Source organism: Nostoc sp. DedQUE08 (assembly GCF_034530895.1).
Classification (GTDB): domain Bacteria; phylum Cyanobacteriota; class Cyanobacteriia; order Cyanobacteriales; family Nostocaceae; genus Nostoc.
In genome coordinates, this window is the sequence record NZ_JAVRCD010000062.1 from 1 (window position 1) to 47,099 (window position 47,099).

General features: G+C 40.6%; 38 protein-coding genes. 19 read left to right on the plus strand and 19 right to left on the minus strand.

The genetic code is table 11. The annotated features are described in order from the left end of the window. The first annotated feature begins 93 nt into the window (after positions 1–93). A complete protein-coding gene (locus RMY64_RS29755; RefSeq protein WP_416211801.1) occupies positions 94–330 on the plus strand; it encodes an IS5/IS1182 family transposase in 237 nt (78 codons plus the stop codon). Positions 331–611: 281 nt separating this feature from the next. Here RMY64_RS29755 and RMY64_RS29760 read toward each other — a convergent pair whose 3' ends face one another. Continuing rightward, on the minus strand, positions 612–1,649 hold the full coding sequence (locus RMY64_RS29760) for an aldo/keto reductase (protein ID WP_322701892.1): 1,038 nt from the start codon (positions 1,647–1,649) through the stop codon (positions 612–614). Between the two features lie 637 nt (positions 1,650–2,286). Between RMY64_RS29760 and RMY64_RS29765 the strand changes: the two genes are divergently transcribed. The 3 genes from RMY64_RS29765 to RMY64_RS29775 all read left to right on the plus strand — a co-directional run bounded on the left by RMY64_RS29765 (position 2,287) and on the right by RMY64_RS29775 (position 6,601). Continuing rightward, positions 2,287–4,179 (plus strand): lipoxygenase family protein, encoded by a 1,893-nt coding sequence (locus tag RMY64_RS29765; protein WP_322701893.1) that lies wholly within the window; start codon positions 2,287–2,289, stop codon positions 4,177–4,179. Positions 4,180–4,268: 89 nt separating this feature from the next. Next, positions 4,269–5,618, plus strand: a complete 1,350-nt coding sequence (locus tag RMY64_RS29770; RefSeq protein WP_322701894.1) for a cytochrome P450 — start codon at positions 4,269–4,271, stop codon at positions 5,616–5,618. Positions 5,619–6,040: 422 nt separating this feature from the next. Then, positions 6,041–6,601, plus strand: a complete 561-nt coding sequence (locus RMY64_RS29775) for a hypothetical protein (RefSeq protein WP_322687912.1) — start codon at positions 6,041–6,043, stop codon at positions 6,599–6,601. Positions 6,602–6,852: 251 nt separating this feature from the next. Here RMY64_RS29775 and RMY64_RS29780 read toward each other — a convergent pair whose 3' ends face one another. Next, entirely contained in the window at positions 6,853–7,350 is a 498-nt protein-coding gene (locus RMY64_RS29780; protein WP_322701895.1) for a GNAT family N-acetyltransferase, read from the minus strand. Between the two features lie 366 nt (positions 7,351–7,716). On the opposite strand from RMY64_RS29780, the gene RMY64_RS29785 reads away from it, so the two are divergent. Both RMY64_RS29785 and RMY64_RS29790 read left to right on the plus strand, forming a co-directional pair. Further along, positions 7,717–9,069 carry a serine/threonine-protein kinase gene (locus RMY64_RS29785; RefSeq protein ID WP_322701896.1) on the plus strand — a complete coding sequence of 451 codons (1,353 nt, stop codon included), beginning with the start codon at positions 7,717–7,719 and terminating at the stop codon, positions 9,067–9,069. A gap of 174 nt (positions 9,070–9,243) precedes the next feature. Next, the gene (locus tag RMY64_RS29790) at positions 9,244–10,263 is read left to right on the plus strand and encodes a tRNA-dihydrouridine synthase family protein (RefSeq protein WP_322701897.1); all 1,020 of its coding nucleotides are present in this window, start codon (positions 9,244–9,246) and stop codon (positions 10,261–10,263) included. Between the two features lie 167 nt (positions 10,264–10,430). Here the strand turns inward: RMY64_RS29790 and RMY64_RS29795 are convergent, their stop codons facing one another. Next, entirely contained in the window at positions 10,431–11,234 is an 804-nt protein-coding gene (locus RMY64_RS29795; RefSeq protein WP_322701898.1) for an SDR family NAD(P)-dependent oxidoreductase, read from the minus strand. A 271-nt stretch (positions 11,235–11,505) separates the two neighbouring features. Beyond that, entirely contained in the window at positions 11,506–14,817 is a 3,312-nt protein-coding gene (gene dpdE / locus RMY64_RS29800; RefSeq protein ID WP_322701899.1) for a protein DpdE, read from the minus strand. Between the two features lie 664 nt (positions 14,818–15,481). Here dpdE and RMY64_RS29805 point away from each other — a divergent pair. The 8 genes from RMY64_RS29805 to RMY64_RS29840 all read left to right on the plus strand — a co-directional run bounded on the left by RMY64_RS29805 (position 15,482) and on the right by RMY64_RS29840 (position 21,154). Next, the gene (locus tag RMY64_RS29805) at positions 15,482–15,736 is read left to right on the plus strand and encodes an RNA-binding S4 domain-containing protein (RefSeq protein WP_289797304.1); all 255 of its coding nucleotides are present in this window, start codon (positions 15,482–15,484) and stop codon (positions 15,734–15,736) included. Positions 15,737–15,783: 47 nt separating this feature from the next. After that, the gene (arfB, locus tag RMY64_RS29810) at positions 15,784–16,200 is read left to right on the plus strand and encodes an alternative ribosome rescue aminoacyl-tRNA hydrolase ArfB (protein ID WP_289797303.1); all 417 of its coding nucleotides are present in this window, start codon (positions 15,784–15,786) and stop codon (positions 16,198–16,200) included. Positions 16,201–16,249: 49 nt separating this feature from the next. Further along, complete coding sequence (locus RMY64_RS29815) at positions 16,250–16,426, plus strand: hypothetical protein (RefSeq protein WP_194044777.1); 177 nt, start codon at positions 16,250–16,252, stop codon at positions 16,424–16,426. A 792-nt stretch (positions 16,427–17,218) separates the two neighbouring features. Further along, a complete protein-coding gene (locus RMY64_RS29820; protein ID WP_322683419.1) occupies positions 17,219–18,103 on the plus strand; it encodes a lipid kinase in 885 nt (294 codons plus the stop codon). 124 nt (positions 18,104–18,227) lie between these two features. Continuing rightward, the gene (locus tag RMY64_RS29825) at positions 18,228–18,833 is read left to right on the plus strand and encodes an exopolysaccharide biosynthesis protein (protein WP_322687907.1); all 606 of its coding nucleotides are present in this window, start codon (positions 18,228–18,230) and stop codon (positions 18,831–18,833) included. A gap of 631 nt (positions 18,834–19,464) precedes the next feature. Continuing rightward, entirely contained in the window at positions 19,465–20,022 is a 558-nt protein-coding gene (locus RMY64_RS29830; RefSeq protein ID WP_322683418.1) for a hypothetical protein, read from the plus strand. A gap of 23 nt (positions 20,023–20,045) precedes the next feature. Continuing rightward, the gene (locus tag RMY64_RS29835; RefSeq protein ID WP_322701900.1) at positions 20,046–20,258 is read left to right on the plus strand and encodes a hypothetical protein; all 213 of its coding nucleotides are present in this window, start codon (positions 20,046–20,048) and stop codon (positions 20,256–20,258) included. Positions 20,259–20,377: 119 nt separating this feature from the next. Next, positions 20,378–21,154: an SDR family oxidoreductase gene (locus RMY64_RS29840; RefSeq protein ID WP_322687904.1), complete on the plus strand. Its 777-nt coding sequence runs from the start codon at positions 20,378–20,380 to the stop codon at positions 21,152–21,154. A 165-nt stretch (positions 21,155–21,319) separates the two neighbouring features. On the opposite strand, the gene RMY64_RS29845 is transcribed toward RMY64_RS29840, so the two are convergent. The 7 genes from RMY64_RS29845 to RMY64_RS29875 all read right to left on the minus strand — a co-directional run bounded on the left by RMY64_RS29845 (position 21,320) and on the right by RMY64_RS29875 (position 28,984). Next, positions 21,320–22,099 carry a photosystem II S4 domain protein gene (locus RMY64_RS29845; RefSeq protein ID WP_322701901.1) on the minus strand — a complete coding sequence of 260 codons (780 nt, stop codon included), beginning with the start codon at positions 22,097–22,099 and terminating at the stop codon, positions 21,320–21,322. Between the two features lie 206 nt (positions 22,100–22,305). Beyond that, positions 22,306–22,815 (minus strand): hypothetical protein, encoded by a 510-nt coding sequence (locus tag RMY64_RS29850; protein ID WP_322663882.1) that lies wholly within the window; start codon positions 22,813–22,815, stop codon positions 22,306–22,308. Between the two features lie 306 nt (positions 22,816–23,121). Further along, positions 23,122–23,499, minus strand: a complete 378-nt coding sequence (locus RMY64_RS29855; protein ID WP_322670819.1) for a hypothetical protein — start codon at positions 23,497–23,499, stop codon at positions 23,122–23,124. 478 nt (positions 23,500–23,977) lie between these two features. Next, positions 23,978–26,236 (minus strand): TolC family protein, encoded by a 2,259-nt coding sequence (locus RMY64_RS29860; protein ID WP_322701902.1) that lies wholly within the window; start codon positions 26,234–26,236, stop codon positions 23,978–23,980. A gap of 103 nt (positions 26,237–26,339) precedes the next feature. Then, positions 26,340–27,902: a circadian clock protein KaiC gene (gene kaiC, locus RMY64_RS29865; RefSeq protein ID WP_322670817.1), complete on the minus strand. Its 1,563-nt coding sequence runs from the start codon at positions 27,900–27,902 to the stop codon at positions 26,340–26,342. Positions 27,903–27,978: 76 nt separating this feature from the next. Continuing rightward, positions 27,979–28,293, minus strand: coding sequence for a circadian clock protein KaiB (gene kaiB / locus RMY64_RS29870; RefSeq protein ID WP_322670816.1), 315 nt, complete (start codon positions 28,291–28,293; stop codon positions 27,979–27,981). A gap of 109 nt (positions 28,294–28,402) precedes the next feature. Beyond that, entirely contained in the window at positions 28,403–28,984 is a 582-nt protein-coding gene (locus RMY64_RS29875) for a KaiA family protein (protein WP_322683413.1), read from the minus strand. Positions 28,985–29,645: 661 nt separating this feature from the next. Between RMY64_RS29875 and RMY64_RS29880 the strand changes: the two genes are divergently transcribed. After that, the gene (locus RMY64_RS29880; RefSeq protein WP_322701908.1) at positions 29,646–32,882 is read left to right on the plus strand and encodes an ATP-binding protein; all 3,237 of its coding nucleotides are present in this window, start codon (positions 29,646–29,648) and stop codon (positions 32,880–32,882) included. Between the two features lie 93 nt (positions 32,883–32,975). Here the strand turns inward: RMY64_RS29880 and RMY64_RS29885 are convergent, their stop codons facing one another. Both RMY64_RS29885 and RMY64_RS29890 read right to left on the minus strand, forming a co-directional pair. Next, positions 32,976–34,922, minus strand: coding sequence for a glycosyltransferase family 39 protein (locus RMY64_RS29885; RefSeq protein ID WP_322701903.1), 1,947 nt, complete (start codon positions 34,920–34,922; stop codon positions 32,976–32,978). Between the two features lie 268 nt (positions 34,923–35,190). After that, positions 35,191–35,829: a hypothetical protein gene (locus RMY64_RS29890; RefSeq protein WP_322701904.1), complete on the minus strand. Its 639-nt coding sequence runs from the start codon at positions 35,827–35,829 to the stop codon at positions 35,191–35,193. Positions 35,830–36,555: 726 nt separating this feature from the next. On the opposite strand from RMY64_RS29890, the gene RMY64_RS29895 reads away from it, so the two are divergent. Both RMY64_RS29895 and RMY64_RS29900 read left to right on the plus strand, forming a co-directional pair. Further along, positions 36,556–36,888: a DUF565 domain-containing protein gene (locus tag RMY64_RS29895; protein ID WP_322670812.1), complete on the plus strand. Its 333-nt coding sequence runs from the start codon at positions 36,556–36,558 to the stop codon at positions 36,886–36,888. 15 nt (positions 36,889–36,903) lie between these two features. After that, complete coding sequence (locus tag RMY64_RS29900; protein ID WP_322670811.1) at positions 36,904–37,947, plus strand: glycerate kinase; 1,044 nt, start codon at positions 36,904–36,906, stop codon at positions 37,945–37,947. A 160-nt stretch (positions 37,948–38,107) separates the two neighbouring features. Here the strand turns inward: RMY64_RS29900 and RMY64_RS29905 are convergent, their stop codons facing one another. The 4 genes from RMY64_RS29905 to RMY64_RS29920 form a co-directional block, all read right to left on the minus strand. Then, positions 38,108–38,731, minus strand: a complete 624-nt coding sequence (locus RMY64_RS29905) for a Uma2 family endonuclease (protein ID WP_322670810.1) — start codon at positions 38,729–38,731, stop codon at positions 38,108–38,110. A gap of 55 nt (positions 38,732–38,786) precedes the next feature. Further along, positions 38,787–39,422: a restriction endonuclease subunit R gene (locus RMY64_RS29910; RefSeq protein WP_322670809.1), complete on the minus strand. Its 636-nt coding sequence runs from the start codon at positions 39,420–39,422 to the stop codon at positions 38,787–38,789. 150 nt (positions 39,423–39,572) lie between these two features. After that, a complete protein-coding gene (locus tag RMY64_RS29915; RefSeq protein WP_322701905.1) occupies positions 39,573–41,096 on the minus strand; it encodes a SulP family inorganic anion transporter in 1,524 nt (507 codons plus the stop codon). 474 nt (positions 41,097–41,570) lie between these two features. Then, complete coding sequence (locus tag RMY64_RS29920; RefSeq protein ID WP_322701906.1) at positions 41,571–43,070, minus strand: ABC transporter permease subunit; 1,500 nt, start codon at positions 43,068–43,070, stop codon at positions 41,571–41,573. Between the two features lie 76 nt (positions 43,071–43,146). Between RMY64_RS29920 and RMY64_RS29925 the strand changes: the two genes are divergently transcribed. Then, on the plus strand, positions 43,147–43,911 hold the full coding sequence (locus tag RMY64_RS29925; protein ID WP_322670806.1) for an amino acid ABC transporter ATP-binding protein: 765 nt from the start codon (positions 43,147–43,149) through the stop codon (positions 43,909–43,911). A gap of 175 nt (positions 43,912–44,086) precedes the next feature. Here RMY64_RS29925 and RMY64_RS29930 read toward each other — a convergent pair whose 3' ends face one another. Further along, positions 44,087–44,287: a hypothetical protein gene (locus RMY64_RS29930; RefSeq protein ID WP_322683405.1), complete on the minus strand. Its 201-nt coding sequence runs from the start codon at positions 44,285–44,287 to the stop codon at positions 44,087–44,089. A gap of 264 nt (positions 44,288–44,551) precedes the next feature. Further along, positions 44,552–45,244 (minus strand): lipoyl(octanoyl) transferase LipB, encoded by a 693-nt coding sequence (gene lipB / locus RMY64_RS29935; protein ID WP_322701907.1) that lies wholly within the window; start codon positions 45,242–45,244, stop codon positions 44,552–44,554. A 620-nt stretch (positions 45,245–45,864) separates the two neighbouring features. Between lipB and hpf the strand changes: the two genes are divergently transcribed. Further along, a complete protein-coding gene (gene hpf, locus RMY64_RS29940) occupies positions 45,865–46,512 on the plus strand; it encodes a ribosome hibernation-promoting factor, HPF/YfiA family (RefSeq protein WP_322683403.1) in 648 nt (215 codons plus the stop codon). Positions 46,513–47,099 lie beyond the last annotated feature (587 nt).

Genomic DNA, 47,099 nt, shown 5'->3' on the forward strand with positions numbered 1-47,099 from the left:
CAGAAGTTGGACTTTAATACACATAATCATGATTCTGTCAATGCGTAAGTCCTATACTTGACTCAGGAACTAGAGCGGATTTACCCAGAGATCATGACCAAAATACAGTTTCAACTTTCTACTAAACCCTCACAACAAGAAAAAGCAGCACAAGGAAAATCTGGATTTGTTCCAGCAGTAGCCAGATGGGTGATCGAGCGCTCCAATGCTTGGATGGAGCGTTGTAAAATTCTGGTGAAAAACTTTGAACGAACTCTAGCTAGTGCCACTGCCAAACTCAACCTCTGCTTCATCAGGCTAATGATTAAGAGGCTTGCGGGTTCTTCCTAAGATGTCAAATGGGTTCTATAGTCTTGAGCCTATTGGGTTGGCGAGGTGAACTGTGAGGAGCGTAGGCGCAGCCCGCCGCAGGCATCGCCTCTTTGAGATATCCCTCTTCTGTCACTTTCCGGGTATTATAATTTATCCCCCTGCATTAAAAACGCTACGCTTTTACGCAAAACTGCACTTAGTTCTGGATTTTGCAGCTGCTCTGCCAGTTTTGGGCCCACAGCAAGATATACGGTTGTTTGCTGTGAACCTTAGTTTTCAAACACGGCCCTAGCAAAAACTTATCCTAACCATTCAGGATTTTTGGCTGTACTATCAAATTGGCTAGTGGTTTTAAACAGTTCATACTGACCTTTGAGAGCAGCTTGGCGAGTCCGATTCAGTAATGCTTTAACTTGTTCCTGGCTCATGGGTGTAAAAGTACGTACTGCCTCGAAAGCCTGGTTTAAGATGGGCATACTTTCAATGCCTGTAATCACCGTTGAAGTTGGTAAATTCATCGCGTAATGCAGACATTCGATAGGTTTGACCACATTGCTTTTGAGAATGTTTTGGTCGCCCATTGATTTCATCCCCAGTACAGCAATTCCGTCTTGAACCAGTCTGGGTAAAACTTGTCTCTCAAAACTGCGGAAATGGGCATCCATAACATTTAACGGCATCTGCACTGTATCAAAACGAAAGTTGTTTTGATTGGCAACTTCCAACATTCTCAGGTGTACTAATGGGTCTTTGTGTCCAGTAAAGCCTATGTAGCGAATCTTGCCAGCTTTTTGTGCTTCCACAACTGCTTCCATCGCACCACCAGGGGCAAAAATCCGGTCTGGGTCTTCCATGCGAATAACTTCATGATGCTGCAACAAATCAATGTGGTCTGTTTGCAAACGTTTTAAAGATTCATTAATTTGTTGAGCAGCCGCCGCCTTTGTGCGACCGTCGATTTTAGTCATCAGAAAAGCTTTTTGACGATAACCATTTTGCAGAGCTTTACCCATGCGGATTTCGCTACCTCCATTATGGTAATCCCAGCAATTGTCCATAAAATTAATCCCGCGATCGAGAGCAGTACGGATCAGATTAATACCCTCTTGTTCATCTTTTGGTCTACCAATATGATGACCACCTAGACCAATTACAGATATTTGTTCTTTGGTGCGTCCTAGTTGCCTGTAGAGCATTTCCCCTTTTTTACTCTGGAGTGGGGTAGACTGATTTTGTGCTAAAACCTGTTTGGTTAAACCTTGTAAAGCAAATACCCCGGCTCCACCTAAACCAGAAGCAGAAACTACCTTCAATAAATTTCGTCTGCTAATATCCACAAATTTATCCTTTGACCGCAATATGAGAACTTTCTTTCATAGCTTTGCATGGAGCAAAATTCGTTGCTTCTAACTCTTGAAGGATAAAAGCAGTGAAGTAGAGATAGATTTTTGATAGAGGGAAGGTAATAGAAAAATATTTTATCGTTGTGTAAGTAGAGGAAGCATTGGAGACATCGGCAGCAGAGAAAAAATCTGATAGTTGTATTCCCGCTCTCGTTTCAGTAGTTCAAATGTCAACTGCAACACAAGACTTTAGTCCGAAAGTTTTCTTGGAGAATTGTTTCTAAATTTTGGCAAATATTATTTGTATTGCTAAATATTTCTTGCAAGTTTTTTAAACACAGGACTTACGCAAAAATAGCCAAAAAGCTTAATTTATCGAACCACCAAAACGCCTTCGCGTTCACTTTAGCGTCTCTGAAAGAGAAGCGTCTCGTAGAGAAGAACGCCAATAGTTCGTAGAGTTTGCGTAAGTCCTAAAACATTTAGTGCGTGGTTCAAGAGTTGATAAAATCGAGAAAATTTATTTAGAAAAATTGTAATTTTAAAAATGATTGCGATAATACGTTTAGGTAAATCAAACCTATTTATCTTAAACTATTAAAGTTCCCCGTACTAAACATAAGTAGAGTCAATGACTGCTTCATCACCAGAAAATTTAATCAGTTCATCAAGTACTCATACTTTAGATATAGCTAGACAAGAGTATCAATATAACTACATCCATATTCCATCAATTGCAATGCTAGATCGGCTTTCTATTGCCGAAGAGTTCACCACGAACTGGTATTTTTTATTAGCCCAGCAGTTACGAATTGTGTTTATTAATACCTTGATTGTCAACAGAGGCAATCAAGGTTCTAAATCGATTCGTGATGATGTCGAAAAGTTTATTTTAGAAGCCTTGCTCAAGGGAGCAGTACCAGTAAAAATCAGTATTCTGGCAAGAATCTTGCAAATTATCCCTCAGTTTTTACTCAAAGGCATCTCTAAGGATGTTAGAGAACTCGACGATCTTTTTTATTCTATTTTGAAAGAAAACGGACTTGTGATCCTCAGAGATGCCCTAAATAGGATAATTAACCTTCTATACGAAGGACAGCCGACAGGACATGCAACCAGTCTCAAAGACTACGAAAATTTGTTTCAAGTGATTGGTGTGCCAGCGATCGCCAAAACTTACCAAGAAGATGAAGTATTTGCCTATATGCGAGTGGGTGGCTACAATCCCGTCACGATCGCGCGAGTAACTACTTTAGGCGATCGCTTCCCAGTCACAGACGAACATTACCAAGGCGTGATGGGAACGGACGATTCATTAGCAGCAGCCGGACTTGAAGGCAGACTTTACTTAGCTGACTATAAAATTTTAGATGGTGCGGTCAACGGTACATTCCCACACGAGCAAAAATATCTCTATGCTCCCCTAGCATTGTTTGCCTTACCCAAAGGCTCAGACCCCACCCGTTTATTGCGTCCGATAGCCATTCAATGCGGTCAAACCCCAGGCCCAGATTATCCAATTGTTACCCCTAACTCCGGTAAATACGCTTGGCTTTTTGCCAAAACAATAGTCCAAATAGCAGATGCCAACTACCACGAAGCTGTTACTCATCTAGCAAGAACTCACTTGTTAATTGGTGCTTTTGCGATCGCCACTGCCAGACAACTGCCACTCACCCATCCCCTAAGAATTCTGCTACACCCGCATTTTGACAGTACTTTAGCAATTAACGATGCCGCTCAACGGATTCTCATAGCTCCAGGCGGTGGTGTCGATAGATTACTCTCATCATCAATCGATAACTCTCGCGTTTTAGCAGTGCTAGCCTTGCAAAGCTATGGTTTTAACAGCGCCATCTTACCTAAGCAATTTCAACAGCGTGGTGTAGACGATCCCAACCTCTTGCCTATTTATCCTTACCGAGATGATGCTCTACTAGTCTGGAATGCAATTCATCAATGGGTTTCAGACTACCTGAACCTTTACTACCCTACCGATGAAGACATTCAGAAAGATACAGCCTTGCAAGCGTGGGCAGCCGAAATCCCAGCTTACGATGGTGGTCGTATCCCCGATTTTGGCGAAGATGGAGGCATCAAAACGCTCAATTACCTGATTGATGCCACTACGCTGATTATTTTCACTGCCAGCGCCCAACACGCTGCGGTTAACTTTCCGCAAAAAGATTTTATGGGCTACGCCGCAGCCATACCATTGGCAGGTTATTTACCAGCCTCAACTCTCAAAAGAGAAGTTACTGAGCAAGACTACCTCAATTTGCTCCCCCCCTTAGATCAAGCGCAACGGCAATACAACCTACTCAGCTTGTTGGGGTCTGTGTACTATAACAAGCTGGGCGATTATCAGCAAGGATACTTTACAGACCAAAAAGTAAAACCATTGCTACAAGCATTCCAGAGTAATCTTCAACAGGTAGAAGACACCATCAAGCAACGTAATTTACACCGTCCACCCTATGAGTATCTACTTCCTTCTAAAATTCCTCAGAGCATCAATATCTGAATTAGGGACAAATGACCAATACTTCGGCTTCGCTCAGTACAAGTGACCAATGACCAATGACAAATGACAAATGACCCAAAATAAATACTATGACACTTAAAGATAAAGTCCTCAAAGGTCACGATCGCCAGCTTTGGCTTGCACCTATACTAGCCAAAGTAGGTTATGATACTGCGATCGGCAAGTTTCTCCGCTTGATTTTTTATTACATGGATGCGTCAATCATGCTCAATGCATGGCGAGACTTTCTTTACATCCGTAAGGATAATATTGGAGACAAGTATTTTGCAGTAGACCAAGCAATTATGCATTCCTCTCACTCGCAGGTGAGAGAACTAATGCAAACCCAACCGCAACTGCGAGGAAATGATTTAGGCATCATCAGAATATTAGCTCCAAGCTACTTGCTGGATAATCCTCTGAGCTTGGGAACAAATGGTAACGAACACACAGGACTACGTACTGTAATCTTACAAGCTTTACCAGAACCGTCAGGGCAGATAGACTTTTTAGGGAATCTAGTTGAGCAAAGGCTATTAGAAGCTGCTAAACAAGGCAAATTACACATCGGCAATGATTTACCAAAAATCATGCTGTCGAGTTTGCACCAACTAGTTTTTCAGATATCTTTATCTGAGGAAGAAATCACAGCATCCGATAGTTATATTAAAGGTTTGGCTCTTGCATCCTTGCCTAATTTTATCAGCAAGTATCTGCTGGCAATATTAACAGCGCCAAAAATTCGGCATCGTCAATATTTAACTAAGCGATATAAACAATCACCTAAATGGGCATCTTACTTTGAAACAGGCGCTCAGTATCAGTTGAACGAACACCAAATTGCTAATACCCTTTTCGATATGATTCATATCGCCGGAACTGCCGGCACAAGTGCGCTTTTAGGATCTGTGATTGGTGTTCTTTGCTTAGATAATACTCTCAGAAATGATGTAGTGTCAGAAGTGAATGCAGTCTGGAATGGTAAGAAAACTTTAGACTCAGACGCTCTAGAAAAGTTAACACTTCTCAATCAGGTGATTTTAGAAACGGCTCGTCTCTATCCACCTGTGCGATTTGTTAGCCAACTCACCACTGAAGCAGGTGAAGTTGAGATTGGAAAACAAAAATGTCCATTCCAAAAAGGTACTCGCTTGCTTGGCTCTATTCTTACAGCTAATCGGGATGCCAATAGATACCAAAATCCAGATGATTTTGACCTAACACGGAATTTTTCAGATATCTTATCTTGGAATGGCGAAGAGCATGAACGAGCCTGTCCTGGTAAATCTTTATCAATTGGCTTTATCAAAATTTTCTGTTTACATCTGTTCCACAACTATCAATGGGACTCAATTACAGAAGTCAAATGGGATTTTGAAAAAGTGACTGCCGTTACTCCTAATAATTTAGTACTACAAGGTTTTGCTCAACGACTGTGAGTAAGGGACTTCCAGTAGGGACACACAGCTGTCATTAGTGTCAACTTAAGCTGAAACTCCTTTAAAACCTCGTTTCTAGCCTCTAGCTAGAAATGCACTTCAATTGGGCTGCTGCCGCCAGCAAGGGAGGCGGAGCCTCTAGGACGGCATTCCCAGTCGGAGACTGGGAACGAGACAACGAGACAACGAGACAACGAGACAATATCTAAAAGCTTGTTATATGCTGGCTTTCACGTTAAGTTGACACCAATGCACATCTAGTGAAACCCTACTTCTTATGCGGAATTACAATTTGGTAATTGTTCTGGATTTTTGAGTTGATTTTACTCTTTTTCTAGCGCCAGATTACTCATCTTTTCTCTGACTCGGTTTGTTAAAAATTTAGGTATTCTTTTAGCCGAAAGGAAGTAATTACAAATTATATGGCTGAATTAATTGAAAAGAAGCAACTTAATAATATTGCAACCTGGATGATTCCAATTAGAGAAACAAACTTACCATCTGTCCTTAAAGGTGTGTTTTTTATGGATGGCAATCCACTGCCAGATACTTGCATTACTATGTACAATTTAGAATGGGATATACAGAATAGGACTTTGCTTTTACCGATCTTCGCTCCGTTACAATGGACTTTTCATGACTCGATTGCTGGCTGGATATTACTACGTTCAATTCAATGGTTTAGAATAAGTTACAAAATTCAGTTTGAAGATGAAACTTTGCAACAAGCTCAAGTCACACCTATTTTTCTAGGAATATCAGTTCCAAAATCGATTGTCAGTTTCACAATGTCCCAAGACAAAAATTATCTCAATGGAGATATTTGGCACAGAAAGAATATTTGGTTTGGCGGACTTTCTCGGGCTGGTGAGTATACTCTTCGTAGGGTTGTTGATAAAGATGGTTCTTATACTCCTGCTTTTAACAATATGCTTACCAGAGTCCAAAATGAATGTTTAGTAGTTGAACGCCACTCAAATTGAGCCGAATCATGTTAGTCAGCTAAGGCTTAGAGCCTTGTCGCTCTCCCATCACTAACTTTTGTCACGTTCCAGATTAAGCAAGTAGTAAATAACTAAACGATCCAGATTAGCTACTCAATTTAATTTCAAAGAGAACCTATCAATTAGTTATACCATTTTGAAAAATGATTGCGACACATGGATTCACACCAAGCCAGACGCACCAAGGCAATTCCCAATCCAAAATCTAAAATCCAAAATCTAAAATGGTATTAGCTATTATACGCGAATATCAAAAATTCAGTGCCTTCATAGATGAACTCTGCCATCTTGCACATACCCATCTTTTGATGTGCTTGAAGTGATGCTTTGTTGTTTGCCTTGATGAACAGTATTCCTTCCCGCTTTGGTAGCAAATCTTTCAACTTAGCAAACATTTTTGCAGCAATACCTTGCCCACGCATAGTTTCATCAACACAAATGGGGCCATATAAGTAAGCATCTTTTGTACCAGGATAGGTTTGTAACATCACCTTTATAATTGGTAGATTAGCAGTTGTCTTTGACCAACTGAGTAAGAATCCTACAACTTGACCATTTTTTCGGGCTACAACGCTCGGCATTTGAGAGATAGTCATCATCACAGCCTCTGGTTCAAGATGACCTAACAACATACCACCATGTTCTGCGTCATTGGCTTGGGCCAACTTGACGATTCCACTAACATCACTGGGGGTGGCACGGTCGATCGCTACATCATTGAGACACATACCTGGTTAATATAAATAGGAGAAAGACTTGGAGCAAAAGAATTTTCTTTTAGAAGAATAACAGAGAATAACGCTTTGGGGAACGCATTGCAGAGGCAACTAAACGTTAGGTGAAGTAGCTTTTGATACTTTTATTCGTTTGTAGCACTCTTGTATCTGACAAAAATTCAAAGAGTCAAAGTTGCACCAAAGTAGCGATCGCGTGAAACAAGCAGTACACTGCTACTATGCCAACCAAAACTTCTAAAGTGCAAAGTGCGTAGGCGTAGCCTAACCTAAGCATCGCTGTTTTTTCTACTAGTAAGAGTGCTTTTGTAATGGGAATACTTTATATATAGTAATTCCAACAAATAGAACTCCTGTAGTATGAGCTACTGTACCAATATTGATTGCCTACGTCCACAAAATTCTGACAGTTCTCGTTTTTGCAATAGTTGTGGTCAGGAATTATTACTTAAACAGCGATATCGTCCACTCGCGGTCATTGGAAGCGGTGGCTTTGGGAGAACGTTTTTAGCTATTGATGAACATCTTCCAGACCAACCCAAATGTGCGCTCAAACAACTATGTTTTCAAAAGGAAAATACTGAGATTTGGCACAAGGCTGTCAATTTATTTCATCAAGAAGCCCTTCGTCTCAATGAACTAAAACACTCTCAAATACCCAAATTACTAGCGCACTTTGAACAAAATCAAAAATTTTATATCGTTGAAGAATTAGTAGATGGACAAACACTCGCCCAGGAATTACAAAAACAGGGCGTTTTTCAAGAACCGCAAATTTGGGAGATATTAAAAAGTTTATTGCTTACATTGCAATTTATCCATTCCCGACAAGTAATCCACCGAGATATTAAACCGGAAAATATTATGCGCCGTTCAAGTCGAGGAGACCTGGTATTAATCGATTTCGGAGTTGCTAAATTCGCCAATAACATGAAGCAACTTCGTACAGGCACCATAGTAGGTAGCCCAGAATATATCGCTCCCGAACAAATGCGAGGAAAAACATTGCCAGCCAGCGATCTTTACAGTTTGGGTGTAACATGTATTTACTTACTTACCAATGTTTCTCCCTTTGATTTGTTCGATATTGCTAGCGATCGCTGGGTATGGCAAGAACATTTACCAGCATTCAATACTGTTAGCGTTTACCTCTGTGAAATCTTAGATAAACTTTTACAAAATGCCGTTTCGCAACGCTTCCAATCGGCAACAGAAGTTTTACAGATACTGGAGCAACAACCAAAGAAATTGCTAAATTTTTCTAATTATCGTACAGTAAATACTATTGATTGTACGCATTTGCGTGATTTATTAGCAAAGGGAAAATGGGAATCAGCAGATAAAGAAACTTGGGAACTAATATGTCAAGCGCTAGCAAAGCCTAAAGGTAGCTATATATTTAGTAGCGATCTTGAAAAACTTCCCTGTGAAGATTTGCAAACCATTGACCTTTTATGGGTGAGTTACAGTCAGAAACGCTTTGGTTTTAGCATACAGACACTTATTTACAAAAACGTCAATGGCGACTATGGAATTTTTTGCAATCAAGTTGGTTGGCATATATACAATTATAGTTCTGCCAATTCGGAATTCAATTTTAGTCTCAAAGCACCAATCGGTCATTTACCCTCACATCTTTGGATTGGTGGTTCTCAACTGTGGCGCTACCCCAATGCTTTAACTGTAAAATTAGCAGCTTGTGGTATTAGTTAGTTTTGATAAAAAAATTGTTGAATAAGATTACTAATAAACTCCTAGTTTGTAGTGAGCGATTCATCGCTCAAAGCAACGATAATTAGGACTAAAGTCCTCTCTACAAACTTTAATTCATTTACGTCTAGCTACTTATAACTTAACAGTGAGCTTTGTCGATCGCTCTTCATCTTTATGCCCCAGGTATCGCTCCCCCAATCCTTTTATCCACACCTACCCCTCACCGCTCTTGCGCCCATGCAGGATGTGACCAACCTTTGGTTTATGAAGGTGATTGCCCACTACGGCAGCCCTGACTACTTTTTTACCGAATATTTCCGCGTCAATGATACTTCACGGCTCAATCGTGGCATTTTAGCAGCCATCACCGAAAACGACACAGGTCGTCCCGTTTTTGCGCAAATGATTGGCGAAAGTATTCCAGATTTAGTCAGAACAGCAAAGGAACTCTGCAACTATAATATTGCTGGAGTTGACTTGAATATGGGCTGTCCAGCACCTAGAATTTATCGCAAAAATGTTGGAGGTGGATTGCTGCTCTTACCGGAAAAAGTGGATCGGATTTTGGGAGAACTGCGACAAGCAGTTAGCGATCGCCCTTTGACCGTCAAAATGCGTGTAGGCTTTGAAAATACAGATAATTTTTACAAAATTCTAGATATAATCAATCGCCACAACATTGATTTGCTCTCTTTGCATGGTCGCACGGTGAAAGATATGTACCACGGGGCAGTGAAATATGATTTGATCGCTGAAGCAGTTAGACGAGTCGATTGTCCAGTGCTGGCTAATGGCAATATCAACTCGGCGACAACTGCTGTTGAAGTGCTTTCTCAAACGGGCGCGGCGGGTGTGATGGTGGGACGCTGGGCGATCGGGAATCCTTGGATTTTTAATCAAATTCGGCAAGCTTTGCAAAAAGAGCCGATCGCGCCCGTTCCTTTAGCGGAGGTACGCAACTATATCGATCGTTTATGGCAAACCCCCACAGCAGCAAGTATGCCAGAGCGATCGCGCATAGGCTATCTAAAAATGTTTCTCAACTACATTGCCCTGAGTGTTGACACTGAAGGTGATTTTTTACGGTTGATGCGACATACTTCTACTGAGGCAGAATTGTTTAACCTTTGCGATCGCGTTCTCCTTACGGATTTGACGAAAACTTTAGCCTTAGCACCTTCTTTGAGCGTGTGATATCATGTCCGCTTGATTGCTTATTAAACCCGAAGAACCCCACCCCGCCAAAGCTGTGCTTTGTCTCCCCTCCCCGCTTTTCGGGAGGGGTTGGGGGTGGGGTTCTTTTATTATGGGTAATTTGGCGGACATGATATGATATCGGGCGTTGTCGATTTGGTTATGATTTATGGTAAATTCAACCGCTTGCGCGCACCAAATCGAAATAAGTTATCTGGCAATATTGCTTTTAAGCGAGGCAACCATTGTGCCTCATTCCCAACACGATAGCGTAATCGTGGCAACCGACTACGAGCAGCAAATAGAATCGTCTGTGCGACTTTTTCAGGATCGTCGCCTTGTGCAATTGCTTGACTAACAGTTGAGCGAATCACATCGCGTACATTGTCGTAATCAGCGTAATTCAATGTGGATGATAACATGGCGTGGTTGAAGTTGGTCTTAAAGTAACCAGGCTCAATTAAAGATATTTTAATATTGAAAGGGTCTAGTTCCACGCTCAATGCTTCACTATAACCTTCGAGTGCAAACTTACTTGCACTGTAAAAACCTTGGCCTGGTGCGCCAATCAATCCCGCCACTGAACTGATATTAATAATATGCCCACTACGCTGCTGTCTCATAACTGGTAAAACAGCATTGCTAACTCGGACAACACCCCAAAAGTTAGTTTCAAAAACCTCCTTGGCTTGTTCTAAAGAAGTTTCTTCAATCATGCTGGCATGAATTTGTCCAGCATTGTTAATCACTAAATCAATGCGATTAGTCCGTGCAAGCAACTGTTTGATACATGATTGGACTGAAGACTCAGAGGTAACATCGAGTGTCAACATTTCCACATCTTGTACAGTTGGATGTTCCTTGCGACTAGTACCGAAGACCCAGGAACCTTCTTGAGCAAGCTTTTGAGCAGTTAATTGCCCAAATCCAGATGATGCTCCTGTTACTAGCACGACCTTTTTATCAGTCATCGGTTCTCCTTTTGTTTGTGAATTTTTTGATACTGCGATGGATTACACCCTGCCTAATAGTCGCGTTTTTTCTAAACCTTATTCATTCTCAATAAAAACATAATTTTAACAGTCCTGCACTTTGTACCTCATCTACTTGAGAACTGATGTACATATTTTTGCAGCAATGTCATCAGTAACACCACAACAAAAATATCCCCGACTTCTTTAAAAAATCGGGGATCTCAAGCTCTCAATTAGAATTACCCAAGCTATTCAATCACACACCATATCACTCAAATTGCACAAGCGATCGCCCCGATACTACAATAAAACCCACAGAATCAAGTCTCAGAAGCGGCTGGCGAATTCCCTCTAGAATGGCTGCATTTAAAGCAGTTTCTATCTTCAATTCTTCAGCTAATGCGTTATCCCAACTTTGCTGATTTAAACGTAGTCGCAATTGTTCTACTCTATTGGCTAATTTTTTTTCGGCTACTTTAGCACAACTTTGACATAAATCAATAAAATCGGGACGATTGGCAAGTAATTCTGAAGAAGCGTTACGCACTTGATAGCAAAAATTTTGCCATTTACTAGGGTCAACAAAATCGTCAATAATTCCTAAGCGCTCTTTTGCTAAGTTGTAATCTCGTCCTTGATTATTGTTTTTATCTTTATATGGACGTTGCAGAATACTTAAAAGAGCTTTATCCTCAACAGCACGTATTGGCTCTTTGCGACCATCAACATAGATAGTTTCTATAATTGGTGGAAATAGAGCATCAACACGCCGCTGTAAGTTTTTGAATTGAGAATTATCTAGTTTGTTATCTAGTAAAACTTGTTTGGCAATTTTTAAATTTGCCTCGACTACATAATTGCATTGAAAACCGAACCACTCTTTCCCTTCTTTCGCATCCCAAGATGCATCAGTGCGCCAGAGAGCAAAGGCTTCACCTCGGTCATCCCAGTTGATATAGTTCAAGAGTGCTTCGATAAATCCTTCGCCAACTCGAAAGAGTTTAACACCAGGATTTTGGTTTGCTACTCTGCGATTATAAGTACCAAATTGGTCTAAAGAACTCTCAGCAAAACGGTTTTGTAACTCATTTATCGGAACCAATGTCCGCGTTGTTGGTTGATAACGTCGCATCTCTGATGAATCGGGGTTATTCAGTCCTCTGAATCCCAGCGCGTCGCAAATCCAGCCTTCAATTGCTCGTTTCATTTCTAGATGACGAGCATCGTAATTATCTAGCTCTTGAAAATACTCGGTAGCAATTTCATCGTTGGCATCAATTTCATCTAGAGCATTTTGTTCGCTAATTTTGGCGATTTCTGCTTCAATTTGCTCTTGAATTGGTGAAACCATCTCTAACAATCCAGCCGCACCTGATTTAAACAAAACTGTTTCTAATTCTGCAAGTTTCTCATCAACATAAAACTGGAGACTGGCAATTGATTGTTGGAAAATACCAAACCCATCTTTTAATACTTTATACCAAGCATTGTGAGGGCTATCTTCCAAATAGGGGCCAATCAAGGCACTAGATTGGATGCCAATTTTGCTGCCAATGCGGTCAAGTCTGCCAATTCTCTGCTCTAATTGATTAGGCGACCAAGGCAGGTCAAAATGAATTAACCAATCGGCAAACTGGAGGTTACGCCCTTCTTCTCCAGAGCGATCGCATACTAAAATAAAGCAGTTGGGGTTATTCTTGAACCGATTTAAGCCTTCCTCAACTTTGTCTGGTGATTCTCCAAATTGATGGCTGGCTATTGTCTCTGCACCAAAGGTATCAGATAAATACCGGACAATTTCGCCACAAGTTTGCACAAAACTGGTAAATACAACAAATTTGGGCAGAATATCGCCAGTAATTGGTCTTTTGATTCTCTGCTGTATTCTCGTGATGAATTCCTTTTGATTCTTCCGAACGTTTGCGGGAATTTTGAAATATGTACCTAGCTGATTCAGCAGCACTGTTTTTAAATTTTCCGTCCGTTGTCCGTCTTCTTGAGGTTGACGAATAATTTTTAGTAAGGATTGGAGAATCTCTTCTTCTCCTGAGAATTTGGGCGTTGTAGTTAACAGGCGAACATCATCTTCATTAAACTCCTGGATGAGTTTAGCATGAGGTTTCGCAGTTAAACGCGCCGTAATTACCTGCTCTAAAATCCCTAACCAAGTACCAGCAGCGAGAAATAACAACAGAAAAATTCGCTGATATTGCTTTTCATCAGGAGCAACACTTTGCCATTGATTGAGCAGTTCGTGGATATCAAGCGATCGCTCGTCTAAATCGTACTCTTCTTTGGGCGTAAAGTTGCGGTCAAATATTACGTCTTCCACCGCAGCGCGACGGTTGCGAAGCATTCGCCGATGTAGTCGATAGATATCGCTGACATGGACGCGAATCGCTTGGACGATTTGCTCTTGCTCAGTAGAATTTGCTTGTAAACAATTTTCTAAATCATCCGCCAGCTTCAGCAAATACTTATCCTCAGCCAAGAGGTTTCGCAATTGCTGCAAGTTGCTTTTGAGAACCTCTGGTTCTGCACCTTCTTTAAAAGAAAGCAGAAGTTTACCAATTTGTTGACGGCTTTCAACTTTGGCGCGGAAACCTGCTAGATCGCCAATTTTATAGGTTGTTGGGTCGAGTAAGTGCAACATGGCCAGAAAATCCTGCTCGTGATTGAGAACAGGAGTGGCAGATAATAAAAGTAAGCGATCGCTTTTATGAGCAAGTTCTTTGCAAGTCTGAAAACGCTGGCGCACTGTTGCATCCTTAGAGGTTGCCATTGCTGCAATATGATGAGCTTCATCTAAAATTAAGCAGCCTATCTTCGCTTTCAGGTTGATTTTATGAATATCTTCAACCGCCAGCACCGCTACCCGTTTGCCAAAATGGGAGATGTAAAACTTGTTTTCTAACTCAGTCCGCCATTGTTTGAGCAAATATTGCGGAACTAATACCACCGCATTTTTTTTCGGTTCATCGAGAAGAAATTGACGCAGAATCGCACCCGCTTCAATGGTTTTTCCCAGTCCCACCTCATCTGCTAGCAAGTAGCGTTGAATTGGGTCTTCCAGTACCCGCCGCACTACTTCAACTTGGTGAGGATAAAGATTAATATTTGCCGAAATCAGTCCCGTCATCCCGCGACTCACCGCGCGTTGCTGAATTAAGGATTTCACGAAAGCCAATCTTTTGTCGTGGAAATAGGGCGTTTCGTGACCCTTCATCGCCAGAGTTTGGATGGGGTCTGTATTTGGTAGATTACAACGAACGTAAATGTCTTCAACAGATGCGATCGCAGTTTTCTTATCTGGTAAATCAATTTGATACATTTCTGTATCATCATCCCAGATAAAAACTCTGCCCACTATCCATTTATCCTGAGTTTGGGACTTAATATAGCATCGAGCCTGGGGTTCCAGCTTAACTTGAGAGAGCGAACTTAAAGGTAAAGTTTTTTGGAGACGTTGGCCTATAGAGCAGAAATACTCAACGTTTGCATTGGTATCAGATATTTCCGTAACTTTTCCGATACCCAAAGAGTTATTCTGGGACTGTACCAATAAACCAAGCTTAATCATAGATCCAGTCCCCTGAACACACTAAAAGAACCTTCCAGACTAGTTTTTAGCCCATATCTGGCAGTTTTGTCGATCAACATTATAGATAATAACTGGTATTACAGTTTTTGTTAGAGCGATATCTACGACGGGCTACTCGGCGTCGCTCCATCACAACCAATTAATAAAATTAGCAATTTTCAGGTAAATACACCACACAATAGAGGTACAGCATTGTTGTGCTTCTACAACATATACAGTTCAATTAAATGAAAACTGCTGTAAATTCACATTTCTCAGCAAAGTTTTGCGTAAAAGCGAAACGTTATTAAATGCAGGCTAACGCAATGGCATTGTTTGCCGACGCAATCGCATTGCAGGGTATTGCCAAACTAAATTTGCTACGAATTAATCAAATACTGTACTTAGCTGATTATATGGTGTAACAGATTTACGCTTTGGCTTGAGAGGTTGTTTGAAAAGTGGTTGACTGTGCTTTTAATTGCGTTTTTACCCCCCTTAATCCCCCCTTATAAAAGGGGGAAACAAGAAAAATCCGGTTCCCTCCCCTTTACAAGGGGAGGGTTAGGGAGGGGTAAAAAAATATTTGATACATCAATCATGACTTTTCAAACATCCTCTGAGAAGACCACGATACAATTAAGATTGTGTACATTTATTTACTATGAAGAAAATTAGAGACAACACAATTAAGTTAAATCAATTTTTAAAGTTGATGGGTATAGTGCCAACTGGAGGGCAAGCCAAGCTGATGATCCAAGGTGGTGATGTCCAAGTAAACGGGATGCTGGAAACTCGACGAGGACGGCGACTAGTACCGGGCGATAAAGTGACAATCCAAGGACAGACTTTAGAAGTGAATTTGAACAACAATGAAGACCCAGATGTAATGATAGATTTAGCCGAGCAAACCGAATAAAGAAAGTTTATCCCAAAGTTACAAGTTTCTCTTTTGCCTTGTGAGTAATGCTGCAAATTTCCAATAATGTTATTATCCCACAGACTGAGATTGAAATTACTGCGATTCGCTCGCAAGGAGCAGGAGGACAAAATGTAAATAAAGTTTCTACCGCTATCCACTTGCGCTTTGATATTGCGGCTTCATCATTACCAGATTATTATAAACAACAGCTTTTAAAGCTCAACGATCGCCGCATTAACCAAGAAGGAGTAGTTGTAATTAAAGCCCAGGAACATCGAAGCCAAGAGAACAATCGCGAGTCAGCCTTGAAACGACTTCAAGAACTCATTCAAAGCGCAGTTGTCGTAACAATCAAACGCAAACCCACTAAACCAACTCGCAGTTCTCAAAGAAAACGCCTTGACCACAAAAGTAAGCGCGCACAGATTAAATCTAACAGAAGACAGGTGACAGATTGTTAATTCATTGATTATTTGTAGAGAACACACATATTATTCAATATGAAAAAAGATGAATAAGACATTACTAAAGATTTTGATGTTTGCGCTTTTAATCTTGTTTATCATCTCTCCCTTTGCGGCCCTTGCAGGTTTAATGCTTGTAGTGTTAGTTGCGGCATTTTTCTTTTTACTAGGGGACGTGTTTCAAGCAATTATTGGTCGCAACACCGATCCGAAAAAGTCATAAAACCAAAATTCCAAATCAAGATAGGGATTTCTCGCCGTTAAGCAACCAACTAGCGCCGTATTGGATTCAACACAGAAGCACTATAAACAGCGTTTGTCTCGTTCCCAGTCTCAGACTGGGAATGCTGTTCTAGAGGCTCCGCCTCCCGAACTCGCGGCAGCAGCCCAATTGAAGTGCATTTCCAGCCAAGAGGCTAGAAACAAGAGTTTGACAAAGCTTTTAGCTTAAGTTGACACCTATGAACATTGTTGTGCCCTTACAAATACAGAACTTACGCAACTGGCATATTATTTTCAGTTCGTAGTGTACCCCTCCGGGGAAGCAAGCTACGCGTAGCGTCTCACAGAGAGGACTTTAGTCCTCAAAATAAGGGCTAAAACCCTTACTAAAAACTACAAATCAGATTTTTTTGTGACACTTGCGTAAGTCCTAAAATAATCTGTACCTCACAAAGTTGCAATCTGCTGTAAATGTATCTATTTTAATGAAAAATATCTCTTGCGTTTGGCATAATAATATTTGAACAACTCGCTATTTGATAAATAAAAACACCTAAAATTCATTTAACTGAGGAGTAATAATTATATTTGCTGAAGATAAACACACTGAGGTTTAGTAGAGCTAAACTAAAGAAAAAGAAAAATTAAAAATTAATAGTCACAATATAATAAATGTTATGAAAATGAATTTGTAATAACTTTCATCACAGCCTAAACACTTTTTTAAAGTCAACATCAAACAGAATACATACATGCGGATAATTGGACATATCAACAACAAAAGGTACTACCCATGAGTTCCCGCGCACTGCTGTTAGTAAATCGTCATGCTCGCCAAGGGCAAAAGGGTCTATCGGAAGCGATTCAAAGTCTGAAAACATTAGGCTTTGATTTAATTGAGGAGTCTACAGAAGATCCCAAACATCTTGCTGAAGTTATACTTCGCCATAAGGATCGAGTTGACTTGGTAATTATTGGCGGAGGAGATGGTACTCTAAATGCTGCCGTAGATGCTTTAATTGAGACTCAGTTACCTTTGGGAATCTTGCCTCTGGGAACTGCCAACGATCTAGCGAGAACTTTGGGAATCCCAAATACCCTCAACGAAGCTTGCAAAATTATTGGAGATGGACATTTACAGCGTATCGACTTGGGTTGTGTGAATGGCAAGCACTTTTTTAACGTTGCCAGTATGGGATTGAGTGTAAAAATTACCCAACGACTTACCAAAGAAGTTAAGCGCCGCTGGGGAGTATTTGCCTATGCTGCCACTGCATTGCAAGTGCTTTTGGAAGCCAGACCTTTTACAGCAGAAATTACAATTAACGGTGAATTGGTTCGCGTCAAAACAGTTCAAATTGCAGTCGGTAACGGCCGCTATTACGGTGGTGGTATGGCAGTGGCTGACGATGCCACAATAGACGATCAAAGGCTAGACCTTTATAGCTTGGAGATTGAACACTGGTGGCAGGTTATATTATTACTACCCGCAATGCGACGAGGGCGACATATACATTGGCAGAGTGTACGCTCCCATCAAGGTCAAGAAATAGAGATACATACTCGCAAACCTCGCCCTATCAATACAGATGGTGAAATTACTACCTACACACCTGCTCATTTTCGGGTTATACCTAAAGCTATAGCTGTTTTTGTACCCCCAGAAAGCAAGAGTTAGGAGTCATTCAATTTTAGATTTTAGATTTTCCTGAAATTCAAAATCTAAAATTGGCAAAGTTTAGAAGTTATTCTCTCTCATCTTCCTCTACTACAAAGAGGGAACTCGCATCAACTCACGCCAAATGCATCTGAGATTTTCTCAAGATATAAAATCCCTGTTGCAACGCCTAGCCGAACAACCGCTGACTCTAGGCGATATTCTGACAGAAACCTCAGAACGGGGCTTCAGTCTGGTAATTACATTATTAGTTTTGCCTTTTTTGCTTCCTATGCCACCGGGATTAACTGGCCCATTTGGTGGTGCTTGTTTACTGTTGTCAGTGCAAATGGTTTTAGGAAGGCGATCGCCTTGGCTACCGAAAAGAATCGCTAACTACAAATTTCCTCGTTCCTTCGCCGAGTTACTTTTGCAAAATTTGGGACGGCTTACCAAAGTTTTCCAGAAAATCGCTCGTCCTCGATTAGCAAAAATAGCTCATAATCCTTTGGTTTGGCGAATTAATGGGTTTTGTATCTCTTTATTAACAGTATTACTAATATTACCAATTCCGTTTACAAATCCTATCCCGACTATCGGTATTTTACTTTTGACTGTTGCCACCATCGAATCTGACGGTTTATTAATTTGCATCAGCTACGGCATTACTGCCGTGATTACTTTGCTGTTTGGATTTATTGGTTATGCATTGTGGTTAGCTCCCAGTTTACTGCCATCGATATTAAAATAATAAAAACCTTCAACTAAAAGCTGAAGGCTGGAAATTTTTAGGGTGCATCTACTATTTATTAATCCGCTTTATTTATTGCCATATCCGGGAAAATTAGACTTTTAATAAAATTTATTTTTTTCGCGAAAAAAGTATGATCAATAAAAAAGCCTCCAGCTTTTGGCTGAGGGCTGTAAATTCTTAGGGTGCATCTACCATTTATTAATCCGCTTTATTTATTGCCATATCCGGGAAAATTAGACTTTTAAGCAAATTTATTTTATTTCTGAATAAAAAATATCAGCCATAAAAAAAAGCCCTCAACTAAAAGCTGAAGGCTGTAATTTAATTAAGGTGCATCTACTATTTATATATCCGCTTTAGTTATTGCTGCATCAGGAAGAATTGAAAAAAATGGATGGCTGTGGAATTGATTTCGTTAGCTAAAACGGTAGTACTGGACTCAATCAGGATTACCTACGGTATTTGACTAGGTAATCATTGACTAACTTCACATTAATTTTACAATTATTTTAATTTTCCTCTGAATATACAAAGTTTCTGTTAATATCTCTGATTCGATATCCGCAATAGTACGAATTTAGTTTATTAGTTGGGTATATGACTATGAAAGTTAGATACACCCAACTTGATGAAGCGATCGCAATTTCTATTAGCCCTTGCTAGTCTTAGTATTGTCGGGGGAAGCTTTTTTCTGAGAACAACTTTTAACAGTACTAGTGAGCCTAAAATTATAACTGATACATCACGCTATAAAGAAATTCGTAATCAACTATGGTCTGAAAATGACCAAATAAAACATTTTCCTAATGAGATTCCCCCTGATGCTAAAGACGTTCGCATCGCTTACTCTCCCAAAGTTTTACAAGGAAGTAGTTTTTTTCAAATTAGGTTAAAAGAGCCACCAAAGAAGATAGAAAAATTACTTTCACAATATAGAAATAGTGCCAAGCACAAATATATAGGTGGTGACACAAACGACCACATAAACCAACCTAACGGTGTGCCGACAACTTTCTTCTATACTAGTGATTCTCCTACAGAATCTTTTCCAGCTACTTATGAAATATTGGTATTAAATACAGATGACAAAGGTAGACCTGGCTTTAAGTGGAATCATGGAGACAGCTACGGCGTTGCTATTAATAGTTCCACTTCAGAAATTATCTATTGGTCTGAAAAATGGTAATTGGCAATTCCAAATGAATTTGAATGGCTATCAGAAAAATCATTATTTGTGACCGAATTAGACGAAGCCAACGAAAGCAAATATTTTCTCATCTTAAGCATTTGAACTCTAAAATTGTATTTGAGCGATCGCGCCAGGACGCAGAATTACCAGAAAAAATCGACTCGTCTATTCAATATACAGATGAAGAAGATTTAAGAATCTCCCATATCGGTATATTTGGAGAATTAATATAGTTTCTAAAAGCCACTAAGTGTTGCTTTTACCCTTTTGGATATATCACTTTGGGTAGTTAAAACTTATAGTCAACATAGCTAAGATTTATAAGTGCTTAAAAATTCTCTGAATATGTAGAATGTCAACTGCTTTAATTACTGGTGCTTCTAGTGGTATTGGTAAAGCCTTTGCTCAAGAACTAGCTGCACGCAAGACAAATCTTGTACTCGTTGCTCGTTCTGAAGAGAAACTAAACCAATTAGCTAAACAACTACAAGAACAATACAACATTCAAATAGATGTTATAGTAAAAGACCTCACAGAACCTAATGCAGCAGCTAGTGTATTTGATGCCACAAAATCAAAGGGATTAACCATTGACTTATTAATCAACAATGCTGGTTTTGGTTACTATGGCGATTTTGCTGAAGGAGATGGAGAAAAACAAGTCAAAATCGTACAATTGAACATTTTGGCATTGGTAGATTTAACCCACAAATTTTTACCATTGATGCGGCAACGTCGTTCTGGAAGTATTATTAACGTATCCTCGATTACCGCATTTCAACCAATACCATACCTTTCTGTTTATGCTGCTAGTAAAGCTTTTATTCTCAGCTTTAGTGAAGCATTATGGGCAGAAAATTATCAGTATGGTGTGCGTATTTTAGTCACTTGTCCAGGGCCAATAGAAACAAACTTTTTTGCAGAAGCTAATTTTCCTCCAGCGCTGGCAGGTAGTACAGATAAAGTTTATTCTTGCGAAAAAGTGGTTTGGGAATCTTTAGAGGCTTTAGAAAAAGGCTATCCAACTGTTATTAGCTCTGATAGTACTACTCAAATTAGAAGCAAATTATCTCGGCTTGTACCGCGCAAACTTCTACTGAATATGTTAGCGAAACGTTTTAAAGCCTAAGTATTAAGTATCTATTTAGGAATAGAGACATGATTCATCGCGTCTGTACAAGAGTTTGGAGTTAAGAGACGCGATGAATCGCGTCTGTACAAGAGTTTGGAATTTGAAGTTAAATAAACTGATGTATTTAAAACTCCTCACTCCTAACTTTTCACTCCTCACTTATTACATATATCTTGTTAATTGAACTCGGTAACGCTCTTTTTTGGTAACGGCTATTTCTCCAACTTCTAAACGCCCTTTAGAGCGAATGGCGATTAAGTCGCCTGATTTGACTTGAGAACTAGCTTGAGTAACTTCCTTCCAATTGACGCGGACATCACCAGCATCGATGAAATCAACCATTTTGCTGCGGGACATACCAAAACCAGCAGATGCGATCGCATCTAATCTTAAAGAAGCCTCCACAGTAGTTAATTCTTTTTTCTTGGGTTCCCGAACCTTTAATTCTGTTAGCTCAATCTGCTGAGTTTTCACAGGAACCGATCGCACCTGTTTGAGGCTTATGGACAAAAATTCCACCAATTCTGGTGCAACAATCGCCTGCGCCCCCCGTTCTCCTAAGACAATCACATCTCCTGTCTTTTCGCGAACAATTCCCGTCCCTAACATTGCGCCTAAAAAGTCGCGGTGAGAGGCGGTATCAAATAGGAAATTACCTGCAATTTCTACAGCTACAAGGCTGACTTGAGATCGATCTAAGGGAAGTTCCGAACGAGCGATCGCTATTCTTTGGCGTTCAGCTTGCGGATATCCACCCCACGCAACTAATTGCACTTCTGTTAATCGGTTAAACACTCGTTGAATTTCTGCCAATTCTGGCGGAGATAGAAAATCTGTCAAAACCACTTCCCAAGTTTTGATCGCTTGCTCTGCTTGATCGATTGCACGAGCTACACTATCTCGATTTTCAACACCTTTTAAAAGTTCTTCTCGTGGCAACATTCTTAAAAATTATCAGTTATTAATTGAGAATTAATTTGCTATAACTATCTTGATTCTAGCTTTAATTCCCATTTCTATAGTTCTTGTCCAGATTGGGTTAACCTTTCTACTTGAGATTTGTTGGCGATCGCAGCGGCTGACGCTATCTTCAAAGAACAGGAAAGTAACTCAAGCCGCTGTGTCGCGATCTGTAAACTATGATTTATTCAATACACAGTATTTGTATCGGCATAACCTTGGATATTTTCTGGATCGAACTGACGTAATATTTTGGTTGCTTGGCGAGTCAGAGTTTCAGAACCTTGAACGGCGACTAAATATTTACCTGCATCTAAGCGGTTGCGATAAGGTAAAGCATCACCACCACCTACAAGTAAACCGACTCCGCCACCGACAAAGACACCACCCATTGCACCACTAGCAGCACCCAGCAGTCCGCCAACAATGTGATTGCCAACTTCACCCGCCCAAGCAAAAGTATCTAAACCAGTAATCAGGCTGAATGTAAAACCTGCAAAAAAGCCAAATGGTATCAGCCAGGTTGCCATCTGTTTTGCTTGCTTTTTAGCCTGTTCTTTGGGGTCAATTAAGCCAAACTCGTCAGCCGTTTTATACCCTCTTCCCAAAATAGTGCTGTTAATGCCTTCTTTTTCTAAAGCTAAGTAAGCAGCTTCGGCTTGAATGCGGTCTGGTAATACGGCAACAAGGTAATTCATTGATTTTACAATTTGTCTAAATTTGTTTAATAGAAGTTTTGCCTTAATTAACAGCGTATCAGTCCTGGTGGATTGAACCTCGCATGACTAGAAGTCATACACCTGAATTACTCCAAGACTTACATCAGAAGTTACGAGGCTCACATCTTGCACCAAAGTACTAAAAGGACTACACAAACGCAGTGAAAGTCTTCCCACAGGCTAGTCTGTCTGCACGGACTAGGGTCAGATTAAGAGCTTTGAAGCCCCTTTGCGTCTATGTTTGCGTAGCCGCGATTTTAATCTCACGATTAAAACGCGGGCCGATCATTTTAGCAAATCTAGTGGCTCACAAAAATTGTTTACGCCTTGCTTGAGGACATATAGCAAAACTGGCGTTGCCAAAATCTTAGGAAATGTTGGCGTTGTTTTTAGATGTTCCATCATCTTCACAAGAGAAGTATTAAGCAAATCTTCTCGATATTCTGGTTCGCAAACGACCACACGCCATTTTCTAGCCAAGGCATCTAACCACTCGGAATTTGCTCTTTCTGGTTGTTGTCCTGCTCGGATAGCTAGCGTCATCGCTGCATCTTCCAAATCTCCATCACAGTCTTCAATTAAATCCAGCGCTTCCATATCGCTAGGATCGTCTGCCAATTGAGAGCGAAACTGTGCAATTTCTTGAGATGTTACTTTAGTCATGAGTCTTTGACGAGGCAAGCGAGCGAACACTCAGTTATGTTAGTCCAAATTTGACTATAGCGCTTATCTGTTAAGTCCAATACATATCTCACAAAAACAACTCTCAATACTGCTGGGGTTTTGGATTTTTAACTCGGAATTGGATTTGGGGAAAAGGTTACTGGGTTTAGGTTAAAGGTTTTTTCTTTCCCCTTTTCCCCAAAACCCGACAAGTATTGAAACAACTCTTTTCCTTCAGATTTTGTTGGCGTAATTCTTTAGCGATCGCTAAAGAATTTCTCAAAAATTACAATTTACAATATTGCTTTTTGGACTAAAAAGCCTCATCTTTCCAGTTAATACACTGAATAAATGAGGCTTTTAGCTAGCTTTTTATCAAAAACGTTACTGGAATCTGCGATCCTCTGATAGAAGGTGCAAAGTGGATTACAAAACACAACAGCAATCAAAAATACTGATTCAGTTGAGTTTCAGCTAATTAGCGGAATGCTCTGAGGGTAACAGACCGTTGTAACTGAGCTAAAGCGCGGTTGTAATCCAAAATTGCTGTAACTCGATTACCTTCAGCTTGTGTGAGGTCGTTTTCAGAGTTAATCACATCAGTTTGAGTACCTACACCAGCTTGGAATCGCAAACGCGCTAAACGTAGAGCTTCCCTGGCTTGTTCTAAAGCGGTATTAGCGGTTTGAACATTCTCCAAACTAGATTGCTGGGTAGAATAAGCTTGTTCTACCTGAAACCGAATTTGGTTGCGCTGTTCAGCAAATTGAGTTTCTGCGATCGCAATATTAGCTCTCTGTTGAGATGCTCTTGCTCTTGCTGCTCCGCCATCAAACAAACTTAGGGTTGCCCTAACTCCGAATGAATAACCATCAGTAACGCTGACATTATCATTGAACTGATCGAGCAGGTCGTAGCTGGCGACCAAACTAACTTGGGGGCCTAGTTCTGCAAGAGCCTGTCTGCGCTGTTGCTCACTAGTATTGCGTTGTGCCAAAAACTGTTGCAGTTCCGGACGATTTTGATAAGCCAACACAATACTTTGTTCTAGGGTTGGGTTCCAAAGACCAGCTAATTGTACAGGGTCAGCGGCACTGATATTTATTCCTTGCGGCAAACTTATCCGAGTTGCTAATTGACGACGGGAAATCAACTGCTGGGATCTAGCATTAGTTAAATTTTGTTGGGCATTTGCTAAATTCACCTGCGATCGCAACACATCGAACCGCGTACCAACCCCAGCTCGCTCTAAAGCTTCTGCATCACGCAAACTAGCTTCAGAGTTCACCACAGCCGACTGACTAATGCGTACTTGTTCATCCGCTTGTTGCAAATTGTAGTAGTCAGTAGCAACATTCAAACGGATTGTCTCAGACTGAGTTTCTACAGCAAGCTCATAGTAACGTACCTGTTCTTCAGCCGCTCTGATGCTAGCTTGCACTCTCCCAGAACTATAAAGGTTATATGAAAGTTGTGCTTGACCAGAAAAAGATGTACTGGGTCGATCTTGGTTAGCGGCAAACGGTCCGCTTAATTCGTTCTGAAGTTGACCGCTAGAAGATTGACCACGAGTCAGATCCGTGCTAAGTCCCAGAGTGGGCAATAAAGCAGCTTGTGCCTCGCGTAGAACCGCTCGATTGCGTTCTAGCTCCAATAAGGACACCTGTAGATCGCGATTGTTACGCCGTGCCAACTCCAGAGCCTGTGCCAAAGTAATCGGCTGATTTCCTTGAAGTTGCACCTCCTCCGGTTTGGTGGGAAATTGCAGGGGATTTGAGTTAGGAATCAGGTTCTCTGGAACTTGCACCGACCCTGACGGCACAGGAGTTACGGTTCCTGGCACAGTAGAAGGTTGCACCGACCCTGACGGCACAGGAGTTACGGTTCCTGGCACAGTAGAAGGTTGCACTGAACCTCCTGGTGCAGGAGTTACAGTTCCTGGCGCAGTGATTGGCGTCGAACCTCCTGGTGCAGGAGTTACGGTTGTTGGCGCAGTGATTGGCGTCGAATCTGTCGGAATCGTGGTATTACTCTGAGCCAAGCGACCAATAGCATTTTGTTGTAAGCAGGTGCTTGAGGTTAGCAGCAAAGTCAAGGAGTCAGTTTTGCTTTTGCTCAACTCCTGTGGACACCTCTGCGCTGACAACAGTTTTGCTGCTCCTGCACCTGTCACTGAAGTTTGTAAAAATGTTTGCAACTGAGTAACAGTATTTATCTTTTGAACCACTGGCTGCTGTGCAGAAGACAGGGACAAAATTTCTTTTTGGACAGATGGGGTTTTTGAAGTATAGTTGGGAACTAGTATCTTCTTTAATTTCTGCCCAGAAGCACTCGAATTACTCTGTTTTTGGTTCTTTTGAGCTTGGGAAGAATTAGAGGTAGGTGTCAAACTAAAAAATCTACCTTTATCTTTCTTAAGTAGTTGTTTTATTGGCACAACAGTATTTTCAGCCGTAAATACTGGAATACTGTTATTACTTAAAGGTTTCACACTAAGTTTAGTAAAACCCAAAGCAGGTACTAGGGTTGGAACACTAACATTTGCACTGTTAGGCAGTTGCCTATTTTTTATGGTATCCACAACCAAGCCTTGACCATAAGTAGAAGTCAAAACACTAGGAGAAGATGCCAGTTGTATCCCAGTTAGTTTCGCAGTACCAGCCCAAGCAGGCTGAGTTGTTAAAACTGCTGCCGTTACACCAGGTAAGAAGCTATAAAATAATTGCTGTCCTTTCACCGCATCCCTCACACGAAAATCAATCTAGCGGCAGAAAACCTTTCTTCACCACAGAATATAGCACGATACTAAACTTAGGAAAGAATATACTACGATACTAAATTTAGGGTTCGGAACTCTGTTTGTCTTCAAAACGTCTAACAATGCGAGAAAGTTCCGCCTTTTCATCGATATTAACGCGAGTAGGAGCACCGCTGATAATCCGTTCGTAGTTTCGGAAAGAATCTTTAATTTCGGGCCCATCAGCAGTAATATTATACTCACGAATGCCTTTATCATGCCAAGACCCGCGCATTTTGAATACGTTAATTGCCCGCGACATTTCTCCACGAATTTCTACGTACTGTAACATCAGAATTGTATCGGTAATCGTGGAAATGTGAGAGTCAGTAATCGAATGCGCTCCTAGAAATTGGTCGGTTGTGTTGGTAAAAAAACCAGTAATTTCTTCTTGTTTAGCATAACCTGTCACACCAATTACAAACTGCCGAAATGCATTATTCGTAACTCCTCTAGCTAGTGCTGATAAAGAATCAATGGCAATCCGAGCAGGTTTGAAAATAGCAATTTCTGATTTAATAATTTGTAAGTGGTCTTCTAAACCAGTTGATTCAGGATAGGTACAAATTATTTTGAGTAAACCTTGATCTTCTAATTCTTCAAAATCAATTCCCCAAGAGGAAGCATTACGAGATAGTTGGGCGCGTGACTCTTCATAAGCAAATAATATCGCCTGTTCTCCATTGAGACAGCCATCTTGAATAAATTTGCTTACTAACAGGGTTTTACCAGTACCTGTAGCTCCTGTCGCCAAAATAATTGAATCTTTAAAGAAACCCCCACCGCACATTTCATCTAAAGTTTTGACGCCAGAAGATACCCTGACATTAGAAGAACGTTGAGTCAAGCGCATTGCTCCGAGTGGGAAGATGTTAACTCCTTCATTAGTAATTGTGAAGGGATATTCACCTTTCATGTGAGTTGTGCCGCGCAATTTGAGAATTTCAATTGTGCGGCGGCGGCGTTCTCCTTCTAAAGCGTTGCGAACAATTACTACATTATCGGAAACAAATTCTTCCACTCCAAAAGAGGCAACAGGCCCGTATTCTTCACTACGTTCAGTGGTAATTAGAGTGGTGACACTCAGTAGTTTGAGACGTGCTACCAAACGAAAAATTTCGCGTCGCACTACTCCCATCGCTTCATACTGCTGAAATACTGCTGTTATTGAGTCGATTGAAACTCGTTTAGCTTTATATTTGCGGATGGCATATTGCAAGCGTTCAATGAGTGCAGAAAGGTCAAAATTTCCCACGATATCTTGACCTTCTGGATCGGGAGATGCATCAAGAATAAACAACTTGCCTTCTTCAATTAAGCGGGGCAAGTTCCAACCAAAAATATTAGCATTTTTAATAATATCACTCGGTGATTCCTCAAAGGTTACAAATACTCCTGCTTCATCAAAGTAGGTGATACCGTTATAGAGAAACTGAAGAGAGAATAAGGTTTTGCCTGTGCCGGATGTACCACTAATCAAGGTAGTTCTACCAATTGGTAAACCACCATGACTAATATCGTCAAACCCTTCGATCATCGTCCGAATTTTTTCTACACCCCTAATTATCGGTGGTTGTTTTGGTTCTACTTGCTCTTTTTCACTCATTGCTCGATCACAAAAGGGGATTAAAACCTGTTTTTTTATTACTAAAATTTTGAATTAATTTTTTATGATGAAAAATTTACTCTTCAAAGTCTTCTTCACTCAGTTCTTCATAGAGCAAATCCAATCCAATCAACACTCTTTCTCTATCTGAAAGATCCCCAATAATTTTGCGAACGGGTGGAGGCAAAATTTTAGATAATGTTGGTGTGGCCAATATTTTATCTTCTTCCGCCAGTTGCGGGCTTTTCAGTACATCGATCACTTTTAAAGCATAAACCCCTTCAAACTCCTGTTCTAAAATCTCTTTAAGTGTTTTTAATGCCCGGACTGAATTAGGAGTATTACCTGCTACGTAAAGCTTGAGAACGTAGGTTTTTCTGGCTTTATTCATATACTTAATAACTAATCATTATCAGAGAAATACAATATTTTTCTATGCATCGTTACTCACAGTTGTAGCTTGTTCCCAGTTGAACACAGAGCAATAAATTTCATTTATTTTATCTAGAAATCGAACTCCTATAGACTTCGCACAGGTGAGCCAAGATATCTATTAACGTTAGGCGGTAATCAAGTAAAGTTTCATTGCTCCTACCTTCTAATTTTAGCTGGTTAGAAAATTCTTCAATTATCTCCATGTGAATTTCGATTATTTGGGGCACAGGAATATTAGCATAAAATATAGTATTGATAAATTTATCAATTTTATCTTTGAGGGTTTTGTCTGTAGTAAAATAATCTATAAGAATTAGGCTATAATCTATTTTAAGCTGTCTTAATAATCCTTCTCTTTCTGCCGGAGTCATCTCCTGAAAATACTGCTGGCTTTTTTGCATCTGACTGGCAAATACATAAACGTACTCAAGAGTGTATGCCTTACTTGGATTTAGTAGCAGCCAATTTGGTAAATAGTTGATTGTTCCAGAGCTTGTTACAGCAACAGATAAGTAGCAAAATTGAGCAATAATTGCGTCTATCAATTGCCACAGCCACTTACTCAAACCTTTTTGGTTGGCTAAGTCAACTGGATTATTTAAACATTTGTTAATATTAGATAGCAGAATCAAGATCGGTAATAACATCTATTCTTGAATATATCTCCTCGATCGCCCTGACCAAGAAACGCGGGCTGATAAGTTTGGCTAACGCTTGTAGGGGAATACTGCGTGTGCAGTAAAGTGCTGATTTAACCCCAAAATAACGCTCTAGGCGAGCAGATAGTGCTAGGCACTCAACATTCTAGTGGAGCAACTAACTGATAGAACTTAGTAGGTCTTTGATGATGAGGTATCCGTCGGCATTGCAAGACACAGTAATTAACTCATGATTTACATACTTATGTATATAAATAGATAGATTTTTTTATTTTGCTCCTTGATAAGATACTTAAACGAACTTAAAGGATTGTCGCATTCCAAATCATTATAATTCCTCAAGGTTCTAAAGCGAATCTTTGGGGCCATAATTGTCTTAGCCGTCGCTATCGATGAGGAGTTTAAATACCAGTAAGACACTGGGGAGGCTGGCTAGTTGCTAAAAATTAGAAACGTCGCCTCTTAGAAAAATGCACTCGTTTGCAATTCCCGTGTCCGTTAGGGGAAATCCCGTTGTTTTAATGGCGTTGAAATAACCAGAGTTGCTTATATGAGTCTTCTTAGAGGATATGACTTCAGGCGAAAAGACCATCAACTGGCAGATGGAAATGCCGGAGGGTTCCACAGGAAGAATGACCCCAAAATCCCTATGTTAATGCTAGATTACCCGCTTTATAACTTTCAGGCAACCGTACCTAGCTGCCCCCAAACAAGTTCTCTGGCAGTGGTGTTGGAGATTTTTGAGCAAGAGCAGTGCGATCGCTTGGTAGTAGTGAATCAACAGCAATGCCCCATCGGATTGCTGTATTCTGCCCGTTTAATCCCAAAATTATTAGCCCAAAGTGACGATAAAAATCTAAATTTACACCAATCGCTCTCTACCTGGGGTCAAGGTCTAATTGAGCCAATACAGACAATATCAGCTTCGGAGCGTGTAGAGCGATTAAGCTTGCGCTGGTGCGATTCACAAGTCGAAAAAGCCCAAAACTTAGATTGGGCGCTGATTGATTCTGAGGGTCGATATTTGGGGCTGCTAGATAGTTCGCGCCTGTTGCGATCGCTAGCTCAGGAACGTATGGCTGGCTTACAAAAGTCTAGCGAACATCGCCATGAATATGATGGTCGGCCAAACGAACCCAAGTCATTAGGACATCAGCCATTAGTACACTTGCTAGAAAGACTGCCTTGGCCTTTGATGTTGCAAACGGGTACTGGCGAGGTGGTAGCGCGAAATCCCGCCTGGTGGCAGCAATTAGGAACCTTAAAAGACCCAGAAGGGGTTAGGCAACAAGTAGAGGCAATACTTGCCCCTAAACGCTCCGAAATAGCAGAATATGCCACCCAACCAGCAATCAAGGTTCATCCCAATGGTAGGGAGAATGAGCATAGTAGTGAAGAAGAACTGATTCAGCAAGAAGCATCAGGTGATGCTGCATACAGCCGATGCTATTTAGATAGTCAAGTGGGTACTTGTACCTGCGTTGTCGAAATGCAAAATGGTCAAGAGCGAATCTGGCAGTTTGCCAAAATTCCCTTAGATAATCCTGAATTTAAAGTTATGAGTGCTGAAAAGGAAATTGCACTCAGCACTGATTTGTGGTTGGTTTTAGCTACTGATGTCACTGAACAGCAGCAACTTTGTAAAGAACTAGCAGCGAAGAATGCCGATTTAATTCAACTAAATCGGTTAAAAGACGAGTTTTTAGCTTGTATTAGTCATGAACTCAAAACTCCCCTAACTGCCGTTTTGGGATTATCGCGCTTGCTAGTGGATCAGCAGTTAGGAGAACTTAACGAGCGTCAAGCCCGTTATGCCGGACTGATTCATCAAAGCGGACGCCACCTGATGAGTGTGGTGAATGACATTTTAGATTTGACCCGGATGGAGACGGGACAAATGGATTTGACGCTGACTCCGGTGAAAATTCAGGCTGTGTGCGATCGCGCCCTATCGGAAGCCAAAGCTATCCACACTCAAACCACCAAAGCGACATCTGCCCCGCCACCTGCAAATGCCCGTTCATCTGCTCCTCAATTCTGTCTTTCCATTGAACTAGGTTTAGATCAGATGGTGGCAGACGAATTGCGCTTACGCCAGATGCTAGTACACCTACTTTCCAACGCTTTTAAATTCACCGAAATATCTGGCGAAATTGGGCTGCGGGTAAGTCGTTGGGAAGGATGGATTGCCTTTACAGTTTGGGATACAGGAATTGGCATTCCCGAACACCAGCAACACTTAATCTTTCAAAAATTCCAACAGCTAGAAAATCCCCTCACCCGCCAATTTGAAGGCACTGGTTTGGGGCTAGTATTAACTCGCGCCTTGGCTCGCCTCCACGGAGGAGATGTCAGCTTCTTATCGCGTGAAGGTAAAGGTAGCCAGTTTACCCTACTTCTGCCACCCAGTCCCCCGAAAACAGGCTTTTCGGAACCAGATATGGGAATCAGAGAAGCCGAGGAGACACGATATCAACCGACACGGGAAAATCTCGCCGCCGCTCGTCAGCAAGTTAGTACGCCCATACAGCATCATCTTGCGAGTTCGCAACGGTTGGTCTTGGTAGTCGAAGCAGTAGCTCGATATATTGAAGACTTGACCGAACAACTCAAAGGTTTAGGATATCGGGTAGTGATTGCGCGATCGGGGACAGAAGCAGTGGAAAAAGCGCGGCGCTTGCAACCAATAGCAATATTTTTGAATCCGTTGCTACCCCTGCTATCAGGTTGGGATGTACTGACTTTACTAAAATCTGACGCTGCAACCCGTCATATATCTGTAATTGTGACCGCGACGGGAGCCGAAAAAGAGCAAGCATTTGCTAACCGAGCCGATGGTTTCTTAAGTTTGCCAGTAGAGCATCAGGTCTTAGCACCGGTTCTCGAAAAATTATGTACTGTACAAGTAATGCCGCAGATAGGGTCAAATAATAGTGCAATTATCCCAACTAAAACCCCACTGCGAATTCTCAGGTTGGTGAATCCTCAGTTAGAATCGGTCAATCCCCACCCCTCACTTCGAGAACACCGAGTGATTGAAGTAGATGATCTAGATCAGGCAGAACTTTTGGCGCGGGTATGGCAGTTTGATGTGATTTTGTTAGATGTCGAAAGTACCACTGCGCAAATTTATTTGCAACAACTAATTGGACATCCACGTTTAGCAGCGATACCACTGGTTACTTGCGATGTCGCAACTACTTTAATCGCTTCTAAAATACCAGGGCTATCTGTATTTCCTTACTTAACACCATTTGCGAAAGACAACAGCAGTCGCACTGAGAAAACAGATGCTTTACTATCAGTACTAGAAATTGCTTCTGGTATTTGCTGCCCTCCCAACATCTTAGTAGTGGATTTAACAATGCTGCGGGATTTCCCCCAGATAAGACGTAAGCCAGCTAAGGGTTATCGGACAGAAAAAAATTGCTCAATTAGTAGTGAAACTGCTGAACGGGGATCTGAATGGTTCCAAGCTTTAATTCAATACCTGCAAACAGCAGGCTTCAAAGCCGCAATGAGTCCTTGTTGGGCAGAAGTATTGCAACAGATTCGCCACGAAAGCGTTGACTTATTGCTAATTTGTTTAGGAGAAACCTCTATCCACAAAGATGTGCTCAAAGCACTGAAAACATTAGGAAATTCGCCTTTAAAGTTGCCACCAATTTTGGTACTAAATCAGCGATTAAATCGCTCACAAACCAGTTTCCAGGATGGGGTAGCCGATCGGGAAATTGACAAGCAGAAGAAAAATAGTGTGGAATCGATAGAAACTGTTGTTGGTGCGATCGCTACCCAAATATTACCGCGATCGATATCAATGGAAGACCTATTAAGCCAAATCAATCAAGCTTTAGCTGTCAATGGTTACAATAGCAAATGTTAATGGGGTTATTGATCGTTGGTTTTTTGTCATTAGTCATTTGTCCTTCGTTTTTTGTGAATAACCAATAACTAAGGACTAATGACTAATGACTAATTATGATATATCTATTTTTTGATTCTTCATTTTCTTAAAAGGAACTCGAACCAAGTTATAAGCACCCTTGGTTGATAAATTCTTGTAATCATCTGGCTGTAAGTCCATTTGTAAAAACTTTTTCTGTTCGGCTAACAGTAGCACTGAGGAAGGTTTTAGTCCTTTAGCAGCCTGGTTTTTAATATGCTCTACAGCCTCTTGGGGAAATTTTAAATAATTTACGTGGATGTGGCTGTAAAATACCACACTAGGCTTTTTGAAGCCAAGCATGATCAATTCTTCGTTTGGTTGTTTTGCTTCTAGAATGACCGCAGACAATTCCCTTAAGGGTAATTGACGTTCCCGATCGATAAAAAACGAAGCAGGCGTTAAGACAAAAATTACAAACGCCACAAACGCGATTAAATTAATACTGATAATGTAGTTCCAGCGGCGACTCAATAATAAACCCGCGACCAAAACAGCAGAAACTAGCCAAATTATACCCGCGATTACTGGTAAACCAGATTTTTGAATTAGTTCGTGGAAGTTACTTATAGCTGGATCGGTACCTAATATCTGGGTTATGTTGAGCAGTGCTGTTGCCAGAATTGATAAAAATACTACATTCACCCAACCACTGATTCGCAGCAAAGACGCGGAGATGGGCAAAGTGGGAGAGGGGGAAGGAATTGTTTGCCGTGTCTCTGTATCTGAAAAAAGGTCGCTCCACAGCAGGGCTACCAGGATTGCTGCTGCTGGCATTAAAGGCAATACGTAGCTAGGGAGTTTGGTAACAGCAATGCAAAAAAAGGCAAAGATGCTAGCAAACCAGAACCAGGCAAATAAACCAAATTGCTGAAAACGTTCAAGGGATCGCCAATGCGATCGCTGCCAAAATTTTAGTTTGATTATAGAAGCTGGTAAATACACTGAGTATGGTGCAAAACCCAACAGCACGACTAAAAAGTAAAAATACCAAGGTGCTGAGTGACCATTAACTACTTCTGTAAAGCGTTCCAGGTTGTGATAACCAAAAAAGGAGTTAATGTAATTCCAACCATTGCGCCAAATTACTAAAGCATACCAGGGCACTGACAAAGCGAGAATTATCAGTATACCTACAAGAAGGTGCATTTCCTGCAACACCTCTCGCACTTTACCCACGTAAAGCAAAAAGGCGGCAACAATTAGCCCCGGCAAAACAATTCCCACTGGCCCCTTAGTCAAAATTGCACCAGCAATCAACACATAAAAAGCTAAGTACCACTTATTGGGGAATAGGGATTGGGGATTAGGGATTGGGGATTGGGAAAATTTCTCTTCACTCCTCAGTCCACTGCCCTCTGTTCCCAGTTTCCTAGTCCCCAGTCCCCAGTCCCCAGTCCCTTCCTTCCCTGCGTACCCTAGAAAGAAACATAACAAAGCCGATGCCATACATCCGGTGAGCAGCATATCAGAGACACCCGTTCTCGCCCAAATAATAGTTTCGGGATTGAGTGCCATCAACGCTGCTGTGATAAAAGATGTTAAGTAGCGACGAGTAGGACGTGAAACTTGCTCTAATTCGTCTTGTTTAGCCAGATACCACTGGATGGTGTAAAAAGCTAAACAAACTAAGCCGAATGCGGCGATCGCAGAAGGAAGGCGTACTGCCCATTCATTCACGCCAATCAGATGATATGCGATCGCCTGACACCAGTAAATCAAAGCAGGTTTATCGAAACGAGTGTCACCATTGAAAAATGGCGTAATCCAATCACCTGTAACGTACATCTGGCGGGAAGCTTCGGCAAAGAGCGGCTCTGTCTCATCAATTAAGCCAGTGTTGCCCAAATTCCACCCAAAAGCCACCCAACCAACCACTATCAACCACAAAATCGACACAGTTAGACTCAAGGCTGGATTTTTTGCTATTTTGTTGAACCACCGATCAACAGTGTGCTTAACACTCAATTTCATTCTCATTTAGTCAATAGTCAACAATCACTAATCAATAGTCGTTGGTTATCTATCTTTTGTTCTTCGGAGTTTTTAATTCAACAATTTTCCTCTATCCATTACTTAACACTTTACCAACTGTAGGGTAAGGATGTAAAAATAAAGGTTTGAGCATATTTATTAGACTTCTTGGCATTGTGGGAAAAGGGTAAGGGGAAAAGGTTCTGTATTATCCCCTTCCCCTTTAACCAAAACCTTTTCCCCCAAGAGTGCAAAAAGCACTTCTGCAATAAGTCTATTGACTCAGCACAAGTTGCCATTCTCTATTTTGGGAATTCCACTTAGGTAATTGAGTTTCGCCAATAATATAAGGGCCCCAGTAACGACGGGAACCATCTTGTGCAAAAGCAACTAAAACATCTCCCTTTTCCAGCTTTAAATTATTCTGAGGTAGGGATAGAACCAGTCCCTTCTCACTACCTTCTTCGGGAGCAAAATCCCAATGTGCCGGTACATCGTAGTGAGTTTGTTTTTTACTAGCTCCTTTTGCTACTGACTCTCGTGCCAGTAGAACCAGCCGCACAGGCTGATTAGTTTGATTGCTCATTCGCAAAGTACCTCGATCCTTGGCAATGCTTGTTGATTTATCACGCTTTGCCAAGACAGGGTAAGTATTCTCTTTATTGCTATGTTCTACTGGATTGGTTGGGGTAGGTACTGGAGTAGATAAGCTAGTGGAAAGACTTTTTTCAGGTACAACCGAAGTTGTATGCCACTCTTGAGTTTCTGTTGGCAGTTGTGAAGATGTATCTGGGTTTGTATCTGGGTTGGTGGACTCAAAGGATACGCTCAGTCCAAAGCATCCCACCAGAGCAACAAGCAGTCCCAAGCACAAAGCTGTAATACCGACGTTACGATACACTGAAGATTTCATATTGATAGTTATTTAGAAATAAATATTTTGTCTAGGCTTGACCAAATAGTAGCCTATTATCCCAAAAGGCAATCACACAAAATAGCCGAATATAGACTTTCCTCAAATTAGGAAGAGGAATGTATGATAAATATCATTTTGATTAGAAAATATTTGAAGGATATAATCTCTTTGATGTTTGAAAAACAAGAGATCCAGACATCCATTACTTTGGTTTTTGACCGTAAGTATGGATAAAAACAAGATAATTTTATACCTATTAAACCAATTCATTTCTATAAAAAAAATAAAAGTTTCCTGAAACCGTTAGCAGCCTCAACAAGGCGTCCTTTGCTAAACGTCAGTGCTTAAAGATCCTCCTTTCTAAATCTACGCAAGTTTATTCTCCTGTTGGGAGACCCTACGAGGAGCTTACTTTCATACATGAATACAAGTCAGCAAACGCGCTTAACGAACTAGCTTCCTTAAAAAAGGGGAATTTTGAATCATTTTCCCATTTTTTAAGGCTTGCTCGTGAGGAGCAAACTAAATATTTATTGTTTCCAAACATCCTCTAAGAAACTGTATTTCTGAAGAAGATGATAGAATAGTCAAATTTGAATACACACTGCAATTCCAGTAGATATCTACAATAATAACAAACAAGCTGATGCTAAAACCAATATCCTTCTTACATTAATATAGATATATTTAAAGATATCTTGACTTTTCCCAAAAGTCCCTTTGATGCAAAACACTCGTCTCAATAACTTGTTCGATGGCATTGCTACGCGTTTTGGGCAATGGTTTTTAAATCCTTGGCGACGACTATCGTTGCTGATAATTAGTTTTTTGTTCGGTTTTTTTCTGGGAAACGCAGTTTCCACTACAGCTGGACAACGGGCAGAGTTAGACATTGTAGCAGCTGGTTTTTTAGTACTGTTAACGGAAATTACCAGCAGAATATTTTATAGTCGCAGCTTTTTGGATCGGCGATCGCTCTTGATAGACTCACTAAATCTCCTGAAAGTTGGTTTCATCTACAGCCTGTTTCTCGAAGCTTTTAAGCTGGGATCGTAGTCAGATGGAGAATTTATGAATTTGTGGCTGAGTGTTTTGGCAACCAATGGGCTGGGGGAAACTTGGAAGCAGGAAGCAAGAGAAGCAGCACTGGCAGATCGGTTAAGGGCTAAAGCTTTTGGGATCGCGCCGGAAAATGTTGATGAAATGATCGAAAGGCGATCGCATTTACTAAAATCTGTCTTTCCAGCTTTTAGCGAATTCTGTCAAGCGACTCTCCAAGTACAACCCCAGGAAATGTTACAGGTATTGTGGGACTTGTGGCTACCTTTGGGGATCAAACTAGCATCGCAGCGCCAACAGTTGGGACACCCCCTGATTCAAGGAATATTGGGAGGACAAGGCACTGGTAAAACTACAATGTCCAAAATTCTCATTTTGATTCTAGCTCATTTGGGATACAGGACTGTGAGTTTATCTTTGGATGACTTGTATAAAACTTACAGCGATCGCTTGCTTTTGACACAGCAAGATCCCCGCTTAATTTGGCGCGGCCCACCAGGAACTCACGATATAGACTTAGGCTTAAATGTACTAGATCAAATCCGTGAGTTGCAAAGCCCGGTGATGCTTCCCCGCTTTGATAAATCTGCTTTTGGAGGTGCTGGCGATCGCACTAATCCAGAAATGGTGGCGGATGTAGATATTGTACTATTTGAGGGTTGGTTTGTGGGTGTGCGACCAATCAATCCTGATTTATTTGATACTGCGCCACCGCCAATTGTCACAGATGAAGATAGAGCATTTGCCCGTGAGATGAATCTTCGCCTCCACGATTATTTACCACTGTGGGAGCGATTGGACAGTTTAATTGTGCTGTATCCCATCGATTATCGGTGTTCTTTGGAGTGGCGCAAACAGGCAGAACAACAAATGATTGCTGCGGGTAAATCGGGTATGAGCAATGCACAGATAGAGCAATTTGTCAATTATTTTTGGCGATCGCTGCACCCGGAATTATTCATCACGCCGTTGTTAAGAGATGCAACAGTGGTTGATATGGTGATTGAGATTCATCCCGATCGTAGCTTTGGTCAAGTGTATGGCGATCGCACTTAGGGCGTTAGTTCTCAAGCAAATCAGCTAAAAACATTATAATTTGCTTAAAGCATGATTTATCCCTTGCTTGCCATTCATCCCAAGCTAGTCTCATACTAATTCGTAATTCGTAATTCGTAATTCGTAATTAGATAACTTATAAAAAGCTTTCTCGATAAATTTAACAACTTGGGATATCTCCAGCTTGAAAAATCTGTTCGGCGGTTAAATTCAATTCTGGGAAAGTAGGCGAGACGATGCGATCTGTACCTCTAAATTGAGTAACTTGGTATTCACCATCGATTAATTGATAAATAGACATAGTAGGCTGTTTGGGGTTGCCAGTGAACTTTTTAGCGCCTAAACCGAGATAATCTACAACCCAATATTCAGGAATTCCAATACCTTCATACTTACCTTGTTTTGTGTAATAGTCATCATCCCAATTGGTACTAACTACCTCAACTACCAAAGGAATTGATGCCGGATATGATACAGTTGATTCTTTTTTCCATAGCGGCTCATTTACTAAATTAAGACGATTTAATATCAACACATCTGGGGAATAAGCAGAAACCAAATTAACAGGTTTTATCAGCACAGTTTTGGGAATTATATAAGGTAAATTTAATCGATCAAATTCTACAGTTAGTTTTCTAGCGATAAAACCAACAACATCTTCATGTTCGCCAGTTGGTTGAGGCATTTCAACAATTGCACCATTATGTAATTCGTATCTTCCGCCTTCAGGACGCCAAGCTGCAAAATCTTCAAAGCTTACTAGTTTGGGTATGGCTGGAATCATAAATTTTACCTTAATTTTTACCTTGGCTTATATGTTGTTTTAATCATCAATGCTTTTAAAGTTGACAAATTGCTTTTAAAACTTGTAGTAACTGACTTGAACGTTCTCTTTCCATTAAATTTAATTCTGGTAACAGATAATAAATAGGGGGATTTCCTTGTTCGAGATAGACAAACTGATAACTTCTACCATTAGTCGTTAATCCCCAAACTGATTTTTGATTCTCTAAATTTTTATAAGCATAAGTAAGTAGCTGAGACAAACCTGTTGATATATCAACTTGACAGTTTTTAGATTCAATCAACAGTACCCAAAAATATGTTTGAGGTTTTGTAGTTTTAGCTTTATTAACAGCTAAGATATCAAACCTTCCTTTAATTTTTATATCTTCATCTTCAACTTCAATATCAGCAATATTCTCTTCCAAAACAATCTCGATCGGATAGCGATAAAAACCAGCTAATCTTAGTAAAGGCGCAACTGCAAGAAACTTTACCTGACCTTCAGAAACTTTACCGGCTGTCAGGTAGCGTCGAAAGTCATTTCTAATTTGCAGAAGTTCTTGTTGTTCAACTTCGAGGAGAGGTTCCAAAGATAAGTAGTTAGAAAATGAGTCACTGTACTGTTCTTGAAAGCCAAACAGACGCTGAACTTCTTCTAAAGATAAATTACGAGCGTTGAGAATTGTCATATATTTTTGGTTAATTCAGGTGCAACTCAATCCAAATTCTCTATATAAAATCTATTTTAACCCCTGGTTGATTACATAGAATACAAACAATTGGTAGGGTAACACAGCTGTGATACCCTACCGTGAAGCAAATTCAATCTAGCTGGAATTCTACAGAGTAAATGGTTTGCGATTACGATCTATCAGACGATCCCATTGCATAGTTAAAGTGCTTCCCATTTTTTCCTGTTGTTTTCCCCACACTGATAATAAGTCTAGACAAGAGTGATCTATATAAGCCAAGTCTTGCATATAAACATGCAATTCACTTCCTGGAGGCACAAGTTCTAAAATATTCGCTAATTTTGGTAGCCTCACAAATGTTGCCGCACCTTGTAAATAAATGTCTATTCGCTGATTATCTTCGTGTTTAATAACTTGGATATTCAGCACCGACATTTTATGAATTAATAACATCCCTGTCAACAGAATACCAATTAAAACACCTGTGATTAGGTCAGTAACAACAATCCCTATTAAAGTGGCAAAAAATATCACCAGAGGAAAACGTCCATACTTTTTTAACTGGCGAATATGTTCTACTTCGATTAGTTTGTAACCAGTAACAACTAGAATTGCTGCCAAACTAGAAATGGGAATTATTTTGAGCAAGGTTGGGGCTGCAATTACTAAAATTAACAGCCATAAACCGTGAAGCATTGTTGATAATCTAGTTTTAGCACCAGCTTCTACGTTTACAGAACTGCGGGCTATCACTCCTGTCATCGGCAAAGCACCCAAGAACCCACATATAACGTTGCCAATTCCTTGGGCTGTTAATTCGCGATCGAAATCGGTTCTTGTCCCGGTATGCAATCGATCTACTGCTACGGCTGAAAGCAAACTTTCTGTACTAGCAATGAATGCGATCGCGATCGCATCTAGCAAAACTGGTGCCTGAATTAAGCGTGGTAAGCTGGCAAATGTTGGTAATTGAATTGCTTGTGCCAGATTTCCAGGTACATCAACATACTGAATCGGGAATCTATACACTGTAGCTATGAAAGTGGCAATGACAACGCCGACAAGCGCGCCAGGTATCAACTTTAAACTATTGGGTTTAAATTTTTCCCACAGCAGAAGACTGATAATAGTTGTTACACCTATGAGTGCTGCAAGGTGATGAACGCTACCATCAATAGAAAAGAAAGCTTTGTAAATCGTGTTGGGAATCGAAATTAAATTCTCAATGCCGTGTATACGCGGTTGGTCGTCTAACATCACATGAAATTGGGAAGCGAAGATTAATATCCCAATACCTGCAAGCATTCCATAGATGACAGCCGGTGACATGGCGCGAAACAACTGACCAAGTTTAAATATACCAGCGAGTAATTGGATTAAACCCGCTAGCAGCAGAATTGGCCCAACCATTTCAATGCCATATTGTTGAACTACTTCTGCAACAACCACCGCCAGTCCAGCAGCCGGGCCACTAACTAGCAAAGGTGAACCGGAAACCGCACCAACAATAATTCCGCCTACTATTCCTGTAACTATGCCGCGAGATGGCGGAAGTCCCGAAGCGATCGCAATACCCATGCAAAGAGGAAGGGCGACAAGAAACACCACAAATGATGCCGGTACTTCACTAGTCAATGAGGATTTGTCTATGATTGCTTTCAAATTTCTCATTTGCTTCTCCTCTAATGAAAAGTTTTTAATTTTTGGCTGCCAAGGTGAACTGTTACAATGCAGCCGAAACTAGACTTGCATTGAATAGTTCAAACCTATTCATTGAGTTTTAATTGCAACAAAGTTGTACTGGCATACTCAGCCCTGAAATAGCAAGCACAAAATCATTAAGTTAAATTGACTTACGGTTATAGTTACTATTTACATTTCTTAATGATTACAAGTCCATGATAACAATACTGTTATCTGATTGATGTTACATAACTTTTTTATTGGATTTGTAGCAAAGTATTAAGTTAAATTAAACAATGGATTAGAATTACCTGAAAAAAAGGTATATTAGAACACATTTTATTAAGTTTGATTTTCTCTTAAGGATTTTAACCCCCAACTGCTACCTATCCCAAAAAATTAGCTTTCCAAGCATATTGATTATCATTCTCTGGATTTTGAGAAATTATTTTTGAAAGTCTCTTAGCGCTTGATGGGATTCATCCAAGCTTCTAATCGGCTAAATGCTTGGGAAGAAAGTAGCGTCAAACACAAATAAACCACTGCTACACCTGCGTAAATTTCAAAAGCGCGATAGTTATCAGCAACAATTAGCTGTCCTTTACGTAGTAATTCTTCAAACCCAATCACAGAAACTAAGCTAGTATCTTTCAATAAACTGATAAACTCATTGCCCAAAGGTGGAATCATCCGCCGGAAAGCTTGGGGAAAAATTACATAACTCATAGTTTGCACAGAACTCAAACCTAATGATTTTGCTGCTTCTGCTTGTCCTGGTTCAATTGATTGAATTCCAGCACGAACAACTTCGGCAATGTATGCAGCGCTATTCAAACTTAAAGCAATTACCCCAGCAGTTAGACGATCGAAAGAAAATGTCCAACCAAGTTCTTGTAAAATTGCTGGTAAACCAAAGTAAATCATAAAAATTTGCACCAGCAAAGGCGTTCCTCGAAAAAAATCTACATACGCCCTCGCCAACCAACGCACAGGTGCAATATGAGAAAGGCGAACAATACCAATTAAGCAACCGCCAATTAAACCAAATACTACCGAAAGTATTGTCAATTGCAACGTTACCAATGCACCCTGCAATAGACTTGGAAAAGCCTGCAATATCACCCTAATTGAAGTTAATATTTTAGATGCGCCAGCGTTAGTTTGATTCTCAAATGGTGATTTAGCTGGTAGTGATGGTGGTTCAACTTTAAACCATTTCTGGTAAATTTGAGAATAAGTGCCATTTTTCAGCACTCTATCCAAGCCATCATTTATCAATGTCAAATTTGGCGAGTTTTTAGCTGTAGCAATTCCATAAAACTCTTCCGTCAGCAATTTCTGTACTACTTTAATTCCCTGAAGATTGCCTGTATTAATTGCATATAAAGTTACAGGTGCATCATTAATTACCGCATCTACATTACTGTTGAGCAATTCTTGCAAAGCTAAGGGTGCAGAATCAAAACTGCGAATTTGTACCCCAGGAATACTCTTAGCCTTTGCAGCCCCGGTTGTGCCAATTTGTACTGCAATTTTTTTATTTTTGAGACTGTCAAAACCAGTAATATTTTGATTATCTGCACGAATTGCGATCGCTAACCCAGCCTTAAAATAAGGACGGGAAAAAGAAATCGTCTTTGCCCTCTCCTCAGTGATCGTAATCGAACTAATAGCCGCATCTACCGTTTTAGCTTGTAAAGCGGGGATAATCCCATCAAAAGGCAGACTTTGAAAATTCACTTTAAAGTTAGCAGAAGAAGCGATCGCATTCATCAAATCAATGGAAAACCCCTGCAACTCGCCACCTTTTCCTTGAAACTCAAAAGGTGGAAACGCCGGTTCTGTAGCAACCCGCAAAGTTTTCCCCGCGCTAGAGTTCACAGCACAGCTAATCAGTAATAAACAACTAAAACCTACGAAGACACATAAATACAGCCAACGCATAAAACCAACTTTAGCCATATTATTTTCTCTCCTTCTGTGCCTTTGCGGTTTCTTAAAATATTACAATCAACTGTAGAGCAGCTTGACACAAGTAATGGATAATACCATCCCTGCGATTATTTTTGAGAATATCGAAAAAAACTTTGGTTCCCTAAAAGTCCTCAAAGGAATCACCGGCGAAATCAACCGGGGAGAAGTCGTTGCAGTTATCGGTTCCTCCGGCTGTGGTAAAAGTACCCTACTACGCTGTTTCAACCGCCTAGAAACCATAGACAACGGGCGTTTAATCATCAACGGAATTAACTTATCCCGGCCCACTGTCAACTATAGCCAACTGCGGCAACTACGAACACAAGTAGGCATGGTTTTTCAACAGTTCAACTTGTTTCCCCATCTCAGCGTCTTAGAAAATATGACACTCGCACCGCGTAAAGTCTTGGGTAAAACACCAAAAGAAAGCGCCCAACTAGCGAGATTATATTTAGAAAAAGTTGGTTTATCTGACAAAGCCTCTGCTTATCCCGAACAACTTTCTGGCGGACAAAAGCAACGAGTAGCGATCGCTCGTAGTTTATGTATGAATCCTCAAATCATGCTATTTGACGAACCCACCAGCGCCCTAGATCCCGAACTCGTCGGTGAAGTTCTGCAAGTGATGCAACAATTAGCCACAGAAGGCATGACAATGGTGGTTGTCACCCATGAAATGCAATTTGCAAAAGAAGTAGCCCATCAAGTGATATTTTTAGACAAAGGTATTGTCACAGAACAAGGCCCAGCCTATGAAGTGCTGACCAATCCCCAAAGCGATCGCCTACGTATTTTCCTAAGTCGCCTTCAAATAATTCGTAATTCGTAATTCGTAATTCGTAATTAAAAACTTCTTTTAAACTCCTCACTCATCACTAGACTTCTTGGCATTTGTCGGGGTAAAGGCGAAGGGGAAAAGGGTAAAGAAACTCAAAATCCTTTCCCTTTAACCTTTACCCTTTTCCCTATTTTGAAAAAATATATTTTTGCAAGAGGTCTACTCTTTAAAGGTACTCGCGCAAAAAATCAAAGGGATCATCTTCCCAACAAGGTTCAGGTATTAACCAAAATAAACTACTGCTGATGTCGGCTTCAATTTCATCACCGTCGTCTCTATCAAATAGTTCTATCAAAGCTGTCCAATCACGTTCTCTGAGAGATGTTATGGATGGGGCATATAGCTGGAGATTATTTGAGTAATTCACGCGCAAAGTTGTGCTTGAGTGCCGTAAAAAGTTAGTATAAAAGTTTATAAATAATCGGATTATAGCTTTGACAATCGCAGTTATACCAATTTAAAATTTTAAATCATTTGTCATTTGTCCTTTTTTTAATCACCAATGACCAATGACCAATGACAGCCAACTCCAAAAATATTTCACAAATGATTTAGGACTGCTATACTCTCCTAAGTGTCTCACAATTTAAATAGGACTGCTATAGTATTTATTACATATTACAAGCGGAATTTAATCAGACAGGAAAAACCCTTGAGGCTGAGATTCTACTAATTCCACGCCAAAGACTTCTGCAAAAGATTGTGCTATGTAAAAACGCACTTCTTGGCAGGTGATACCTGGAATCCATTCGGCTAAACTGCCTACAGGTTTGTCAGAAATACCGCAGGGTACAATGCGCTCAAAGCCTGTCATGTCTGGACAAACATTTAACGCAAAGCCGTGCATAGTAATCCAACGGCTGACTTTAATACCAATAGCCGCAACTTTTCGCCCTTGCAACCAAACGCCAGTAAAAGCCGGAATTCTTTCTCCTTGCAATCCATAAATTGCCAATACGCGAATTATTACTTCTTCGAGTTGCCGCAAGTACCAATGGAGGTCTTTCCGATAACGTTGCAGATTTAAAATTGGATAGCCCACGAGTTGACCGGGACAATGGTAAGTAACCTCACCGCCTCGTTCAACTCGACGCACATCATATTGACCTTTGTCAATATCAAATTTGAGAAAGTCTGAGTTGCTTCCTTGTCCCAGAGTGTAGACAGGTGGATGTTCTAGCAAAATTAACACGTCATCTAGACTTGGGTCATGAATGCGATCGCTTAGAAGCGATCGCTGCCATCCATGAGCTTCTAAGTAAGGCATTAATCCTTGATTATACAGCAAACAAATGTTTTTTTGCGATCTAGTACTATGGATCATCCCAAAATTCAACCGTATAAAGAACTAAATATATTTCAAGTTACCTAATGAGAATCAAAAATTGTCAAGCTTTGCAAAGGATTTTAAAGGAAAGTCAAGGGAAGATGCATTAGAAAAAACAAAGTGCTAGCTTGAATATTAACCTCAATAGGTTTTAGGAGGAATTCTCTGCAATAAGCATTATGCCAAGACAATAAGGAAGAATGTACTGGCTGATGACTTTAATATCATTGTTTGCATTTCAAACAAAATCAAACTTCCACAGAACCTTGTATTCTTGAACAACAGCAAGCAAACCTCAATCCAACACAGAAGGAGCAAATATCAACAGTTCTGTAAGCATTCCTTTAAAGGAAAAGGTAGTCATAGGAGCTACAATTAGATTTTCTCAACTCTTGAGTGCTAATTGGATATACAATAAGACATCAGCGCAGAGATGAGGAGGTAAATCAAGGGTATACTTGACAATTCCTTAGATGCAGCAACCTGAGAGATAGCTTAACAGCAGTAGATACAATATAGTTCACAATTTGTTTTGGCGGGAGTAATAAACCTTACCGCAATTTCTTTTCATACAAAGCCAATTCACACATCTAAAATATTCAGCGGGAGAGTATTACATGAAGCTTGTCATCCACGGCAAAAATATTGAAATCACCGATGCGATTCGTGAGTATGTACATCAAAAAATTGAAAAAGCAGTTAGTCACTTTCAAAGCATTACAAATGAAGTAGATGTGCATCTTAGCGTCGCCCGGAATCCCCGAATTAATCCAAGACAAGCGGCTGAAGTAACTATTTATGCTAATGGTAGCGTTATTCGTGCCGAGGAAAGCAGCGAGAGCCTATATGCCAGCATTGACTTAGTTGCAGATAAAATTGCGCGTCAACTGCGGAAATATAAAGAACGGCGTCAAGACCACAAAACTCATGCTCAACCAACAGAAGTAATTATTCCAGAGTCGATAGTAACAGATTTAATTGGCGATCGCACCGCCGAATTGCCCAACGAAGTCGTCCGCACCAAATATTTTTCTATGCCGCCGATGACTGTTGCAGAAGCTCTAGAACAACTGCAACTCGTGGGACACGACTTTTATATGTTCCATAATTCTGAAACTGGAGAGATTAATGTAATTTACGAACGTAACCACGGCGGTTATGGTGTCATCCATCCCCGCAATGGTAACGGGAATACTAACGGCAAAAATGGCAAGGCAAGCCATACTAATATAGTCATGCCGGAAAAGTCGCATTCTAGTAAATAGGCACTGGGGAATAGTGGAGATGAGGTGAGCAGGGGAGAAATTGCAGTAGGTCTTTCCCCTCTCTACCTCTGCCTTTTCCAATGTCCATTTCATCATTTCGCAAACTTTTGCCAAGTTTTCAGATATTTAGAAAAGATTTTCACTTTAAAATAGCAAACTTATCCATAACTTTCTAGATGATGTCTGCACAAGCTAGATAGTAAAGATTGGCAGTTTCTCTAGTTGTAGACATCAGACTTTTGTGTTGTACTGCGCAAAACATAGCCACATCTGCTTCACTTTGCATCTATAGTACCGAATACTTTTTATTTATCCAACCCTATTTTTACAGCAGTTTTCATGTATTTAGACCACAATTATCAGACCTAACCCCCAGCCCCTTCCCTACAAGGGAAGGGGAGAAAATCAAAGCCTCTCTCCTTTTAGGAGAGAGGTTTGGAGAGAGGTCTATTTATGGTTCATTTACCTGAAAATCGCTGTAAGTTAGATACACAATTTGAGAAAGTTGTGAGCAAATATTTCAATTAAACAGTTGGCGTTGCATAAATGCGGGATGAATCATGGAAACACGGGTATTTCTCTATACT

Bases quoted from the DNA above. Each gene is read 5' to 3' on its own strand.
- RMY64_RS29755 (WP_416211801.1), top strand. From the start codon at position 94: ATGACCAAAATACAGTTTCAACTTTCTACTAAACCCTCACAACAAGAA.
- RMY64_RS29765 (WP_322701893.1), top strand. From the start codon at position 2,287: ATGACTGCTTCATCACCAGAAAATTTAATCAGTTCATCAAGTACTCAT.
- RMY64_RS29770 (WP_322701894.1), top strand. From the start codon at position 4,269: ATGACACTTAAAGATAAAGTCCTCAAAGGTCACGATCGCCAGCTTTGG.
- RMY64_RS29775 (WP_322687912.1), top strand. From the start codon at position 6,041: ATGGCTGAATTAATTGAAAAGAAGCAACTTAATAATATTGCAACCTGG.
- RMY64_RS29780 (WP_322701895.1), bottom strand. From the start codon at position 7,350: ATGTGTCTCAATGATGTAGCGATCGACCGTGCCACCCCCAGTGATGTT.
- RMY64_RS29785 (WP_322701896.1), top strand. From the start codon at position 7,717: ATGAGCTACTGTACCAATATTGATTGCCTACGTCCACAAAATTCTGAC.
- RMY64_RS29790 (WP_322701897.1), top strand. From the start codon at position 9,244: ATGCCCCAGGTATCGCTCCCCCAATCCTTTTATCCACACCTACCCCTC.
- RMY64_RS29795 (WP_322701898.1), bottom strand. From the start codon at position 11,234: ATGACTGATAAAAAGGTCGTGCTAGTAACAGGAGCATCATCTGGATTT.
- dpdE (WP_322701899.1), bottom strand. From the start codon at position 14,817: ATGATTAAGCTTGGTTTATTGGTACAGTCCCAGAATAACTCTTTGGGT.
- RMY64_RS29805 (WP_289797304.1), top strand. From the start codon at position 15,482: ATGAAGAAAATTAGAGACAACACAATTAAGTTAAATCAATTTTTAAAG.
- arfB (WP_289797303.1), top strand. From the start codon at position 15,784: ATGCTGCAAATTTCCAATAATGTTATTATCCCACAGACTGAGATTGAA.
- RMY64_RS29815 (WP_194044777.1), top strand. From the start codon at position 16,250: ATGAATAAGACATTACTAAAGATTTTGATGTTTGCGCTTTTAATCTTG.
- RMY64_RS29820 (WP_322683419.1), top strand. From the start codon at position 17,219: ATGAGTTCCCGCGCACTGCTGTTAGTAAATCGTCATGCTCGCCAAGGG.
- RMY64_RS29825 (WP_322687907.1), top strand. From the start codon at position 18,228: ATGCATCTGAGATTTTCTCAAGATATAAAATCCCTGTTGCAACGCCTA.
- RMY64_RS29830 (WP_322683418.1), top strand. From the start codon at position 19,465: ATGAAGCGATCGCAATTTCTATTAGCCCTTGCTAGTCTTAGTATTGTC.
- RMY64_RS29835 (WP_322701900.1), top strand. From the start codon at position 20,046: ATGGCTATCAGAAAAATCATTATTTGTGACCGAATTAGACGAAGCCAA.
- RMY64_RS29840 (WP_322687904.1), top strand. From the start codon at position 20,378: ATGTCAACTGCTTTAATTACTGGTGCTTCTAGTGGTATTGGTAAAGCC.
- RMY64_RS29845 (WP_322701901.1), bottom strand. From the start codon at position 22,099: ATGTTGCCACGAGAAGAACTTTTAAAAGGTGTTGAAAATCGAGATAGT.
- RMY64_RS29850 (WP_322663882.1), bottom strand. From the start codon at position 22,815: ATGAATTACCTTGTTGCCGTATTACCAGACCGCATTCAAGCCGAAGCT.
- RMY64_RS29855 (WP_322670819.1), bottom strand. From the start codon at position 23,499: ATGACTAAAGTAACATCTCAAGAAATTGCACAGTTTCGCTCTCAATTG.
- kaiC (WP_322670817.1), bottom strand. From the start codon at position 27,902: ATGAGTGAAAAAGAGCAAGTAGAACCAAAACAACCACCGATAATTAGG.
- kaiB (WP_322670816.1), bottom strand. From the start codon at position 28,293: ATGAATAAAGCCAGAAAAACCTACGTTCTCAAGCTTTACGTAGCAGGT.
- RMY64_RS29875 (WP_322683413.1), bottom strand. From the start codon at position 28,984: ATGTTATTACCGATCTTGATTCTGCTATCTAATATTAACAAATGTTTA.
- RMY64_RS29880 (WP_322701908.1), top strand. From the start codon at position 29,646: ATGTTAATGCTAGATTACCCGCTTTATAACTTTCAGGCAACCGTACCT.
- RMY64_RS29885 (WP_322701903.1), bottom strand. From the start codon at position 34,922: ATGAGAATGAAATTGAGTGTTAAGCACACTGTTGATCGGTGGTTCAAC.
- RMY64_RS29890 (WP_322701904.1), bottom strand. From the start codon at position 35,829: ATGAAATCTTCAGTGTATCGTAACGTCGGTATTACAGCTTTGTGCTTG.
- RMY64_RS29895 (WP_322670812.1), top strand. From the start codon at position 36,556: ATGCAAAACACTCGTCTCAATAACTTGTTCGATGGCATTGCTACGCGT.
- RMY64_RS29900 (WP_322670811.1), top strand. From the start codon at position 36,904: ATGAATTTGTGGCTGAGTGTTTTGGCAACCAATGGGCTGGGGGAAACT.
- RMY64_RS29905 (WP_322670810.1), bottom strand. From the start codon at position 38,731: ATGATTCCAGCCATACCCAAACTAGTAAGCTTTGAAGATTTTGCAGCT.
- RMY64_RS29910 (WP_322670809.1), bottom strand. From the start codon at position 39,422: ATGACAATTCTCAACGCTCGTAATTTATCTTTAGAAGAAGTTCAGCGT.
- RMY64_RS29915 (WP_322701905.1), bottom strand. From the start codon at position 41,096: ATGAGAAATTTGAAAGCAATCATAGACAAATCCTCATTGACTAGTGAA.
- RMY64_RS29920 (WP_322701906.1), bottom strand. From the start codon at position 43,070: ATGGCTAAAGTTGGTTTTATGCGTTGGCTGTATTTATGTGTCTTCGTA.
- RMY64_RS29925 (WP_322670806.1), top strand. From the start codon at position 43,147: ATGGATAATACCATCCCTGCGATTATTTTTGAGAATATCGAAAAAAAC.
- lipB (WP_322701907.1), bottom strand. From the start codon at position 45,244: ATGATCCATAGTACTAGATCGCAAAAAAACATTTGTTTGCTGTATAAT.
- hpf (WP_322683403.1), top strand. From the start codon at position 45,865: ATGAAGCTTGTCATCCACGGCAAAAATATTGAAATCACCGATGCGATT.